Genomic DNA, 57671 nt, shown 5'->3' on the forward strand with positions numbered 1-57671 from the left:
CCCTTTACGCCCAGTAATTCCGATTAACGCTCGCACCCTCCGTATTACCGCGGCTGCTGGCACGGAGTTAGCCGGTGCTTCTTCTGTGGGTAACGTCCAGTTAATTAGCTCTTAACCTATCAACCCTCCTCCCCACTGAAAGTGCTTTACAACCCTCAGGCCTTCTTCACACACGCGGCATTGCTGGATCAGGGTTGCCCCCATTGTCCAATATTCCCCACTGCTGCCTCCCGTAGGAGTCTGGGCCGTGTCTCAGTCCCAGTGTGGCTGATCATCCTCTCAGACCAGCTACCGATCGTCGCCTTGGTAGGCCCTTACCCCACCAACTAGCTAATCGGACGCAGGCTATTCTTAAAGCGCCAGGCCCGAAGGTCCCCAGCTTTATTCCGAAGAACGTACGCGGTATTAGCCTGAGTTTCCCCAGGTTATCCCCCTCTCTAAGGTATATTCCTACGCGTTACTCACCCGTTCGCCACTCGCCACCCACCTAGCAAGCTAGGTCGTGCTGCCGTTCGACTTGCATGTGTTAAGCATGCCGCCAGCGTTCAATCTGAGCCAGGATCAAACTCTTCAGTTTAATATCCTGTGTCAAATTTCTCTGACTATATTCTTTACTTCTCAAGCACTCAAATCTCTTCAAGCGCCCACACAGTTTGTCTTCATCTTCTTAATCAACTCGCCCCGAAGGCGTGATGCGTATTCTACGGATTTCACTTCCCTTGTCAAACACTTTTTGCAAATTTCTTCAAAAAAGTTTCTTGACCCAGTAAATGGAACGTTTAGCAGAGCTTACATTCATTATTACTTCATAAGTTTAGGAGGAATACCACTATCGCAAAGTACTTTCGTTTATTTCAGAGGCTGATTTATTCTCAATTATCTGAAATCTGTACCCGGATGAAACGCCTCAAGTTTCAGTCTAGACCATTCTCTGAATTTTGCCAGTATTAATTCAAAATATTTCTAATTTTTTTTCAACACCTGCCTGCCTAAACTATTAATATATATACTATCTGGCGCTTTTCAATCTTTCTTAAGCAAGTAACTGACTATTTATGTGAATAGTACTGGTGATTCTCTGCTTTTTTTGTTAATCTTTGGAATTGAACAATGGTGGCTTCATTGGTCCCCACGCGACGATAGATTATGAACCCCGTCAGGCCCGGAAGGGAGCAGCGGTAGTAATTGATTCGGGCGCCGAGGTGTGGCTTCTGAAGCTGCCGCCATATTACTAAAGAATGTCTATGAGTTATCTTGCGCTGGCGCGTAAATGGCGACCACGTTCTTTCTCGCAACTGGTTGGCCAAGAACATATCAATAAAGCCATTAGCAAATCACTGGCCCTGCAACGTATTCATCATGCTTATCTTTTCACTGGAACCCGCGGCGTTGGAAAGACCAGTATCGCGCGCTTAATGGCCAAAGCACTTAATTGTGAACTCGGTGTCAGTGCCGAACCCTGCCTGTCCTGTGATACATGCCTCGCCATTGAACAGGGCCGGTTTATCGATTTGATTGAAATAGACGGTGCATCAAAAACACGTGTTGAAGACACTCGTGAACTTCTGGAAAATGTACAATATGCGACAACGACAGGCCGCTACAAGATCTATCTGATCGACGAAGTTCATATGCTTTCGCAGCATAGTTTTAATGCCTTACTCAAAACACTGGAAGAACCCCCTGCACATGTTAAGTTTTTGTTAGCGACGACAGATCCGCAGAAGCTGCCTGCAACTGTTCTATCTCGTTGTTTACAATTCAATCTTAAACCATTGCAGCCTGCGGTTATCATTAGTCAGATGGAGCTTATTCTCAAAGAAGAAAACTACAGTTTTGAACATCAGGCTCTTGAGATTATTGCGCGAGCGGCTAAAGGCAGCATGCGGGATGCACTTAGTATACTTGACCAGGCTATTGCCACTGCTGATAATCATTTGACCGCTGAAATTGCGAAAAGCCTTTTAGGACATACAAAAAAAGATTATGCCATGATTCTGCTGCAAGCACTGCTTGCTGAAGATGCAGGAAGAATTATTAACACAAGCCGTCAGATTGCTGCCGAGGGTGGTCATTTCATTTTTGTTCTTGAAGAACTGATCAATCACCTTCACCAGATTTCTGTCAGTCAGGCTTTACCTGGTTCTCATCCCTTACTTGACTTTTCAGTTGAGACACAAAGCCTGTCAACTCAGGTTACACCAGCAGATGTGCAATTGTTTTATCAGATTGCCCTTAAAGGCATTGATGAGATCCACTTGGCTCCCAGCCTTTTAATCGGTTTTGAAATGACTCTGCTCCGCATGCTCAGTTTCAAGCCGGTGACCACATCCGTCATCCCTCCGCTTACAGGTGTGCAATTAGAGTCTGCTCCCCTTTCCAAAGCACCAGAGCCGCCTAAGGCTTTTGCTGTAACAGAGGAAATTGTCCGAGATGAACCAGGACCATCTGACGATGTTACGAGGCCGCCGCAGAACGTTGTCAGGCATTTAGATGAAACACCCGTTAAGGCCATGTCTTTACCTTCAGAAGTTCCGGAGGTTGCGATTAGTACAGCTCCGGTTATCATTGAGGAAAACTGGGCACAAATTATTCCCCAGTTAAAATTGAGCGGACTAGCCCTGACTGCCGTAGAAAATGCTGAATTTATTAAACGCAGCGACAAGGATATTTTTTTGCAAGTCGCCAAGGGACACCACTCCCTGTTTTCGCCCGGGATTACACAACGCATAGAACAAACTCTGTCTGCATTTTATAAAACCAATATCCGTATTAATCTGAGCGTTCAGGAAACCATAGAAAGTTCACCTGCGCAGGTTAAACAAATAGAGCAAACAAAAAACATGCAGGAAGCAGAGAAACACCTGGAGGAAGACCCTTTTTTACAACAGTTAATTCAGGAGTTTTCCGGAGAGATCGTCAAAAATTCTATTGTACCTAACAAAGATACATTATAATTAGTTAATTAACTTAAATGAGGTAGCTACACATGGATATTAATCAAAATCTTGGCAATCTAATGAAAGAAGCCCAAAAAATGCAACAAAAAATGCAGGAAGCACAACAGAAATTGAATTTGCTCACTGTACTCGGCGAATCTGGCGGCGGCCTGGTGCGTATTAAAATGAAAGGCAACCATGACGCGGTCGAAGTCAAAATTAATCCTTCACTGCTGGATGAAGAAGTTAGCATGCTGGAAGATTTAATTGCAGCGGCAATTAATGATGCCAATCGTAAAGTTGAAAAAGCATCTAAAGATGAAATCAGCCAACTGACTGCCGGACTGAATATTCCAACAGATTTCATGAAAGAAGAAGACAAGGAATAATAAGTTTTATGAATGCGTTGACCAGGCTTGTCGAGGCACTGCGCTGTTTACCAGGGGTGGGTCCAAAATCTGCCCAGCGCATGGTTTTCCACCTGCTGCAACACCAGCGTCAACGCGGCCTGCATCTTGCTGCCTGTCTGGAGCAAGCCATGCAGCAAATCAGGCATTGCGAACGTTGTCACAACTATACAGAAACCGAATTATGTTCATTATGCCAGGATAACACCCGTGAGCAGTCTGTCTTATGTGTCGTTGAAACACCTGCTGATGTGGCTGCAATTGAACAGAGCAGAGTATATAAGGGAAAGTATTTTGTACTCATGGGTAAAATTTCTCCACTCGATGGATTGGGTCCTGAGGACATCGGTTTGCCGCGCTTACGCCATCTGGCTCTGTCAGAGCAGATTGAGGAAATTATCCTTGCCCTAAGTCCATCCGTTGAAGCTCAAACCACCACCCATTTTATTCGCGAATTGTTTAGTGACTGCAGCATTCGCATCAGTCAGCTGGCACGAGGGATCCCCTCTGGCGGTGAGCTGGAGTTCCTGGATGTCACTACCATTGGTAATGCACTACGTAATCGAGCCCTTGTGAATGAGTAAAAGCCTTAGAATTTCAGTTCTTTTTTTATTGCTTTTTATAACAGGTAATATCTTTGCCTCTTTTAACAAAAGTTTATGGCCTATTTGGGAAGTTAACAATCCACTGTCTAAAGCAGTTATTCAACATTCAGAATGGCAGGAATTTCTGCAAAAACATCTCATTACAAATGAAGAGGGAATCAATCTGATTGATTATCCTAATGTCAGGGAAACCGATCGTCAGCTTTTAAAAAAATACATTGAGCGAATGTCAGGCATTAATATCAGCGAGTACAATCGAGCAGAGCAACTCGCTTACTGGATCAATGTGTATAACGCAATAACCGTGCATACTGTTGCCAGTTATTTCCCGGTAAACAGCATTGATGAAATCAATATTTCACCCGGTTTATTCAGTATTGGGCCCTGGGGAGCCAAGCTGATTACTGTCAATAATATTTCATTGTCTCTGGACGAAATCCAAAATCGTATCATTCGCCCTATATGGAATGACTCCCGTAGTCATTATGCCTTAAATAATGGCGCAATTGGTGCTCCTAACCTGGGGAAAGAGGTTTATACCGGCGAAAAACTGGAACAGCAATTAAATCTGGCAGCCTTTGATTATGTCAATTCTCTGCGAGGCGTGCAGGTTATTGAGGGGGAATTGGTCGTTTCCAAAATATACGATTGGTTTAGTGAGGATTTTGGCGAAACCAAACAAAATGTAATCAATCATATCAGGCAGTTTGCCAAAGAGCCTCTCAAACATCAGTTAAAGCATGTTAATACCATTGACAATTATGTTTACAACTGGCATTTGAATACAACCGTTGGAAATCAGGCCGGTTAAGATTACTTGCTATTCCAGCCTATCAAGCTCAGAATGCCATTAGGTTAACTAATATTCTACTCATCGGATGGTAACGCGTTTTAGGCAGATTATAAAACAGGGCATTTATAGCTTTGCAGGATTTAACCTGTTATTTCTCTTATTTCAATTAATTTACAGTTTCTCCTTAAGCGCCAGCTTTATCCACGCGGTAACCTTGCCCTGGAAAGTGTATGGGGAGTTAATTGCCGCCTTTTTGCTGCAAATTATCCTGCACGTTCTCCTGACCCTGATTCAGGTTTTCTTATTATGGGGAATTACACCGATACCCATTTCCCAAAAGCACCTGGACCGGCGTATTCTTACTATCCTAATAATTTCTCTGATTGCCATTCTAAGCCTTAACTGCCACTTTTTTCCCTTAAGCGCCTTTAGCAAATTGTTTGTTCCGGGACTTCCACCCTTTCTGATTACTGCTGCCCTTCTGATCTCACTTGGCTTATTATTGCTGGCAGGTCTGATTAGCCTTTATCGATTCTGTTTGCTAAATACAAAAGTGAGCATCAGCTTAATATTATTAATCATTATTCTATTCCTGCCCTGGTCAAAAAAAGAGACACATTTTATCGCAGGGGCATCGCCAAATGTTATCATCATCGGCGTGGATTCTTTAAGCCCGAGCCAGGTTAGCAAGGCACATACCCCGTTCATCGCTCAATTTCTTGCCAATAGTGTGCATTTTACCAACACGGTCAGTCCTCTGGCACGAACTTACTCTGCCTGGGCAAGTATCCTAACCGGCCTGCATCCACTTCATCATCGCGCCAGAGAAAATCTTATCTCAAAGAAAGAAATTGACAGTGCCGCAAGCTTTGCATGGACTCTAAAGAAGGCAGGATATCAAACCATTTTTGCCACAGACGACAGACGATTCAATAATCTGGGAGAAGAGTTTGGTTTTCAAAAAATAGTCGGCCCTAAAATTGGCGCTAATGATGTACTGCTCGGCTCATTTTATGATTTTCCACTCAGCAATTTTTTAATTAATTTTCGCCTTAGCCGCTGGCTGCTTCCTTACAACTACATGAATCGCGCCGGTCATTTTTCCTATTACCCTGAGACCTTCAATAAAGAATTGCAGCACTCTGTTCTTGAGCTAAACAGGAAAAAACCTGTTTTTTTAGCCGTACATTTTACCTTACCTCATTGGCCCTATGCCTGGGCAGCCTCTTCTGCAGCCCAAGTTAAAAATGAATACAGTCTCGAAGAGCGGGAGGGACTTTATTATGCAGCACTGCATAAAGTCGATCAGCAAGTTAAGACATTGTTTGATTTTCTGGAAAAAACCGCTATCACTGATAACAGTCTTATTATTTTATTAAGTGATCATGGCGAAGTATTGTATAAAAAAGGGTCCAGGGAAATCGATCCTAAGCTGTATCAGGGCAGCGGCTCAAGTCGTCTCGAGTCCTATTTCCCTCAAAAAACCGCTACTGAATTACAACGCAGCGCCGGACATGGCTCCGATTTATTAAGTCCGGACCAGTTTTTCTGTGTGCTGGGCATGGTAAGTTTTCAGCAGGGGGCAACCGTTAGCCAGGTAAAAACTGTGCAGGACCGTGTGGTATTAATGGACATCGCCCCCACTGTCTACTCCTATCTTAAAATTCACCCAACCCCATTATCTGACGGCGTATCACTGGCAGGTTTTTTAAAAACACAAACCCATTTGAATGAACAAAGCCGACCAGTGATGCTTGAAAGCGGATTTCTACCCAACTCAGCCCTAAGTAATGAAAAAGCAGTCGAATATGGCAAACTGCTTTTCTGGGTGAATCCCCAAACCGATGAGCTGGAAATTCGTCCCGATCGCTGGCCCCTTATCGATGCAATGAAGCTTTATGGAATATTGGATGGCGATTGGCTGCTTGCTCTTTATCCCGATAATGAAACCTATATTACGGTGATCCTGAATTTAAAAACCGGGGAATGGACTGATGAGGCTCAGTCGGCTTTCGCAAAACACTCACCGAGACAAAAACTGCTTGAACAATTGCTTAATTTTTATCAGAAACAATTGTCAGGTTATCCGCAAACTCCGCCAGCGTTTAAAGAGATGCCAAAGATTTCTAACTCATCCTCATGAATGGGGTGACGTAGCCCGCGGAGGGCTTGTCTATCCCTGCTGAAGTTTTTCCAGGGACTTAAATAATGTCTCCAGTCTCGAATTCTGATTCATCTCTGGTGACGAATAAAGCGTCAGAATACGGCTTAGAGCCTGCAGATTTCGTCTCCCTGGCTTTACAACTGTATCTTGTCTGAAATCAGGATAGGCGGCCATTAGAATATGGCGATTTTTTAATTCGCATAGTAAAGCGGCCATCAAGTCCTCCATAACCTGGTAAACACGAATGACTGCTAACCGCTCATTCTCCCTGAGCAACTCCACATCACGAATGATCTGGCCCTGCGCCGCTGCCTGTAAAGTTCTAAGCAAATAGCGTGTATCTTTATTTGAAAAATAACCATACAGGTCGATACATTGCTCTGTGCTTAGCTGTTGATAAAGAATAACCATTTGCTGCAAAAATTCATTGCCCTCCGGTTCTGATACAGGAGAGACCAACTGGCTTTGCAGGTACATAGCGGCGTCAATCAGGCGATTGGGATTAAACCAGTATTTATACGCGCGAAACAAATCATTAAGGCCCTGATGGATAAGATCATTGGTGGACAGGAAATTGGGCATTTCGCATTGCTGGAGGGCGGATTTGATAATTTCTCTTGTCATCTCATTTATTTCAACGCAAATCCCGGGAGGTAATTCATCTCCATGAAAAAGATAATCCTGAACTGGATTATAGCCACGCTGTTTTAGATTATGCAAAATCGTTTGATGGATGACCTCGATAAAATAATGTAACTGACAGAGCGTATTTTTAACTTCAATTTCTTTTTCAGTACTCAATCGATTGCCGTATAGCAATCCCGGTTGCGTTTTATAAAAAAACAGGGCATTGACCAGTTCGACATATTCAGGCTCGGTCAATTGCTGATAAAAACCCAGACAATCGCGTTCATTTAAATGCAAAAACTGCTCTTTCGCCATGTTGACCTTGTCATTAAAGCGATTGGCGAAATGAATAATTGCACTCAGCCATTCACTGGCTGATTTCGCCTGTATTATTTTTTTCAGTAAAGGAGCCAGCAGTTCATTATCGCCGCAATTAGCCTTAGGATCATGGTCAAGGACCAGGGCCATCAGGTTCCTGTAATAAAATAATAAGCTATCAACGCTGCGGGCTTCGTTTTCATCAGTACTGCACTGCCTCCATTTCATGCGGCATTTTTCAATTCTGGCAATACATTGTGAGTAAATTGTTTCAAACAAAAGCGGCGACTCCCATACGGGATTAGCCTCAGAGGAGTTCAGACGGGATAATTTCTCATACAGTTCAATTAACTCATGGCAATACTCAACAATACTGCTCGTTTTGTAGGACGGGGTCGGCGACGATTCCAGCAAAGGCTTTAGCTTCGCCTCGTTAATTTTAATCGCATATTTTAATTCAGCCTTTAATCGGCAATTTTCATCAATCAACCAAGGTAACGGTACATGCATGGTTTCTGTCATCCCTTACCTCCTGCCTCCCCTCTGAAAGTATTGCTAAACTGTAACCTTGTCACTCACCTATATTAAACTGTCATCCCCGCGAAGGCGGGGATCCATCTCTGAGCTACTATAATGCCAACTGAGGCATGGATTCCCGCATTCGCGGGAATGACAAAATTCCCTTAAATTAATAGCAGTGTCCCTGATTCTTTCCAGCTTGGGAGATCACACCTTGTCCGTCTCTTATTATTTGATTGTAGCTTAGTCCCAAGGCACTGAACAATAACAATTTTCATCAGAAAATGGAGGCGGATATCCCCTTCACACGCGATGAAATTAAAGTGTAATAGGTATATAATTGTGAAAATACTGTCTATTAAAAATTAATGGAGTTTTATTTATGCCCATGCATCGCAAACCCCTGCTTTTCATTGACGATGCGCTTCCGGAAAGCCAAATGGCTGATTATTTTAATAAATTTAATTTTAATATTGTCTCAATCAAGAGCTTGTCAGAACTTGAAACAACTTGTGAAGAGCCTGTCGCCTTGCTTATTTCGGCCACACTGCTTGAAGCAAACCCGGCAAAAATTCATCAGATCTATGAACGTTTCAATGTGCCGCTAATTGTTATCAGCAATCAAATCAATGAACAACTGTGTGTAAACATGCTTGAAGCCGGAGCTGATGATTTTCTGGTTAAACCAATTCATCCGCGCGAATTGCACGCTCGTATCGGAGCCATTAGTCGAAGAGTCGCAAGGGCAACTCAAAATGCAGAAGCTGAGAAAGAAGTATTACTTTTTTCAGAATGGCGTCTTTACCCGGCATCTCGACAGGTTTTTAGCAATGATCACCATGAGCTCCTGCTAAGCGCGGGTGAGTATGACCTGCTGCATGCATTCGTTCGACAGCCGCAGCAAGTCCTGGGACGAGAGTTTTTGTTACAGATAACCAAACACTCCGATCTCCACCCATTCGATCGCCGCATTGACGTTCAAATTAGCCGTTTAAGGCAGAAAATTGAACTGGATGCCAAAAAGCCCGCGTTGATAAAAACGATTCGTAATGGCGGGTATTTATTTACAGCACCGGTTGAAGTGCTGAAAGAGTCAGTTGAATCTCATTAAAATACCTTAATCAATAAGTTGTCCAATCTCTACCGTAGTTGTGTTAGGATAATCCATCCTCGCTCAGATATTACCAATGATTAGAGAGTCTGATTATGGCGAATTTTAGAGTTAAGCCAATTCGATTAACCAAAAAACACATCCTTTTTGTGATATTGCCTCTTGTGATTGTTGCCTACTGGCTTTTTCATACAAGCTCCGCCAAGGACAATAGCAACCCGGTAAAAGTAGTTGAAACACTGACATTAAAAAAAGCCGATATTCAGGAAACTATTCATCTGCTAGGTACTATTCGTCCCAAGCACGTTGCGGTGTTAACCGCAAAAGGCAGCGGAATTCTCGATATCATGGCTAACCCTGGCGAAACAATTTCCAAAAATGGATTAATTGCCAAAATCGATAATCCCGATAATGAAAAATCCCTGCAATTATCAGAAACTGCTGAGCAAATAGCTCGTCAGCAATATCAGCGCCTTGCGGATCCCGCTTTGATTAAAAAAGGCTATGTCAGCCCGAAAGAGGCAGATGAACAAAAACAAATCTGGCTGGCCGCGCAGAAAGAATTAGCTCAGGCAAAGCTTGATTTGGATAACCTGCGTTTTTATGCGCCTTTTGATGGTGTGGTTGGTGTCTACAAAAAACGTGAAGGCATGCAGGTCACCCAGGGAGATGCGATCGTTACTATCTATGATCCCAAATCGCTGGCCGTCGATATCGACCTGCCTTGCAGCACTCTCCCGACAATAAGGGTGGGGCAAACCGTGAAATTATTGAACCGGAATTATAAGCTTTCCCATGTACAAGCAATGCTGGATGAAGAAACGCACATGTGCCCTGCCGATATCGACATTGTTTGTAAGGAATGCCTGATTGGTTCAACCGTGGAACTCGATTTGCTTGTACGCGAACAGAAAAATGTAATAGTGGTACCCTCATCCGCCATTTTTCTCAGAAATGGCGCTCCTTTCGTCTACATTCTTGATGATGGAAAAGTCAAACTGGCATCGATTAAAACGGGGCTCAAAGATAAATCGACTGTAGAAATTACTGAAGGCTTGCAAGAGGGGCAAAAACTGATTATTAAAGGGCAAGAACGTCTATATCCAGGAATGTCAGTCAGTGAATTCAAACCACAGCCAACAAAAAATGCCTCATTATGAAAATCACCAGTTATTTCATTAAACATCCGGTCATAACCATTATTCTTAATGCACTCGTCGTGGTAGTGGGGTTACTGTGCATTCAGTCGCTCTCACTCAGAGAATATCCTGACATCACCTTTCCAACGATCAGTGTTAGTACCAATTACCCCAACGCGAGTCCGGATTTGGTTGAAACCGCTGTTACCAATATACTTGAAGATAATTTATCAGGGATTGAAGGTCTGGAGACCATCACCTCTCAATCACAAAGCGGCTCTTCTGAAATCACTCTGAGCTTTCGCACCGGCACTCCGATGGACAGAGCATTAAGCGCCACCCAGGACGCGGTAGGTCTGGCAAAATCCTACTTACCCGCCGAAGTAAAATCCCCCCGCATCGAGCGTCAGCGCCAGAATACTGGTCTGCCATTTATTGGGATCGCGATTGAATCCAGGACTTTAGCCTTCGCTGACCTGACTCATTTTGCCAATCTCCGCTTAAAAAATGAATTTCGCAGTGTTCCAGGTGTTTCATCAGTGAGAGTTTGGGGACAGCCTTACACTTATAACATCAGCCTTGATCCCAAGAAATTATACGCGTTTGGCATCAATGTAGATGAGGTAATGAGCGCCCTTGAGCGAAGCCGTGTTTCATTGCCGGCAGGGAATTATCAAAACAAAATCCCGAGCACCTTAAACTCCGACCTAAAATCTGTGGAGGATTATGAAAACCTGCTCATTAAAGCAGATAAAAAACATCCTGTTTTTTTAAAATCAATTGCCGATGTTCAATTGATAAGCGATAACAGTCAGTTTCGAGTGCGCGTCAATGGCCATTCAGGGATCGTATTATCCATTAACCGCGCGAATGACGCCAACCCAATTGAGGTTTCCAGGCAAGTTCGAGCGACCCTGCAGGCGGTCCAGCAAAGCCTTCCCTCTTCAATCCATGCCAGTATTATTCTGGATCAATCGCAATTCATTAATGCCTCTTTGCATAATATTCAATCCGCAATTCTTGAAGCAGTCATTTTGGTGCTCATTATTGTTTTTCTTTTCCTGAGAAACTGGCGTGCCACACTCATTCCTCTGGTAACCATTCCCATTTCATTGCTCGGCGCTATGATTTTTCTAAAGCTATTCGGTTTCTCCATCAACTTAATGACGCTGCTTGCGATGGTGCTTGCGATAGGCCTGGTAGTTGATGATGCTATCATTGTTCTGGAAAACATCTGGCGTCACATCGAAAAAGGTGAAACCGCATTGAATGCGGCGATACTGGGTGCCAAAGAAATTGGCTTTGCCATTATAGCGATGACCTTTACCCTTGCCAGCGTTTATATGCCTTTCGCCTTCATTGATGGGATGCTGGGGCAGTTATTTGTAGAATTCGCGGTGGCTTTGGCCGGCAGCGTTTTTGTTTCCGGAATGGTGGCTCTTACCTTATCACCGCTTATGTGTGCAAAATTTTTAGATAACCATGCAACGCCCCGTTGGCCTCAAATTGACACACTGTTGGAAAACCTGACAAAGCGGTACAACCATGCGCTTACGCGTGTCCTCAGCAAGCGCTGGTTTGCAGTACTGGCCTCAATCCTCACCATCAGCATTTGCTTTCTGCTGTATTATAATACTCCTGCAGAAACCGCTCCCAAGGAAGATCGCGGCCTGGTTGGTATTTATACGCCGCCTCTTAGCAGTGAATCCTTAGATGATCTGGATAAAAAAGTGAGTGCGTTTGAAAAAACTACTAACTCCATCAAGGAATCGGATTACAAATTAACTTTTATGGGTGATTGGGGCGCGAGTATTTTACTCCCGCTGAAACCTCATTCTCAGAGATCACAGTCGGCAGAACAGATTGTTGAGCATCTGCGTCCGCAGTTTAAAGACATTCCCTCAGTGGATCCTTCCGTGTGGAGCTGGAATACTGGTTTGCCGGGAATTGATGATGCAGGTCAGGGAGCTGAACTTTCTCTCATTATTTCAACACCCGACAGCTTTCGTGATTTATTTGATCATGTTGAAAAATTAAAAGCGGTGCTCGACAGCAGCGGACAATTTGAATCCGCCAGTTATGATTTACGTCTGGATACTCTCGGCTACTCCATTGAACTGGATAATAATGCCTTGAGCAAACTGGGATTAACTCCCGCCCAGGTGGCCAAAACCATTGAAGTATTTTTCAGTGCCGATAAATCACTCACTTTTCAAAAAGATAGTGTGCTTTATAATTTAACGGTTAAAGGCAATAGCGCTCCCTGGACCTTAAACGAGCTTTATCTAACTACACCGGAGGGCAAGCGGGTTTCGCTGGGAGCCTTTACTGCTATGAATGCTAAATCCCAACCAGCCACCCTCGAGCACTATAAGCAAATGCGCTCTACCACCCTGCATGTTCAGTTTCCTGCCAAAGAATCTATTGATAAAGCAATGAAGCAGTTATGGAAATTATCCAAAACTGAATTACCCTCTCAATACAAACTGACCTGGAGCGGTGCCGCAAAAGCTTATAACGAATCGTCCCATACCATGCTGTTCCTGTTACTTTTATCGATTTTGTTTATTTATGCCATCTTGTCGATCCAATTTGAAAATTTTATTGACCCGCTTATTATTCTATTTACCGTACCCTTAGCCTGTTCAGGGGCCTTAGCGGCTACCTATTTCTCCGGACAATCCCTGAATGTCTATTCACAGGTGGGTTTAATCACTTTAATCGGACTGATTAGCAAGCATGGTATTTTGATTGTTGAGTTCGCCAACCAGCTTCGTGCGAAAGGACTTGCTGCCAGTGAAGCCGTGAGGCAGGCTTGTTCACTTCGCCTGCGCCCTATATTAATGACTACGGGGGCGATGATTTTTGGTGCAATTCCCTTACTGCTATCCCAGGATGCGGGCGCTGAGTCACGACATGCGATTGGAACAGTGTTAGTCAGTGGTCTGGCAATCGGCACTTTGTTTACACTCTTTGTGCTGCCCGGCATTTATTTGCTAATCAACAGCAAACGCAGAGACAGAGTTAAATCCTGATGCTCAATGCTTCAAGGTTTAACTTTGACTTGGCTCGTTCCTGTTTACTTTTCTTATCCTTGCCGTTTTAACCATATTATCACCCACCCTGAGGATCTCGATTTGAAAATCTTCAATTTGCACGCAACTATCAGCTGTTGGAATATAACCCAAATGCTCAATAATAAGTCCACTGAGTGTGCGCGGCCCAATCATGGGTAATTGCCAGCCTAAACCGCGTTTCAAATGCCTGAGAGTGATGCTGGCGTCGACAATAATTGTCTCTTCATTTTCCTGCACAATGTCTTTACTCAGGGCGGCGATGTCCGTTGTAAATTCACCAATCACTTCTTCGAGAATATCTTCAATTGTAACCAGCCCCTGCAAATCGCCATATTCGTCCACCACGAAACAACTGCGCTTCTTTTCCTTGCGAAAATTCAAAAGCTGCACATTTAATGGCGTGGCCTCGGGAACAAAATAAGGGGCGTCTGCAATTTTCAATAGACTGTCCTTGTCCAGCCTTTCTTCAAGAACAAGATTTAAGACATTGCGCACGTGTACCATGCCAAGCAAATCATCAATGCTGTGACGAAACAGAGGCAGGCGGGTATGCTGAGCCGTTTCCAGCTCATCAAGAATCTGGTGCCAGGGCTGCTCCAAATCAATACCAATCACATCAGCCTTGGGTATCATGATGTCTTCAACGGTCGCTTCTTCAAGATCCAGTAAACTAATCAGCATTCCCTGATGCTCGGCGGGCAATAAACCGCCAGCTTCATTAACGACAGAACGCAACTCCTCAGCGCTTAACGCTTCTCGCTGAGCTTTGTCCAGAGAGATACCAAACAGGCGTAAAATCCAATTAGTGATAGTGCTAATCAGATAAACCAGGGGCGCCAGAATTTTTTGTAAAAGGAGCAGTGGCAAAGAGGAGCGAAACGCTACCTGCTGGGGATGCAATGCCGCCAGCGTCTTGGGAACCATTTCCGCCAAAACCAGGATAATTAAAGTGAGCACAAGAGTCGCCAAGGCGACTCCGGCATTTCCGTACAGCCGCTGACCTATCAGAGTGGCAATCATCGAGGCCGAAATATTGGCAAAGGTATTACCTATTAATATTACTCCCAGCAATCTATCAGGCCGTTGCAGCAACCTGGAAACCCGAACAGCCTGATGGTGATTCGTTTTAACCCAATGCTTCAGTCGATACCGATTAATCGACATGATACCTATCTCCGTTCCCGAAAAAAAGGCGGAAAGCAGGATCAGAATAAAGAGAATAATCGACAGCGTGGCCAGTGAAAACTGCACTTGGATTCCTTATCCGGTTAAATAACAAACCGAATTATACTCTTTATAAAGTAAAGATTACACAGAGAGAAACACCTGTGGTACTATGATTATTTTTGAAATCAGGCAGACATTCCATGTTTGATAATTTAACCAAACGGTTGAACCAGGCGTTCAAAACGCTAACTGGGCAAAGTCATTTTACCGAAGAGAATACACAGCAGGCACTTCGTGAAGTGCGCATGTCCTTACTTGAAGCGGATGTTGCTTTACCTGTTGTTAAGCAATTTATAGAGAAAGTCAGGGAAAAAACGCTTGGTCAGGCAGTCGATGATAAACTCAAGCCCGAGCAGGCACTGATCAAAATCATTCATGATGAATTGATTGTCATTCTGGGCAGTGAGCGCTCAGAACTGAATTTTAAAACGCAACCGCCTGCTATTTTTCTTATGGCTGGTTTGCAGGGTTCCGGTAAAACGACCACTTCAGCCAAGCTAGCACGCTATTTAAAAGAGCAAGAGAACAAAAAAGTCATGCTGGTGAGCGTGGACGTCTACAGACCTGCGGCCATCGAACAGTTGCAATTGCTCGCCGAGCAGCTTGATATTGCATTTTTTCCGGCGCAGGCGCATGAAAACCCGCTCGATATTGCCCAGCGCGCACTCGATAATGCTAAAAAGCAATATATGGATGTCGTTATTTTCGATACTGCAGGCCGTCTGCATATCGATCAGGACATGATGGACGAAATCAAAGCCTTGCATCAGGCGGTCAAACCCGTGGAAACTCTGTTTGTCGTCGACAGCATGACTGGACAAGATGCAGCCAATACCGCCAAGGCCTTTCATGATGCCCTGCCCTTAACAGGTATTATTCTCACCAAAACCGATGGTGATGCCCGTGGAGGAGCGGCTTTATCCGTGAAGGAAATCACTGGTCAACCCATTAAGTTCATGGGAACCGGCGAAAAAATTGATGCCCTTGAACCATTCTATCCTGACCGTGTCGCGTCCCGAATTTTGGGGATGGGCGATATTCTGACGCTGATTGAAGAAGTTGAGCGTAAGGCGGATAAAAAAAGCAGTGAGAAACTGGCACAGAAGCTGAAAAAAGGAAAGGGCTTTGACCTGGAAGATTTCAAGCAGCAGTTATTGCAAATGAATAATATGGGCGGCATCAGCAGTATGATGAGCAAACTGCCCGGTATGAGCCAGCTGCCGCAACAGGCCATGTCGCAAGTGAATGATAAAGCATTGGCAAAAACAATTGCTATTATTAATTCGATGACGAAAAAAGAACGACGTCTGCCCAAGATTATCATTGGCTCCCGCAAGAAGCGCATTGCAGAGGGTTCAGGCACACAGATTCAGGATGTTAACCGCTTATTGAAACAATATGAGCAAATGCAGAAGATGATGAAGAAAATTTCCAAGCCGGGTGCCTTAAAACAAATGATGCGCGGCTTGGGTGGCCTTACTGGAATGAAGGGTATTTTACCCGATGATTTCAAATAATTGTCAGAATGACTTCACATGTCGTGTGAATTTTCGTACAATACACGGCATTTTTACGTAACCACTCTTAGAAGAGGAAAATAATGGTCGTTATACGTTTATCAAGAGCTGGCGCTAAAAAGCGTCCATTTTATCACATGGTTGTTACAGACAGCCGCAAACGTCGTGATGGAAATTACATTGAACGCATTGGTTATTTTAACCCGGTCGCTCAGGGACAAGACATTCGTCTCCATATCGAAATGGATAAATTAACGCATTGGTTAAACGTGGGTGCACAATTATCCGATCGCGTAAGCGCTCTTGTTAAAGAACATAAGAAAGCTGCTAACGCTGAATAATGTGAGTGATTTAACTGATTGGATAATCGTAGGTCGTTTTGGTCGAGTTCATGGTATAAAAGGCCTTATTACGGTACATTCCTTTACTGAACCCCGTAATAATATTCTTGATTATGCAGACTGGCATATTTCTATCGCCAAACAGTGGCAACCTGTTGAGCTGTTACAGGTTGAACTCAGCGATAAACACATTCTCGTAAGAGTAAAAGGTTACAATGAGCGAGAAGAAGCGGCCAAACTGACCAATGTGGAGATTGCGATAAGCAGCAAGCAATTACCCGTGCTAGAGCCAGATGAGTTTTACTGGCACCAGCTTGTTGGGCTGAAAGTTATCAATCAATCCAATGAGCTATTGGGTACAGTCACCGAGGTGATTGCGACTGGCTCAAACGATGTCCTGATTGTGAATGGTGAACGACGTCATCTGATTCCCTATTTACCTGGTCATTACGTTATAAAGGTCGATTTAAGCCAGCAACAGATTCTGGTTGATTGGGACGCGGATTTTTAATGTTACATCTTGGTGTGATTAGTCTCATTCCGGAAATTTTTAACAGTTTGAGCTATGGTGTAACAGGACGAGCGCTTGAACAGGGCCTTGCCCGGATTGAATACTGGACGCCACGTGATTGGGCAAAAAGGCCTTATCGTCAGATTGATGACAAGCCTTACGGTGGCGGTCCTGGAATGGTTATGATGTATGAGCCCCTGCATGCTGCAATAGAGCATGCCAAAGCGGCTCTGCCTTCAGGATGCCGTACTATTTATTTGAGCCCGCAGGGCAGACAGATTAAACAGAATGACCTGATTAGAATTGCCCAGGATAAGACCCCCCTGCTTTTTATCGCAGGTCGGTATGAAGGGATAGACGAGCGAATTATCCAGCAACACGTCGATGAAGAATGGACGGTTGGCGATTTCGTAATGAGCGGCGGAGAATTAGCCGCAATGATTTTCATTGATGCAATTTTGCGTTTGTTGCCCGGCAGCTTGGGGCATGCGGGCTCTGCAGAGCAGGATTCATTTATGAATGGCTTGCTGGACTGTCCGCATTATACCCGCCCAGCGCTGGTTAACGGACAGAAAGTTCCAGACGTTTTGCTAAACGGTAATCATCGGGAAATAGAACGTTGGCGACGTAAGGCCTCTTTAGGAAATACCTGGTTAAAAAGACCGGAATTATTAGAAAAAATTGATTTGAACGATTTGGACAGAGAATTACTGAGTGAGTTTCAAAATGAACACAGTGATTCCTGCTAAAAAATGGAGCATTTTTCTACTGCAGCATTCTGCTTGCAGCATTAAAAAGCTTTTAAATAAATGCTCTCACGGAATAACCGAGAGAAGTAACAACCGGCAAGCTATGGACATCGATATATACCTGAGCTTGCAGCGACAGACCATACTTGAGGAGTGATGATTCATGACTAACATTATTGATCAGCTGAATGCCGAGCAAATGCAAGGTAAAAATATTCCTGATTTCAGCCCAGGCGATACCGTTTTAGTACAAGTAAAAGTAAAAGAAGGTACTCGTGAGCGTTTACAGGCCTTTGAAGGGGTTGTAATTGCCAAACGTAACCGTGGTTTAAACTCTGCCTTCACCGTGCGTAAGATTTCTCATAACGTCGGTGTAGAACGTGTATTCCAGACTTACAGCCCAATCGTCGACAGCATTACTGTCAAACGTCGCGGTGATGTTCGTCGTGCCAAATTATATTATCTGCGTGATCTGGCTGGCCGTGCTGCTCGTATCAAAGAAAAATTAAGCAGCCGCAAAGAAGACTAAGATCAAGACAAGGACTGTTGACAATCAACTGCCCTGTTTGCCTGAATCTGCCTGAATTACCGCTCCATCTAACGCCGCGACTTGTCGCGGCATTCCTGCATATAGACCCGACTATTGTTGATGTTTGCCCTGTTTTACCAGGCGTTGTTAGACAGATGCACAAAAAGCCGTCTTTGCGAGCGTTAGCGAAGCAATCCTGCTCCTTACTCTGTTCAAGTATCGATCTGGATTGCTTCACTTTGTTCGCAAAGACAGCAGGTTAGTTGCTTGATTTTATTTACGCAAGAGCACATGGTCGAAGTCGGAGTGTAGGAGTAAGTTAGAAAAAAGCCTTGATTCCGCTTTGCATCCTCAAGGCTTTTTTAATTAGATGGTTAAGCCCTCTTTAGGCGCAGGAGATTCAGCTTTATCCGCCTTATTCTCTGGCTTGTTATAGAAAAGAGAGAAATATTGGCGCGCCGTGGTTGGATCCACAACAGGCTCATCCACTACCTGTTTATAGGCTGCATGTTCATCCATCGCCACATCCGTCATTTGTTGATGACGAATGCCTTTCATATATTTGCGATGCATATCATGACAAAGGGCTATGATGTTATAACTCGATTGGGCAGAAGGGTCATGATCGAGGGATTCTTGATCGAATTCATCGACAGCCTTAATACCTAATTTAGCAAGCTTTCGCATGCCGGTGTTGTCTTCGATTTTTTTAGGCCCCCAGAAACCTTTGTTGATTAAGGTCGCTATGCCTCGGGTAATTGGCTTGAGCAGCCAGGTCAGCGGGGTGGTCGCAATTTCTATCGCGCCTCTGACCAGACTGAATACTCCATCCAAAGATCGCCACGGGTTCAAGCTCAGCAGGCCGACCAACGTTTTAAGCAGTCCACTTCCCACATTCAGCAGTCCAACCAGGGGTTGTCTTAAGTCTTGTTTGAATGGATGCCATGAAGCAGAGGTTTTATAAGGTTTGAAAAAGTCGGTAAACAGTTTAACAGTCTTTTTCAAATGATGAGTTATAGGAATATATTTCCAATCACCCAAACCGACAGGATCATAGCTGCGATGCGGGTATTTACGCCATTGCTTTTCTCTGCTCACCTGATGAGCAGGCGCCTGCTGTAAATTAAAATACGCATTAAGCAACTCTTCCGATGAGTCAATATCGTCCTGCCATGAAATGCCCTTTACCTTTTGCACAGCTTCCATTATTCGCATTGGAGCACGAATATTGCGGCGGCTGTACTGGGACACTTCATGGACTTTTTTAGGGGCATACACTTCGGTAAACCAGGTTTGATACTGATTGAGGCTGAGCTCGAATTGCTCTTCATCAGCAAATCCATTAAGAATATGCTCTTTCATTTGCTCGACAAAAATTGCAGTCGCCTCATTTCCGGCGTTTAACCCCTTGAAATAGGAAAGTCCTAATTGGGCATCACCAGCCAGCTTAACATGGACTTTGGAGCCGTCTTTCCTTGTTACCTGCGTACTGATTTGTTTGCCATAAGTCGCCGGCGCTTCATTGACGCTAACCCGCACCGAGTTCCAATCGATAAGAGAAGAATCTTCATGGCATTTTTCGATTTTAAGCTCGAGATAACGGGTGAGAAAACTACGAATATCCTGGGGTATATCCTGTGCCTGAGCATTGTTTTTAAGATGAATAGGCTTTTGCGAGGTGGCGATGGACTTCAAACGATCAAAGACTTCCTTTGAAATCATCATTTGCATGGTAACAGGAGTTTGGCCTTTTGCGAAATGCCCCACATATTCGCTGGCAATCATCCCGCCCCGCGCCATATTCTGATAAAAGTTGACGGCGGCAACTCCTTCATTCTTATGTGAGCCGTTGACTTCGTAACGAAGCTGCAATACATAATCAAATTCCTGCTTAACCTGATTATCCTCTCCAAAAAAGTGTTTGCTGACGACGCTGTGAGTTCCATCCGCGCCAAGGATTAATTTGGCCTCGGGATGTGCTTCGAGAATCTTTTCTTCAATATTTTCCGGTGTAATGGCCTCGTGGATAATCCTTGTAGGCTCACATCCTTCTTCACACTCCAGAGCCAGCTCTTTGAATATTTTTTCAAGTTCGCTAGTGCGAATATGCGGATCTTTTTTGAGTCGCTCAAGCAGAGGCTTTAGTTTGGGATGTTCTTCGGTCCCCGTCGCTATCATTAATGAGGCTAGATGCTGCCATTGCATACTCAGTGTGTGTTTACGTTGGTATTCCGTATATTTTTCATAGATGACAATCTTTAATTCGGGATTTAATTTCTTCATTGCCCAGGCATGAGCCAGACCAATAGGACCTGCACCCACTATAACCACATCAACCATAACCACCCCTTAATAGTGAACAAATATTGCTCTATTATACGCAATAATGCACAGATATCAAGCAGCTTGTGATGCAGAAAGCAAATGCTCTTAAGATTGAGGTCCTTCTGATGAAGCGCGAAGAGAAGATGAATCACAACCAATGATACTTTGCAAACAGTGCATGCCAAAAAACAAAAGCTGGTTTTGCTTGTCAGCGATAGCTTTACCCAGGCTAAAAGGCGGTTGCAATCTTTTCAGATAATTAAATTCCCAGTCAAGCGGCTGTTGCGCTTTTATTTCATCAAGCTGCAAGCCTACTTTATTCCAATTGATTTTGTTGGCCATCGAGACTCTGAAATCCTCATTCAGAATTTTAACTAATCCAAAACGCACCGCTGTCACTTTAGCCTCATCAGCACTGTTCCTGGATGTAGGTGAAACCTGCTGCTCAAGCGGGTTTTCTTCTTTTCCAGGATTTAGGGAGTCGAGTGCTTTTGATAATAAGTCTGCATACTCATTACAAAGTTCACGGTAAGGTTCAAGTGACTCAATATTTGCTCTTAACTTCTGAATCTCGCTGTTTCCCTTTAACTCCTGAACTTCTCTCTCCAGTTCTTGCGCCCTTTTATCAAGCGCCTCGTATTCTGTACTCAATTGTATACTGTTGGCTTCTGCAGACAAGTGAGGGCTTTCTCTTTCCATATGCTTAATTACGGCAGCTTTATCCCATAACTCAATAGACCCCCAGTCTTCGTTAGTCGCATAGAACATCAGGAGCTGGTGTTTGAAATAAACCATATATTGCAGAGCGGCACTTATAAGATTAGTACAGCCGTATCCCGCAACTCCTTTGAAAAGATTGACGCCTTGGGCGGCATAAAGCAGTTCAATATGCTTCATATCTTCAGGGCGAAATCCATAGCGAATTAACTCAAAGACGCCTATCGGCAGCAAATCATCGCCTCCTCCCGCTTTGACACCGCATTTTTTTTCGAGATAGGCCGTCCAGTCCAGCGCCCGGAGATAGTCACCATCCCTTAGAAAATCGAGATAATCTTTAGTCGTTAATGTCACGCTGCTACTCCTTGCAAAATTAATTATCCCGTTAAAGAAATAATGACAACCGCCGATATTAAGCCAAACAATAATAAAAAAGAGCCTGCCATGAAAAAAAGTATAGCGATCCTTTTGTTCATCTTGCCAGTTTCCTTAACATTTGCAAACTGTGATCCTGGTCGATTTCGCTGGGAGTGTGATTTGCCCTTAAAGCCCAAGCCTACAGCGTCTGCCCATTCACTGGTTTATTGTGGAAACAGTTACGGTTATATGAGCAAAGCCCAGTATGATATTTTGTCACGTTATCATCGGCGCAGTATCAACATGGTGCTCAAAATTAATGGTGAATATGTCGACAGCCCCTGTATTCCTGCAGAAAGATAGGGAACAGCGGCCAGTTAGAGTATAATCGATTTTTTCTTTATCTGGACACTGAGTGACTCTGCAGACAATACAGAATCAACTGCCTGTGACAATTATTAGAAAGTCAATTAAACATCTGTATTTAAGAATTAAGGCGCCGCTTGGTGAAATCATCGTCAGTGCACCGCATAGGATGAGCGATGCCGCAATTGAGCAATTTTTACAGAGCCGCCAGTCCTGGATTATTGAGAAGCAAAAGGAGGTTGCAGGACGTTCGCCTCAGCAGCCTCTTTCTGAAAATCAGATTAAATTTCTGGGAAAAGTTTACTCTCTTGTGAAAGATGGTAGCTCAGGCAATCGGGTTCTGGGCATCGTTAACGAACAACTGCATTTATCAAGCACTTTAGATAGCGCTCAAAATCTTAATACGATACTGACTAAATGGTATAGGCAGGAACTGGGAAGTTTAATTGATACCCTGTTAAGCAAATGGCAACCGATCATTAAAGTGTTTCCCAAATTCATTGGCATACGCGCGATGCGAAGCCGCTGGGGCTCCTGCAATACCAGCAAGGGCCGCATCTGGTTAAGTCTGCATTTGATTCATCATCCGCCAGAGTGTATTGAATATGTTTTTGTGCATGAAATGGTTCATTTAATCGAAGCTAGCCATAACCATTATTTTAAACAGTTGATGACGCAATTTTTACCTGACTGGAAAGAAAGACGAAACCTGCTTAACGGGAGATAAACTATTATTAGTCAGACCTTAAATCTTCTCGCTCTCTCTCACAAAATGGACTATGATTTCTGCTTTTTTGTGTGGATGTTCATGGTCGATTCAAATCTGATTGATAATCTTTGTAATCAAGGGTTTCATATTATTGAAAACTTTCTGGGTGAAGAGCATGCGAGGCAACTTAGGACTAATGCCTTGTGCGGCGATGCTGATCAACGTTTTAGACAAGCCCGAGTAGGTAATTCCTCTGTTAGCCGGCAGCAGGAAATCAGAGGTGATAGTATTCTCTGGCTTGACCCCGATGAATTTGATTTGGCGGTAAACTATTATTTTCAGAAAATAAATCAAATCAGCCGCGAATTAAATAATGTCCTGTTCCTGGGCTTGAATCAGTTTGAAACCCATTATGCCATTTATCAGCCCGGCACTTTTTATAAAAAGCATGTCGATCAATTTCAAAATAACAAGGATAGGCGTATTTCCTGCGTCTATTACCTGAATGAGGGCTGGAAGGCTGAAGATGGGGGAGCTCTGAAGGTGTATAACCAGGAAGAACAACTCCTGGTATCGGTTCTACCTCAGGCTGATCGCTTCATCTGCTTTACAAGCGAGCTTCCTCATGAAGTGGAGCTGACCCATCAGACCCGTGTAAGCATTGCCGGATGGCTAAAACGAGTAAGTTCTCAACAAATTATTAATTCAGTCTGTTGAATTTATTGGCCGGTTGCTATTAAATGGATTGATGGACTATTGTCACATCAATCCAGGGAGCCGGAAATGGGTGTAAGCAAAGAGTTTATTTCGTTATTTAACGATTTAGTTGAGCAATACGGAAACAATAACCTGAGCCGGTACTTAAAATGGAATAAAGATACTCATGCGGATACGATCCTTGAAAATCTTAAATTTCTGCAAAGTTGTTTTGTAAAAACCCCGGATATTTTTGACGAAGACGACCTTCTCAATTTTTTAAAACACTCCGCTGTTATGTTGTTTAGCCAGGACCCTATTTTTCTTGCCCACATGGGTACATTCACCAATAAATATGCAGAGATAACACAAGAAGAGCATCATATTGGCGTCACCCTCTCAATTAAATTCAATACTAAAAATTCCAAAGTCAGCCTGATTGGTAATTTAATGCAGGCGATATCTAGAGAGAGAGAAGCCCATTGTCTGGAAATAGAAGTCTATAAGTTAAAAATCCAGGAGCTGGAGGCTGAGAAAGCCAAGCTCTCTAATGAAAAACGTGCATTACAAACTCATAATGAAGAACTGGAGCGGCACAAAAATGACAATGAGGCAGAGTTGCATTCATTAAGAGAAAAAGTGACCCGCTATGAACATGCCTGGGATATGATTGAAGAAGCCAGCCATGCAGTTAATTTACAAAAAGTTATTGCAAACAGCCCCGCACCTCAACTGGTGCCTGAACCGATAATCAAGGTGGATAACTCGCCGGTTAAACAGCCGCCCATCCTCTCGCCTGCGCCGACAGGCTCAGATTTACCGACCAAACTCTCACCTGTTTTAAAGAGTGAAACAGAAGTTGAACCGCCAACCCAGCGCAAAGCGCCACCAGCACCGCCTGTGCCTCCGCGGCCAGTAAAAAAAGAAGGGGAAACCGCCAATACAAAACCCCCGTTAAAATTAAAGAAATTAGCCTCAAAACCAGGGCAACCACAATTTTTTGCCAGTATGCAAGAGGAGCTGGATTTTGTACTTAAAACCAGGAATCCTGCTCCTTTAAAAGAACCGGAAGAGAAAAAAGGGGAAAAAAAAAATTCCTGCCCGAATGGATCACGCCTGAGTTTATGAGCAAAATGGAGCAAATCAGGCAGGCCAATATCGATGTGGGCCTAACAAGCAATGATACCGACGATGAGGTTGATGAATTTAGCGATGATGCTAATTCATTACTGCCGAGGTAAGTATTACGTTAATAGTGCTTGCTATTCGCCCCATTCAACGTTATTTTTCCTTTTCAATAGGCCACATTTTCATAATGAATTTGTTCACGGAACCTGGCAATGAACGCTTTGGAAATTAGACAATTACGTAAAATCTACGGCAATAAAGTAGAAGCCTTAAAAGGAATTGACCTGACTGTAAAAACAGGCGATTTCTTTGCTTTACTGGGAGCTAATGGGGCAGGAAAATCAACCACTATCGGACTTATCACCACCTTACTAACCAAATCCTCTGGCAGCATTCGCATTTATGGCTATGATTTGGATGAACATCCCTATCTTGCCAAATCCTGTCTTGGCCTGGTACCTCAGGAATTTAATCTTAATATTTTTGAAACCTGCGAGCAGATTTTACTTAACCAGGCTGGCTTTTACGGGATATCACGCTCTAAGGCGAGACCTCGGGCGCATTTACTGCTTGAGCAATTAGGAATATGGGAAAAACGCCACAGTATTGTGCGGCATTTATCAGGAGGTATGAAACGCCGACTGATGATTGCAAGAGCCTTAATGCATCAGCCGAAAGTGCTCATTCTGGATGAACCAACCGCCGGAGTTGATATTGAAATCCGGCGAAGCATGTGGGACTTTCTGAAGCAAACCAATGCACAAGGAACCACCATTATTTTGACCACCCATTATCTCGAAGAGGCAGAGCAGCTCTGCAAACATATTGCAATTATTGATGAGGGGGTGATTATAAAAAACACCTCGATGCGCAGTTTGCTTAATAGCTTGAATCATCAGACCTTTGTATTTAACACACAGGAACCCATTGAACAATTGCCCATAATGCCGCTGTTTGAAACCAGCCTGATTGACTGTACTACTTTTGAACTACGGGTGAATAACAGTGTCTCTCTGAATGAGGTATTCGCAGAACTTTCGGCGAATGGGATTAAAATTCAAAGCCTTCGCAATAAAACCAATCGGCTTGAAGAACTCTTTCTGGATTTAATCAATCATGACCATTAATCAACAGTTGATTGCTTTTTATACCGTAGTAAGACGCGAGTTAGTGCGTATGTTTCGCATCAGCTCACAGGTATTTTTACCTCCGGTTATCACCACCGCATTGTACTTTCTAATTTTTGGAACCTTAATAGGCCCGCGAATTGGAACTATCCAAGGGGTCAGCTATCCCGAGTTTATCGCTCCTGGTTTGATTATGATGACAGTCATTACCAACGCCTATGGCAATGTATCAACTTCGTTGTTCACCGTTCGCTTTCAGAAAAGTATTGAAGAAATCCTGGTCAGCCCCATGCATGATGGGCTGTTGCTATTGGGATATGTCATTGGCGGTGTGCTTCGCGGTGTAATCGTTGCCTTTCTGGTTTTCCTGGTATCCTGGTATTTCGTGCCTATTGATCCACACCATCTGCCCCTGACGTTGCTTGTAGTGCTGCTGGTTTCTGCTATCTTTTCTCTGGCTGGCTTTACCAATGCAATGATCGCCAGAAATTTTGACGATGTCATGCTGATCCCTACTTTTGTACTGACTCCCCTGACCTATCTGGGGGGCGTGTTCTATTCGACAGCTATGCTGCCCACATTCTGGCAGAAGCTTTCGCATTTAAATCCTATACTTTATATGGTCAGTGCTTTACGTGGCGCCATGATTGGCAAACAAGAGGTGAGCATGTCTTTATCGATGTGCGTTATTTTTGTCTTGATCGTGTTATTAATTGCAGCTAATATGATATTACTGAAAAAAGGGGTCGGATTGCGTGAGTAAGCTCACAAGGGAGGTCAGATGGCAGCAAACATTTTGGCAGGCTATGCGGATGAGCTCACACGCTTCATCAGAGAGCACAAGGAAGATGAACAAATCTGCAAACGTGCATTAGAGCTCAAAACTGACCTGGAAAAAATCACCAGCCCCGAGACAGCCCTGGCGCTATTTAGCACCTACACCAGGAATAAAACGAATACCAGCCCATTTACTCATTTTGCCCCCCTGTCGCTGTCAGGTATCGTTCAACGATGGGAAAGATCTTTGACCACGAACGAGGCTAACAGAAAAGCGACCCTCACTAAAATCGCCCAGATTTCTTTACCACCAGAAGCTGAAGCATTACGTAAACTCTGCCTTGAGTTACTGGACAATAGCAATTGTATTCTGGAATGCCGCTTTAATGCTGTCATCGGACGATTAAATAAACCCGATTTTCCGGCCCTGGCAGATTATATGCTCGCTCTGGAAAACTCAGATTTTCCGGTCATACTCCGGCCCGGTGATATACTGGCGAGAACCCCCAGAAACTCCTTGCATGCAGAGGGGTTGCAATTGATGGCTAATATCTCAGCCAAATACTCTTTCCGGCATTTGCCTGAGCATGCCTTAAACAGTGACGCCAATGATTTCATGCAGGACATTCTAATTGTTTATAACAATATTTTCCCGGTACCGACCATCCAGACAGTTCAACAACCGGATGAGGACGATGAACGGCCCTGCTGCATAGTCTCCTAATCAATAGCATATTGGGAAATTACGATCTGATAACCCCAATATGCTTATATTAAAGCCATCTCCAAATTAAAATTCATTCCCACTACAGGGATTAGAGTGACTTTGCTACACTATAAAATCGAGCTGCTTATTCCCGTAATAAATTGTTTTTTTTATTCTCAACGCAAGCGTTGACGTCTTCATCAAACCTGTTATATGGTTAACAAATCAATGCTGATTTAGACAATACGTTGAAAAATTCGATGAATTGTTTAAGCGTTTTCATGGAAGAGAGCATTCATTGATGCATTTAGGGAGATGAACATGTTTGGACTTTTGGCTACAATGATCGGCACCAAAGTGGTTTCCGGTGAAGTCATCGCCGGCACGGCTGGTGTAATGGCCGGAACATTTCTGGGGAGCTATTTAACCTCTTTAAAAGCGCAATCTGACCAAAAAAAGCTTATTATGCAAATGAGCGGCCTGAATAAGGCGGCCGGAGAATTCATAAATTTCAATTTTGCAAGCATCCTTGAAATCACTGTCAAAGAATTAAACCTGCTGGATAAAGGCTGCGAGTTGCAGTTAAATCTCGGAACCCTGCTAAAACCCGAACTGGACAAGTTCTGTCTGCTCCATGAGAGTCCCGCAGACGGGAATATCTTCCAGATTCATATGCTGCAGGAGAGCAGCCAGCTCATGACCCCGCCCGATACGCTTGCCTCTTCCATTGAGCGCACTATTCACGAATATTTTGACAGCTACCTGAAAAACCGCGAGGTGATTAACTCTGAAAATCGCGCACTTGCCAAAGCTACTGTGCAAATCATGCGGAACACTACAGTGCTCTTAATCCAGGCGATGAAAGGAATAGCCCAGTTGCCAGGATATGAAAATGAAGAACGCCTTGAAAAATTCAGAACTATTATCACCAGTTATTTTCAGAATATTTTAGACAATGAAGGTCTTACCGAAAATTATAATAAAACGATTGCGGATTATTTTGTAAAAACTCAGAAGCAGCGTACCACGCTCGCCCAGGAAGTACAGAAACATTTTGGGGATTTGATTGATCAATTAATTGTCGAGCAGCGAGAAATTAGCGTACAGACCATGTCCGTCCATTGTACCCGCGATCTCTATGACTTGAATAATCATTTAATGGAGTTATTTGCCCGCTTGTTTGATGCACAGGCAGGAGCAGATTCCACGCAGATCTCTGCCTATAAAATAACCCAGAATATGTTAAGAGCAGATACCTCCCAGGCAACCGGAAAAGTCCCCTTTAACGAATATGGTATTTTCAAATTACTGAAACCTCTGGCAAAAGTTTCAGAAGGACTTAATCGTCTTGCCCAAGAGGAGGATGGATTATCCTTTGTGCGTTACCAGGATATTTTTGATAATCCCAAAGCAATGGCAGACATTACATCCTGGGATCCAAAATACGGTTTCTTACTTAAAACCCCTATCGATCAAAATTGCAGAGATCAGTTATCACGAGAAATGATAGCCATTTTCAAGCTTTTATTTATTTGCCAGGCACTTGAGAAAGACTTTCTTGAGTCTGCAATTCAGTATGGCTTCAAAGGGATGTCTGAAAAGGGAGAATACAAAGCCAGGCGTCTGGTGATACATATTTTTTACCGAGAGGCAATGAGGCGCTTATCCGACTTCTTTGGGTATGCGCAGGTGAAGGAATTGCTGGATTTGATGAATGATACCAAATGGATGAGAAGCAAGAAGATGCCGCTCGTCAATCCCAAACAATCTTTCATGTCGATTACGGAACCTCTCGATGACAATAAACTGATAAAACGCACCAGTTTCATTACTAATTCGGTGTTTCAAAACAACCTTGAACAACTGGAGTTTCTGCGCCGACGCATGCAGTATCTTCATGATGGGCTTGATAAGCTTAAGAACTATGAGACAGATGAACACAGGACGCCCTTTGATGCCAGTAATCTAACTAAAGAAGACCGAATTTATTTGTTTAATATTGCAAGAACCTTTGAGGAATATGGTTTAACCCGATTACTTGGCTTAAATCCCGAATTACCCTCACAATATTCAGAAATAGATAAGTCTGAAAATGAAGTATTTACTTCGCTCAAATTCACCCAACTGCAATTAATGAATGTGAATGAGGCCATCAATAAACTATGCGGTAAATTGCATATTTCCTCATCATATACCACTGGGAAAATTGCAGGTGGTCAGGTCAGCAGCTGTAAAATCACCTTTGGAGATAACGAAGCAGAAATTCCAGACGGGCTTTATCAATTCCTCAAGCAAATGAACAGTCCCGTATATAAGTGGAACGCGACCAGCTCCCTGCTCGGTTTAGGGGCTGAGCAGCTGGAATTCGTTTTACTTTATCCCAAACATGGCAGTTTGCTTTCCTTTATCGAATTTTATAAGCGACTGCGAGATTTTGAAAACAAGATCAGAGAGAAATGCCGGGAAGAACTTGCTCCTCCCCTACACCAGTTTTTCCAGTCACTCGGAGATATCACCGCCCATATGGGGGAACTTATCAGACAGATCGATATCAATGGTGAGCGTGTTAAAAAACTGCAAACCCGAAACAAGCTGTTAACAAAGGAAAATATCCAACAGCAGACACAGATAGTCAGCCTTTCAAGTGATATCGCCAAGGTAAAGGGGCAATTTAGCGAAACACAGGATCTGGTCCAGCAATTAAAGGCAAGCAATAAAAAACATCTGGAAGATGTAAAAAAAATTGAAAAGGCCAATGAAGATCTCTTTACGACTATCCTTGCCGATTTTCATCGCAATGTGAAAGATATTAAAGAGCTGAAAAGCACTCTGGATGATAAATTAAAAGATGTACGGGAAATTCTTTCAGGTGATAATTCAAAAGTAGCCCAGGAAGCAAGTAGAGAGTTATCTCTGCTCAAAGAAAACATGCAGGGCAGAATTGGCAGCATTCTCGAGCGGTTCAAGCTATACGAAGAAAGTTTTAATAGAGCGAGCGAGAATTTAAGAAATGATTTTCAGTCCCTGAAACTAAGCATGAGCAGAGAGCAGGAACTGATTGAAGCGCTGGAACTAAAATTGAATGAAGCCCTGGTTGAATTGCAAAAACAAAAGGATCGCGCTGATTTTTATGAGGCCAAGGCCGATCAGGCCAGAGTAATCGTTCATAATTTTTCCAATCTTTTTGACTTTCTGGAAAATAAATTCAGTTCACGTTTAAGCTTCTGGTCTTCCTATCGCACCGTAAAAACGGAAAACATTCTGAATTTTATCGAGCTGGTGTTAAGTAATCAGCAGTTTTTGAGAAATCATCTGGCTGAACATTCAGAACAGGATATTGAGAGGGAAATTAATACTTATCTGGATAAAAGCCAGGTAATTAACCGATATCATGGGTTATTCAACAATAGCTCATCAAGAGCTCTGATTAAACATATCATTGTGCTGTTTCAACGGGGTAATTTAATTAATGTATTGAAAAATGACGGGATTTCCTATCATGACAGGAAAATCACGCTCAGCAATACGAATGAGCTGCAATTTACTGAACCTCAAAGCAATAAAGAATATTCAATTGCCTGCAGGATTCAACCGATTAGTTGACAAGGATTTTTCTTATTCTCAGGAGGAAACTTTAAAATCAACCCTCACCCTAGCCCTCTCCCAGCTTGGGAGAGGGGATTTCTCCTAAAATAAATCTAACGTCCTCTCTCCCTCAGGGAGAGAGTTAGAGAGAGGGTTTTAAATCCCGGCATGGAGAGCGATCGCTTAAACGTTATCTCTTATCTTTCTTTTTAAATCCAATGGCCTCTAAACGCTGCTCGGTGAGGGGATGCGTTGAAAAAGCACTGGTCAGTGATTTAACTGGATCAATACTGGAGGGATCAAATAAATACGAAGCCTGTCTTAGCTGTTCGTGCGCAGTTCGGCCATATTCCTGTGTGTATTCCTCGGCATTGGCTGCATGATCTTCCGAAATTTTAAGCAATGCTCTGGCCATCGGTTCATTGTCACGCATGAGTTCGACAGCCCCCGAGTCGGCCATGTACTCTCTGGTACGGCTTAAAAATAATGCCAGAACGACAGTCAATATGGGCAACACCCAGCGCAAAACCATAATAATCAGCAATAGACGATTATCCTGGTTTCGGCGATCTCGTTTGTAAATCATTGAATAAAAAAGCACATCAATCACTAGCAATAAAATATTACTCAATACAGCAACCATTAATGTCAGTTTGATGTCCTGATGACGGATGTGGCTTAATTCATGCGCCATCACCGCCTGCAATTCGGCGCGATCAAGCTTGTCTATTAAACCTCTGGTAATGGCCACCATTGCCGATTTTTCGCTGTAACCGCTGGCAAAAGCATTCATGTAGTTTGCTTCAATCAGAAATACTTTGGGCATATACTTTAGTCCCGCAGAAACGCGCATCTCTTCCACCACATTGTACAACTGCTTTTCCTGTAGATTCTGTGCTGTTTCCGGCGTAATTTCCCGATATTCTGTGCCCATTAACATAATCCGGTCGTACATGGCATAAGTAATTAGCAAGGAAATGACGGCGATACCGCCCATGATCAATGTTGCATAAGGAATGACCTGAAGGGTCAGCAAGGCATGAAAAGCCTGACCCACAGTCAGATTGGGATTAGTGGACTGAAGAACAAATACATCCGCCACCAAACCTACCCCGGTATAGATCAGGATGAAAAGGAGGATGACTATCCTCGTTTTACGCTGGTTTTTCTGTAACTGGGCTCGCCAGTCACCTACCGAAGCATGGTAGTCTGATAGCGGCATGGCTTACTCTGAAAATTTGACAGTATAATCTTCACGGGCCTTGATTTGATCTTCCGGTAAGGACCAATACTCGAACTCTTTATTGAGCTTATCGGAAAAGAAATTAACCACCATTGCCTCCACGAAGGATTTTTTCTTGGCATAATAGCGCTCGATGCTGTCATTATAGGCTTGCTTGGCATAGGACAATTTGTTTTCTGTATTCACAATTTCCTCTTGCAGCTGAAGCATGTTCTGACTGGCCTTCAGATCAGGATATTGTTCAAATACCAGATTAATTCCTGATGCGATTTGCGAAATCTGATTCTCTGCATCCATTCTCGCTTTTTCATCGCCAGAAGCTCTTGCGGCCTGTGCCTGATTACGTAAGGCAACTACATCTTTCAATGTCGTTTTTTCATAGTCCATGTATTTGTTAACGGTTTGTATCAAGGACTCAAACACTTTGAAACGGCGATCTAGCTGGATATCGATTTGCTTTTTATTATTGTTAATCGCCTCAATCATTCCGATGAGGGTGTTATAGATGCTGATAAGCCAAAATGCCAGCAGCGCCAGGATCACCAAAACGAATAGCAGAAACTTTCCCATGTTATTCATCCAATTTTGTTTTATATTGAAGTTATAGCTATTTTTAGATAAAAATCAAATTACTTGGTTTTGTTACGATACAGCGGCTTGCAAAAACAGTGACTTGACTTTAGTTTTTTTGGTTCATAAAATGACAATTTTTAAAATTTTTTTTCTATGAGCGAACTTCGTCCTTACAGCGAGCAAGACTCCTTTACTACATCATTCAACGATGTTATTGAGCATGCCCGGTACATTCAGGAGGCGAGCGATTCTTTTCAGCCCCACCCATCAGGAATGCTCTGGGGTCTTGGATTCATGTACCTCGGTGTAGCCACCTCAACACCCGCCCTGACTATGCTTGGCTTAGGCTTGTTTGTATGTCTTGGTTTGCGTTGCCATGAACGATTAAATCTTTATAGTCCTTCTTTTTTTAGTCTCAGGCCAGAAAGAGACGCAGATGAATTGGTATCGCCAGCATTACAATGGGTATAAGAACCGCTTAACTACCGTTAACCCGAATTCGGCTCTGGTTCAAGCATCACTGGATGCGTCGGACATGCCGAGGCAAGGATAGGGTAAATTAATTGCAATATAATTCAGTATGTTAAGAAGTGGTTAGCCATGTCATCTCGAACGTAGTGAGAGATCTCCGAATGCTGGCACAAACCAAGATTAGGGAGATCTCTCACTACGTTCGAGATGACGGCCACTACGTTCGAGATGACGGCAACCCTCGGTTAGTTGGAGTCAGAGGCGAGCACTAGGAAACTACCGCCTCTTTTTTCTTCTTTAACAGAGGCTTCAGAAACATTCCGGTATAGGATGCCTTGTTTCGGGTAATCTCTTCCGGGGTCCCTGTGGCAATGATTTGCCCTCCTTTACTGCCCCCTTCCGGTCCTAAATCAATAATCCAGTCGGCTGTTTTAATGACATCAAGATTATGCTCGATGATAATAATCGTATTCCCCTGATCCCTTAGACGGAATAAAACACTTAAAAGTTGCCTTGTGTCATGAAAATGCAAACCAGTGGTCGGCTCGTCCAGAATATACAGAGTATTTCCTGTGTCACGTTTCGATAATTCACGAGCTAATTTGATGCGCTGAGCTTCGCCTCCCGACAATGTAGTCGCGCTTTGCCCCAGACGAATATAGGATAAACCCACATCAATTAAGGTCTGACACTTTCTGGCGATGACTGGAATTGCATCAAAAAAACTGCGCGCATCCTCAACCGTCATATCCAGCACTTCATGAATATTCTTACCTTTATATTGAATTTCCAGGGTTTCGCGGTTATATCGTTTTCCTTTACAGATGTCGCAAGCCACATAAATATCGGGCAGAAAATGCATTTCCACCTTAATCATCCCATCGCCCTGACAGGCTTCGCAGCGTCCGCCTTTCACATTAAAGCTGAAGCGCCCAGGTTGATAGCCACGAGCCCGGGCTTCGGGAGTGCCTGAAAATAATTCCCGAATAGGAGTAAACAAACCGGTATAGGTCGCGGGATTTGAGCGCGGGGTGCGCCCAATGGGGCTTTGGTCAATATCAATGACCTTGTCACAATGCTCAAGACCACTTATTTTCTTAATCGAGCCCGGGGTCATCACACTGGCACGATTGAGTTGATTGGCGGCCAAAGGATAGAGAGTGTCATTAATCAAACTTGATTTACCCGAACCAGATACCCCCGTTACACAGGTCAATACACCTAATGGAATACTCACATTTACATTCACCAGATTATTGCAGCAGACACCGGTGAGATGCAGCATGCGCTTATCGTCCACGTGCTTGCGTTGTCTGGGCACTTCGATAGAACGAACCCCCGAGAGGTATTGCCCGGTGAGGGATTTCTCTTCTGCCATAATTTCTTCCGGGGTTCCCGCGGCGATAATACGCCCGCCATGCACCCCGGCTCCGGGTCCGATATCAAGAACAAAATCCGCAGAACGAATCGCGTCTTCATCATGTTCGACCACGATGACGGTATTACCCAGATTTCGCAAATGGGTGAGGGTTTTTAGCAGGCGATCATTATCGCGCTGATGCAAACCGATTGATGGTTCATCGAGAATATACATAACACCGACCAGACCGGAACCAATCTGGCTTGCCAGACGGATACGCTGCGCTTCACCGCCAGAAAGGGTTTCAGCACTGCGAGCCAGTGACAAATAATCCAGACCGACATTGACCAGGAATCCCAGGCGCTCACAAATTTCCTTATTAATTTTACCGGCAATCTCGCCCCTGTTTCCACTCAGATGAAGATGCTTGAAGAATTCATAGGCTTTTTCAATGGAATAGTTGGCGATTTCTGGCAAATTGATATCATTAATAAATACATTGCGCGCTTCCTCTCTCAAACGAGCGCCCTTGCATAACTGGCAAGGGCGGGAAGATAAATATTTGGCCAACTCCTCGCGCATCATTGATGAGTCTGACTCACGATAGCGGCGCTCCATGTTGGGAATCACCCCCTCAAAACGATGTTTTTTAACCAGGTAGCCGCCATGAGAGCGATGGTAGCGAAACTCAATTTCCTCTTTACCACTTCCATAAAGAATAATGTTTTGAACCGATTCAGGCAATTCTTCAAAAGCAAGCTCGATATTAAATTGGTAATGCTCAGCCAAAGACTCTAGCAAGGGGTAATAATAAGTGGTTTTTTTATCCCAACCGCGAATTGCACCCGCACCAAGACTTGCTGTGCGATCGTGTATAATGCGCTCCGGATCAAAATACTGATCAACACCCAGGCCATCACAGGAGGGGCAGGCTCCCACCGGGTTATTAAAAGAAAACAAGCGCGGTTCTAACTCACTCAAGCTATAACCACATTCCGGGCAGGCAAACTTGGATGAAAAGACAATTTCCTCGAAATTACCATCGAGGGAAGCAACAATGGCAATACCTTCTGCCAGGTTGAGCGCGTTTTCAAAAGATTCACTAAGCCGTTGCGCAATGTCTTCCCGAATTTTAAATCGATCCACCACTACTTCGATGGTATGTTTTTGACGCAGAGCCAGCTTGGGGGGGTCGTCAAGTTCGCAGAGTTCACCATCAATTCGAGCCCGTACATAACCCTGGGCCTGCAATTGCTGCATTAATTGTAAGTGCTCGCCCTTACGCTCTTTCACCACGGGCGCTAATATCATTGCCCGCTGTTCCGCAGGAAGCGTCAGTACCTGATCCACCATCTGGCTGATGGTCTGAGCATGTAAATTGTGATGATGGACAGGACATCGCGGTTCACCTACCCGGGCAAACAACAGACGAAGATAATCATAAATTTCAGTGATAGTTCCTACAGTCGAACGCGGATTATGAGACGTCGCTTTCTGCTCAATGGAAATCGCCGGCGAAAGCCCCTCAATCGAATCAACATCCGGTTTTTCCATCATGGACAAAAATTGTCTGGCATAGGCCGACAAAGATTCCACATAACGGCGCTGCCCTTCCGCATATAGCGTATCAAAAGCAAGGGATGATTTTCCGGAACCGGATAAACCCGTAATGACTGTTAACTGATTTCGCGGAATGTCCACATCGATATTTTTCAAATTATGTGTTCTGGCGCCGCGTATACTAATCCTGTGCATGCCTGACCTGCTTAAACAAAAAACAATCAATTATACCCTTTTGATGCCAGCTTGTGGAGTTAATTAAAGCGGATTATGCAACTGACGATAACAATAATAGCCTATTAGCAGAGATTATGATGACTAAATTGATAAAATCTTTTCTTTTAAGTCTTCTTGTATTTTCTTCATTCAGCCACGCTGATAAATTTTCTTCATTAATTACCGGGAAACCAAAAGTCTCGCCAGTTCATTTTACTGGGGATAATGAGAGTGTCAATTAAACTGTATCATTACTCACAGACAGACAGGCACGCGTCATCTCGAACGCAGTGAGAGATCTCCGAATGCTGGCAAAAACCAAGATTTGGGAGATCTCTCATTGCGTTCGAGATGACATGGCATGACACAGTTTCCCGGGATAATAGAATTCATCGCCAGATGCGCGGATTACACCGCTTTGTCTTTCCGCGCGGCAATGACAATCTATGGTATAATTCCGTAAATTGGATTTGATATTTAGCCTGCCATGCGTATTTTTCTATATTTTATTTTAACTTTCTGTTTTTTAGGTTCAATTCCTTCTGCCTATGCTGAACCCAATCTGAAAGAAATTGAGCAAACTATCAGTGATTCAGTCATCACTGCGAAAATTAAGGCCAAATACACAAAACACACAGATTTAAACCCCTTAAAAATCTCGGTATCTACAGAAAACGGGGTCGTCACTTTAAGCGGACACGTCAATGATCGACAGGCCTTTGTCGATGCCTTAACGCTCGCCAAATCAACCAAAGGCGTTAAATCGGTAGAGATTGAAAATCTGGTAATCAAACCAGTCAATATGGGATTAACGGATGCCTATATTACAGCAAAAGTTGAAGCAGCCGTTTTAAAAGCCAAAGTGTTTGATGATGAATCCATCCCTTTAGTGGGTATTAAAGCCAGCACCAGCAATGGTACGGTGACGCTGAGTGGAAAGGTAAAACAGGAAAAATCGATTTTGGCAATTGTCAAGCGCGTCAATCAGGTACGCGGTGTAAAAAAGATTATTTCTAAACTACAGGTAAACAAGGACGACTCATGACCGTATTTAAACGCTTCAAATATTTCCTATGGTATTTTGGAACATTCCAGGTGCCTCTGATTGGCCATTTACGCCCCAAACTTCTGGTATTAAATGATGATCAGATTGTAATGAAAATCCCATTGCGTCGACGAAGCCGAAATCACCTTAACTCCATGTATTTCGGTGCACTGGCTGTTGGCGCAGATGTCGCCGGGGGACTTCACGCTTTTTATTACGCCAATAAAGAGAAGTTAAAGCTTTCTCTGGTTTTCAAATCGTTCCATGCCGAATTCCTTCGACGTCCGGAATCGGATGTTTTTTTTGTTTGTGATAGCGGCCAGGAAGTCAGAGCGGCGCTATTTGAATCTAAAGAAAGTGGCGAGCGCGTGAATAAGAAAGTAGCAATCGACGCCTTTGTCAATTATCCGGAAAAACCGGAAAAGATTGCAGAGTTTATTCTCGAGCTATCTGTTCGTGTTAAATAGGTAATCCCGAAAACCTGTCGTCTTTGCGAACAAAGTGAAGCAATCCAGATCGAAGCCTTGAATAAAGGTAGGATCTGGGTTGCTTCGCTAACGCTCGCAAAGACAGTTTTTTGTATACCTCTCTTTATTCACGCAATCTTGCGGGGATGACAATTTAATATACAACTGAGCTTAACTTAATGGCAGTGAGAGTTGAAGAGAGGGGCTTAAATCTCAGGATAAACCCGAGAAACTGTTTTTACCGCCCTGTTTGACCTTATACATGGCATAATCCGCGCCTCGTAAAAGGTCCTCGATGTTCTGACCTGCTTCAGGATAAGTAACACAGCCTATACTGACCGATACTTTCACAATATTATTTTCCAGTACCAGAGGGCGTGAAAGAGATTGAATCAACCGATTAGCCAGTACCGCCAACATTTCCTGATTAAGTAAATCATTTACAATAATAATGAACTCATCACCGGCCAGACGCGCCAGATAATCTTGCTTGCGAATAGCTTTTCTAAACAGCTGACTCACTTCAATCAGTAGTAAATCACCAATATGATGCCCAAAGCTGTCATTGACCTGTTTAAAGCCATCCAGATCAAGAAACATTAATGCAAACCGGCTATTACTCCGCTTCGCGCGGCTCAAGCTCATTTCGAGCATTTCAAGGCAGGCACGACGGTTAGGCAGTTGGGTGAGCTCGTCATGCAAGGCTAAATGTTTTAGCAGATAATCTGCTTTTTTTCTTTCCAGTGCCAGACTTAATTGTGTGGCCAGAATATCAAAAAGACCCAGCTCATTCTCATTGATGACTAATTTTTTTGTTGGATAAAACTCAAAAATACATTCCACCTTATCACTTAAAAAAAGAGGCACGGCTATCACCTGATTTAAGGTAAGTTTATTCCATTTATTAACCAGAACCGCCTTGAATTTTTCAATGTCAACCCTGGATAATTGTGACTTTCCTTCCTGCCATGCTCTCCCTGCCAGCCCTTCACCATAGGCCAGCGAAAAAGGAGGGAACTCCCCCTCCTCTAGCATTTCAGGTTCAATCTCTTTTTTAGACCAGATAGCTGTAGCCACCATGACATTGGCGGCGGGGTGATAGCGATAAAGAATACCTTTGGAAAAGGGAGTTGTAAGGCCAATCAGCGATAAGCAGTTCCTCAGCGCCGTATCGATATCATCAGACATTAAAACCAAATGAGTTGATTGATCAATTAAGTCCATTTCCTTGATTTTTTTTGATAACTTGGCCTGGGTTAACTTAAGGGCACTAATATCAACGTGTGTACCCACAACCCTTCGAATTTTACCATCGGGATCGAGAATGCCTTGACCACGGCAGAAGATCCATACCAGCTTTCCATTTTGATGTCTGTAACGAACCTCCTGTTTGAAAGGAAAGCGGCCTTTTGAAATCAAATGTTGTTTTAAATTGTTTTCGACAATAGCAAAATCTTCAGGAATCACATGCTCTCTAAAAAAATTCACATGTGAATGAGAATAACGTGCATCCAGACCTAAAGAACGCAGCAATTTTTTTGACAAACGGCATTCTTTCGTTTCCAGGTTAATATCCCACCAGCCATCAGTCGTTTCGTCAAGAATGTGATCGTAAAGAGCAATATTCTCGCGGAATAAGTTGACACTGTATTCCCGAGCCATTAATTCCTGTTTTAAGGCGTTGATATCCGAAATATCACGTAAGCTAAAAGAATATCCCAGGAACTCTTTTTCTTCATTCAGAAAAGGGCTGGCTTTTAACATTACCAGGGACACTTCTCCATTTAGATTGGTCAACGACAATTCCAGGTTTTTTATTGCTCCTCTATCCGCCAGTATTTTAGCTATATCCCTTTTAATTTTTTTATCTTTCAAATGCAACACATCAAATAAACTACGTCCTAAAACACCATTTTTTCTAAAATAGCCCATTGAATCAACGAAGGTTTCATTACACTCCGTAATTAGATTGTCCGTATCAATGAATAAAAGCATATCAGGGGAGTATTCATAAATGCGTTCATACTTGGCTTTCATTTCAGATAATTGCTGGTTTCTGTTTTGCATCGTATTACGCAGCTTTTCATTTTTCATATTGACACTGTGTTTCAAATAATTAATAAATGCCAAAAGGCCGGTGATTATCAGGCCAAAAAATAAAAAGAAATCGGGCAAAACAGGGCTATTGCTTCGTAAATAATGGTTACTTGGCCAGATGAAGAGCCGCAGTTCACCCGCAAGAGAATGCACCTCCAGTTTATCGGCAAATCGCAAATTGCTGCTATTGCTGGGTTCAGTAGACAAACGCTCAAAAAGTATATGCTGATTATCAGAAATCCTGAGATTAAAGCCTCGCGGCAGAAGACTGTTAATGGTATCGGAAAGAAATTTAGTAAAATCGAAAAGCATAAGCCTGTTTGAATCATTCGCACTCAGCAAACAGAGATAATAATGATTATTTGACTGCTTTCGAGAAACTACAGTTCGTATTCCGGAACTTGTGGATGGGTCATTATCGCAGAGCCGCGCCATCTCAGCCTGATTCATCACCAATTGACTGCTGTTGGTCATTAAACCCTGATTTGCCTGCCATTGGATATATACCAGACTGGGCATATCTTCGAGGTAATGAACAGCATCTTTTTTTATTCGCTCATCATCTATAGGTGAATCGCTGACCCGATAGAAAAAGCGCCTTGCCGCTTCAGCCTGAGAGCCAAGAATAGTCTTGATTTCATTACTGACAACCATCGCCTCATTTTGAATTTTTTTCTGTACATTGTATTCAAAATCAATATACAAAAACTGCCAGAACAGGATGGACGCCAGCGTTCCGGTAACCACTATCACAATAGTTTCGATCAAACCCACATAAAAACGCCGAAAACGCAGAAGAAACAAAATAATAAGGGAACTGCTTAAAAAGATAATACCCAATGCGGTCTGAATCGACATAGCGGTCAAACCCGACCATAGATAAACGGCTTTAATTTCAAGAAAATAGGAAATAGACGACAGGAAAGTCAAACCAAAGACTACACAAACGAGGGCGAGTTGGGTGAAGCGTATAATTCTCGAATGACATTTAAGGTGCATCAGAAGAGCAGTATTTAATAAAATTAAACACAAGGCCGTATTTGGAGCCATTCGACCCGGATAGGTCACGTTTAAGTCCATATAACCAAACAGGTCATCTATACGAAAATTCATATCGGTCAGATATTGAACAAAGGTCAGAGCAGCCAGAAGATTGGCAAACTGGCTCAAAATTAACGCCAGCTTTTTCCTTGAAGGCAAGACTAATATAGAGATGCTGCTCAAGGCAACGCACAATGCAGTATTAAACTGCATCGGATAATGACTACCTGCAAAGATATGAATCTGTGATGCAGCCACAATCCACAGCAGCATACCAAAAAGACTGATTAGCAAAGATAGTGAAGCCAATATTTTTATGGTAATGATATTGCGAAATTTTTGCATATTATTTATAAAGAGCACTTCCGTGTCACTCCATTTTTAACGCCGCGAGGCTTTTGCTTTTACCAATTACTCCCCTTAAGTATAGACAATATTCCCCCCCCATCCCCCCACGGCCATCAAGTTAAGGAATTGGTCATTCCCGCGAAGGCGGGAATCCATTCCTCAGTTGGCATAATCGCTAGCTCAAAGATGGTTCCCCACCTTCGTGGGGAAGACAGTTTAATAGAAAATGGGGCTAACTTAATGGCACGACCCTCATTACCGGCTTTTTTTCACGCCCAGAATTTTAAGCAGCTGATTTGTAAGCTGACGAAAGAACTGACGAACTAATTGTCGAAATAAGCTATTCTTGCTCAATTGATCAATCATTGAAGGCTCTGCCTGCTCCTTTGGTTTTCGTTTCTTACTTTCATCCATGGTCAAATCGATAGTATTCTTTTTGCGCTCTGCAAGAATTTCGGCTGCTGAACGCGTATTGACCTTCCGCCGGTATTGCGATACCAGAGAGGATTGTTGGACTACTGAACTTAGCTCTTGCTCAGTTAAAGCGCCCATACGCGATTCGGGCGCTCTGATCATGCACTGAATTAATGGCGTCGGCTGGCCTTTCCCATCCAAAGCACTGAGTAACGCTTCTCCAATGCCCAAAGAGGTTAATAGCTGCTCTGTATTATAATAGTTAGTCGGTGGAAAGTTCTGAGCCACCAGCTTCATGGCCTGTCGATCTTTAGCGGTAAAGGCGCGCAGGGCATGTTGAATTTTCAAACCTAACTGGCTGAGAATGCTATCAGGAATGTCCTTGGGCGTTTGCGTACTGAATATCAGCCCAATTCCTTTTGAACGAATCAGTTTGACGATGGTTTCCAGCAGATTGAGCAGGGCCTTACTGGCATTTTTGAAGATAAGATGCGCTTCATCTATAAATAACACCAGTTTCGGCTTATCCGGATCCCCTAGCTCTGGCATCACACGGTATACATCCGATAAAAGCTTCAGCATGAAGGTTGAGAATAGCTTGGGTTTATCCTGCATATCCATTAATCGAAGAATGGAGATAATGCCTAATCCCTGATTCGTCGTGCGCATCAAATCCATCACATTAAATGCGGGTTCTGCAAAAAAACTGTTACCGCCCTGCGTTTCGAGTTCGATAATTTTACGGGTGATAATACCTATCGACGAAGAAGCGATTCCCCCAAAACGGGATTCTATCTCTGTCTTACCGGCATCTGTCTGTACATACTGTAACAAGGCTTTGAAATCACTTAAATCGATTAAGGGAAGTTGCTCTTCTTTTGCATATTGGAAGATAACGGTTACCACACCGGATTGCGTTTCATTAATGTCCAGCATCCGTGAAAACAGGATGGGACCAAAATCAGCGACTGTCGCTTTGACAGGAACGCCTTGCTGCTCGTCATTCAAAGTTAGAAACTCAACCGGAAAACCGCGCGGAGTAAACGATAAATTCAAGTCCTGACAGCGCCTTCGTAAAAAATCATTTTCCACTCCCGGTACCGCCAATCCTGACACGTCGCCCTTGATATCCATAACCAGACTGGGAACACCTGCTAGTGACAATTGCTCGCAAAGCACCTGCATGGTTTTGGTTTTACCACTTCCGGTGGCGCCAGCAATCAACCCATGCCGGTTAAAGGATTTCAATACCAGATTCACCGGAGAGTCAGGCAATAGCGTGTTATCAAGCAGAATTCCACCAATATCCATTACCGGATACTCAGCGGCGGCATATGCTTTGCGTAATTCCTCATTCATTTTTGTAACATCCTTGCAATACTGATCTTTTGCCTAAGTATAATGCAGTTTACCAGTCATCAAGAGAATTCATCTTTATCCATCATCTCCATCATAAATAGTCTAATCATTTCACCTGGCAATTTGGGCAAAGACCATAGATATTCAGCGCATGGTCAGTCATTTTAAAATTGGCACGTTCAGCAATCAGCCGCTGACGCTCTTCAATCACCTCATCGACAAATTCATCCACCCGCCCGCATTTAACACAGACCAGATGATCATGATGATCACCCTGGGTCAATTCAAAAACTGAATACCCTCCTTCAAAATTGTGTCGGGCAACCAGGCCAGCAGCTTCAAACTGGGTTAAAACTCGGTATACCGTGGCCAGGCCTACATCCTCGCCCATGTCCAATAATGCCTTATAGACATTCTCGGCGCTAAGATGGTGTTCTTTAGACTGTTCAAGGATTTGCAATACCTTGAGTCTGGGCATGGTAATTTTTAATCCAGCGTCTTTTAACTGTTGGCTCTCTTCCACACAGGCTCCTTAAAAAGCTAATCGATTGGAGTGTCTTTCTACGAATGACATGCTATTATGGCGAAATTTTTCAGGACAGGCAAAATTATGCGATTGTTACGTTTATTACTTGCTCTTACAATTTCATTCGGCATTGCATCGTGCGCCTCTTATGATTTTTCAAGACGAATCGTTCAGCAGGGTAATCTTTTACCGCAATCCACTGTATCCCGGCTTAAGACAGGCATGAGCAAACAAGATGTCGCTATTTTATTGGGAAGTAGCCTTTTGAGCCCAACTTTTAATAATAACCGTTGGGATTACGCTTATACCTGGCGCAAAGGCAGTTCACCGCTCAAGGTAAAAAACGTTTCCTTATATTTCAGTAATGGCGTGCTGACTCGTATTGAGCATTTTCCCTAGGCTTTAGCGGTTAAGCCTGGCTGCAAGCCGGGTTTAACCAGCATGCACAGCCATTTCATTTTACAGCCTTGGCTCGAATACGCCTTTTTTCCTTGGGGTCATTGGTTAATTTACGATAGACCTCCACCCGGTCCCCGTTTTTTAATTGCGTATCAGCAGATACTTTTCTTGAAAAAATACCATAATCCAATTCCAAAACCTCAGGGTAGACGTCCAGTAAACCAGATTGTCGGATCGCATCGCCAACACAGGCACCCTCAGCCAGTGAACATTTAACCTGAAATGTCTTTTGTCCCAAAGGAATAAACACCACCTCAATGTCAAGCATACAAATTCTCTGCCCGGTCACAAAACGCATCCACCATCTTATTAGTAATTTGCTCAAAAATAGGGCCCAGCAACATCGAAAACATTCTGCCGGCAAACTCAAACTCGAGGTCGAAAGAGATTTTGCAACCTTCAGAAACCTCATCAAAACGCCAGAACCCTTCTAAATGGCTGAAGGGCCCGTCGACCAAGCGAATTTCAATCATTTTATTTGCTTGCAAACGGTTGCGAGTTGTAAATGATTTATTCATTCCGGCAGCCGAAATGACCAATGTCGCCTGGACCTCGTCAGCGTCTCGATGATGTATAATACTTTGACTGCAGTATGGAAGAAACTCGGCATAATGCTCCACTTCATTAACCAGTGTATACATTTGCTCGCAACTAAATTTCACAATGCGTGACTTTTGTACAATCGTCATGCCTTATCTCCCAGCAATCTTTTTAACCAGCTATCCAAATCATTAATCTCGCTTTGACAGATAGAATGTTCCATCGGATAGTCTTTTATGGTCAGGTCATGATAACCCCTGGATTCTAAAAACCTGCAAGAGTAGTTAGTCCACTCGGGTAAAACGACATTGTCAAAACGTCCATATCCTATAAAAAAAGGCGTTTCGCGGGGTAAATGGAACTGGCATTCACTGGCGAGAGGCAGATAGCCGGAAAGTGACACGACACCGCCAATTGCCTGAGGGCGGTGCAAGGCCGTATGCAAAGCCATTGCAGCTCCCTGGGAAAAGCCAGCTAATATAATCTGCTTTTCAGTCATTCCCGTTTCAAGCTGCGACTGGATAACCGCATTGATTTGCTTTTGGGAATCCTTAATTCCCTCGCCATCTTCGCGATCGGTTAACTCAAAGCCGACGATGTCATACCAGGCCGGCATGTGCATGCCGCCATTTATCGTCACGGGCCGAACGGGAGCATTCATAAACACATGACGAACGGGCAGCTTGCTTATTGGATATTGTGATGCTAACCCTGACATATCCGAGGCGTCAGCTCCTAAACCATGCATCCAAATTACCGAAGCCAACGGCGGTGTATCTGGCTCTTTTGTGTAAACGTTCAACAAAGCTCTCCGAAAAAAGGGAAATTATCACCAATGCGCTATCACAGTGCAAGAAAAAGCAATGATTCCTGATGAAACTGACTTATTGATTCAAATGGCCTGGATTTCTCCATGGACAAATTGATATCCGTTTTAAAGCTCAGCGATCTGGCAGGATCGTCAAAAGCATGATAAAATAATCTTCTTGATGTATTATTTGTAATCAAACAGCCCAATGATAGAGCAAATCGAATCCTTCCTTCTGTCCCTGCAAGAAAAAAAATCCAGAAAACTATCTCCTCAGGATTGGAATGAGGCTTGCCGATTACATCTGACCGCCGATACGAAAGACTCCGCTAAACGCCTGACAGAAGGACTTGCTGCTCAATTAAATCTCCCTGAAGACTGCATTGACCAATACATCTCAAAAATCGACTGCAGCAGCGACACTAAATGGTATCATTTTAATTACCTGCAGGAGAATTATAATCAGGAAAAACTGGCTTTATTTGCGATACAGTCCTCGTCCCTGTTGCCTGCTGAAAATGGTTTAAACCTGACACCCTACGTCTGGTTTGAGTTGTACAAACGCTTTGATACCCAGGAAAGGGAGCGACTATCAAGGCCCTTTTTACAGCTCCATTTGGCCCGTCTTCAAAATCTTAATCATGATAATCTGATTGCCGCTTTGGCAGAAAAAAAACCGCGGCGAAGTTGTACTCCCTTTTTTCATTCTCAACCCCCGAGTAAAAGAAAACGACACATCCAGGAGGAAATCGATTATTCGACCAATCGGCTTATTCTGGCGAAAAACGCTTCCAATACATTTTGTCAGTCGCCGCTAAAAGACAAAGGCGTTCGCATAGCTGAAATTCAGCCGACAAGCCCTGCGGAGAACTGCCGCACTTATCTGAAAGTAGGAAGAACGCCGGGGGGCCGAGAGGCGCGCCTGGCCTATAGAACAGAGACCTCAGAGTTATGGACTCATACGACTCCTGATAATAACCCGCGTTTTAACGGCGCGCTCAGGGTGCCCGGGCAGTCTGTGGCCACCCTGAAAACACGATTCAAGCATATCTGGGAACGAGCTGGCAAAGTTACATTTACGGCAACCCTTCACCAGATTGAAGAAAATCAGAATAAAAAGCGTCCATGCAATCAGTTTACAATCTTCAGAGCGGCCTGCAAGGACGTGTTTAAAGCCCATGGCGTAGAAATTGATGCCGAATCTACAGGTCATATGTTTCACTGGACGCATTTAATTGCCTTATTCCTCGGAGGCGAGCACGATCAGCAGTCTATTACCGCAGCAACGAGAGCAGCCAATCTCAATATACTGGAAGCTATCGAAAACGACACTGCTGAAAAACTGAAACAGCAATGGCCAAACGTTCCGAGTGTACGCATTGAGGTAACCCCTCACTATCAGCAAGATAATTTAATTCCTCAAACCCTGCACTTTATGCTGAGCTGGACAGAAACCAACTCGCAGGGAGTGACAGTTGCACGTCAAAAAGAGCATTTTATTAACGCCTGCTCTCATCAGCGTTACAACAAGGCAATGCTCGATACCTTTAAAACACTGGATCAACTGGAAACCGAGCGAATCAGTTCACTCGTGATGGCCTAATCTTTCCGAACCCTGCATACCCTGTCGAACCGCTCAGAAGATGCCTTGTTTTATGGATCGCACACTAAACAGACTGTGAATCATTTACACCGCGGCTCTTTTATATCACACTGACGATAATTATAATTAAATACGGACATGGAGTTTTTCTATGAAATTATCAGGAAAGATCCTTGGGCAAGTGCTGTTGCTTATTGTGTTGATAGCCAATGTGTCAGCCTGCGGCCAAAAGGGACCGCTTTATTTACCAGAGCAAACAGCCCCTGAATCCTGACCAACCCGAGAGCCAAAACATGAGTCTGAAATTCACAAAGATGCACGGTTTAGGCAATGATTTTATCGTCATAGACGCAATTAACCAAACGGCCAATTTAACTGCCAAAGAGATTATTGCGCTGAGCGATCGTCATCGAGGCATCGGCTTTGATCAATGCCTCATCGTTGAACCGTCAAAAGATAAATCGCTTGATTTCTTTTATCGCATCATTAATGCGGACGGGCAGGAGGTGGGACAATGCGGAAATGGGGCACGTTGCATTGCCCGCTTTCTCTACCATTATGGACTGACTACCAAAAAGAAAATACGCGTCGGTACGCATACCACCACCATGCAGCTAATCCTGAATAAAGATGACTCTGTAACCATTGAAATGCCGCCACCGAGTCTGAATCCCCAGGAAATCCCTTTCCTGGTGCCCCAGCAGCAAGACTCTTATGTATTATCATTGGCCAAGGGGAACAATGTCGCCGTTCATGCAATTAGCGTTGGGAATCCCCATGCCGTAACTCTGGTAAATCACATTCAGAAAGCCCCAGTAAATACCCTTGGCAAGGAAATCAGTTTCCATCCCCTTTTCCCGGAGCAAGTCAACGCGGAGTTTATGGAGATAATCACCAATGATCGCCTGCAGGTTCGTGTTTATGAGCGCGGCTGCGGTGAAACCCAGGCCTGTGGCAGCGGAGCAGTCGCTGCTGCAGCCATCGGTCGCCTTTTTTACCAGATGGAAGAAACGATTCAGGTGGATCTGCCTGGCGGTGAACTCCTCGTAAAATGGGAAAACCAGGCTTCTCCTATTTATCTTACTGGTCCTGCCACGTTTGTCTATGAAGGAACTGTACTGTTATGCGGATAGTGATTTTGGGAGCAGGCCAGGTCGGGGGTACGCTGGCACAAAATCTGGCCAGAGAAAATAATGATATTTTCTTAATTGATCAGGATGAAAGCCGCCTGCAGGAGTTGCAGTATCGTCTTGATATACAGACTGTACGAGGAAATGCAGCCTATCCCAGCGTATTAATTGAAGCGGGTATTGAACAAGCCGACATGCTTATTGCGGTCACCAATAGCGATGAAATTAACATGATGGCCTGTCAGATTGCCTACAGCCTCTTTCGTACACCGACCAAAATAGCACGCATCCGCTCGCATAACTATTATAAATACCCTGAGCTCTTTCAGGATGAGCATGTCCCGGTTGATGTATGCATCAGCCCTGAAAAACTGGTAACTGATCATATTGAAAATCTTATTGATTATCCCGGTGTATCTCAGGTTCTCGACTTTGCTGACGGCCATGTATTAATGGTGACTATCAAGCCGCTATCCTCTGGTTTAATGGTAGGCAAGACTATCAGACAACTTCATGAACATCTGCAGGGGATAGAAGCGCGGGTGGTGATGATCTTTCGCGATAAGGACGTACTCTCACCGCAGGATGAGATGCAGGTGGCCAGCGGTGATGAAGTCATTTTTATTGCCTCCCCGCAAGCTATTAAAGAAGCACTGATTGCGCTTGGACGCTACACTCACCCCAATCGTCGTATCATCATTGCGGGCGGCGGTCATATCGGCACCGAACTGGCGCAGGCTCTGGAGCATCGCTATAGAATTAAAGTGATTGATCGTAGCCCCGATCGTACCCATGATTTGGTGACTCAATTGCACAAGGGCACTGTATTACAGGGTGATGTCGCTGATCGTGATCTTTTAGTCAATGAAAATATCGAATTTACTGATGTGTTCTGTGCAGTAACTAATGATGATGAAGTCAATATCATGTCATGTCTGCAGGCAAAACGTCTTGGCGCGCGTCAGGTAATGGCCCTGGTTAACCGCAATGCCTATGTAGATCTGATTGAGGGCAGCAATATCGATCAGGCAATTTCACCGCAGCTGATTACAATTGGCAGTATTCTCACCAAACTGCGCCGCGGGAATATGGTTAAAGTCTATCGCTTTCAACATAGTGAAGCAGAAGCTGTAGAATTGGTCATTCATGGCGATGAGCACACTTCGAAAGTGGTGGGACGTCCAGTGAGTTTATTGAATTTACCGGCCGGCTGTTCAATAGCAGCCTTATTTCGTAATGGCCAGGTATTAATGGTTAATCCTGAACTGATATTGCTATCAGGAGATCACATCATTCTGCTGATTTTAAAGAAAAAATACATTAGCAACATTGAATCGCTCTTTCAGGTGAGTCTGAGTTTTGTGGGTTAATAATGCAAATTAAAACGATTTTACGCATCCTTGGCATTTTGCTCATGCTGTTTAGTATCAGCATGCTCACTCCTATCCTTTTCAATATCATTTTCCGGGAAGATTTCCTATGGCCCTTTGTAATAGCCTTTCTTTGTACTTTTGGTACAGGCGGCTTGTTATGGCTGCTCTTTCGTCAAAGCAGAAACGAGCTTAAGACTCGAGATGGCTTTTTAATCGTCGCCCTTTTCTGGAGCGTTCTCTGTTTATTTGCATCGCTGCCCTTCCTGTTTGCAATACAAAGTCCCAATCCAGTTACTGACGCTTTTTTTGAATCGGTCTCGGGCTTAACTACAACCGGGGCTACAATTATTGGTGATCTCGACAGCCTTCCGCATGCTGTTCTGTTTTATCGCCAGCAGCTGCAATTTCTGGGAGGTATGGGTATCGTAGTTCTCGCGGTGGCCATATTGCCTATGCTGGGGGTTGGTGGTATGCAGCTGTATCGGGCTGAAACCCCTGGCCCAATGAAGGATAGCAAGCTCACCCCGCGGATTGCCCAAACAGCCAAAGCGCTATGGTCAATCTATGTTTTATTAACTTTGCTGTGCATGCTTTGCTATTGGATAAGCGGAATGGATTGGTTTGATGCGCTGGGCGAAAGTTTCTCCACCGTTTCCACAGGCGGCTTTTCCATGCATGACAACAGTTTTGCATTCTATCAAAGTGAATTGATTGAGTCGGTCGCCTGCTTTTTTATGCTATTGGGAGGGACAAACTTTGCACTTCATTTTTTTACCTTCAAAAAACGAAGTTTAAAACATTACTGGCAGGATGAGGAATTTCGCACCTATGTCAGCTTTCTTCTAGTTGCTACTCTGATTGTGACCGGTAGTCTGGTGATTTATGACTTCTTTGATATCAGCCACAATACCGTGATTACCGTATTGTTTAACATTATTTCCCTGGCAACCACCACAGGCTTTATTGCCGAACCATTTAATGACTGGCCGACTTTTACACCTATCTTACTAATAATGCTTGGTTTGATTGGCGGCTGCGCAGCCTCAACCAGTGGCGGCATCAAAGTTATTCGCGCCCTGCTCATTTTTAAGCAATCCAGGCGAGAAATGATTCGTCTGGTTCATCCCAATGCGATTGTACCCATTAAAATTGGCAAGCATTGTCTGCCAGAACCCATTTTGCAATCCATGTGGAGTTTTATTTCGGTATTTATTGCTTTATTCATTCTCTTATTGTTAATTTTTATGGGATTTGGCAATGATTTTCTCACTTCATTTTCTGCAATTGCCATCTCTATTTCCAATTCAGGAGCAGGTTTAGGAGCAATCAGTGAAAATATGACCGTTTTAAATCACTGGAGCAAATGGGTTCTTATCTTTGCTATGGTTGCCGGACGCCTGGAAATTTTCTCTTTATTGATTTTATTTTCCCCTCGCTTTTGGGAACGCTAGAAGTTTGCGCTGTAACAAGGAGGTTTTAAATGCCCAATCAATTTGTCGACTCATTACTGGCCAAAGCCGATCTCCCTGCTTTACTCATTGCTTATCAATCAGACAAACCGGATATTAGCCTGTTAAGCAAGCTTGTTGATGATTTGGCTCAGCAGCACTCTTTTGATTTATTGGAAACCTTGTTAAGGGTGATCGAAACCGGTGGAAGCGATGACAGACTGGAGGTGATTACCACCAGGATAACCATTCATTTTCTTTCACAGATTCTGGAGCGAGATCAACAGCAAGCACTTAAAGCAAGCTTCGACAGAATCAATGAAACCCCTGACTTATGGCCTCAATGTCTGCTTGCTCTAAGCACCTGGATTAAGTCAGGCGAGCGCAGAACAGCCTTAACCAGTTTGCTGGCCATCTTATCCAATACGCAGCGGGAAACGCTTTATGCCGCACTGACCGATAGACCAGAAAAGGATGCCGTCTGGCTTGGTGAATTGATTGGCTATATCCTGAAAAATGAATCACTCCAGGAACCCGAAGCCAAAGCTCATTTGCAGCGTCTGAGCAGTTGCCTCCTGCTTTCTGCAGCGGAAATACCTGCCCAATCCATTAACAGCCTGTCACTCTTGCTCGAGGATGAGGAGCTTATTGACAGCATTTTAAAACTGCGCGCCATAGCCTCTACCTACGCCAAGGAAAATCAGGAGGCTCACGGACGATTTGCCTCATCCAGACAGACGTATCTAAACAAATATGAAAATCTTATTCAGGCGCTCGCCATCAGAGCCAAAGCTTCGGAAAGCGCTTATCAGAAAATTATAGCGGACAGGCCGAATCTGGCTAACTGGCTAATGATCGCCCGCCTGAAAAGCTCTGCGGAAAAACCTCTCCAGGAAAGCCTGGTCTCAGAAGTTTTTACTCATTATTCCCTGTTTAACTGGGAAGACACGCAATTTGTTGCCGAAATAATTCCGGTAATGGTTGCCGTCTCCAAAGCAGCCAGCGGAAAAGAGCTGTTCAAACAGTTTTTCAAACGCGATAAACTAAATACTGCTTTTTGTATCCGCTTTTTAAGTGAGTATTACAAGCAAACTGAGGAACTTGAGCAATTGCTCCAGTTCGTGAAAGACATAAGCCGGAATACTCCGGACCAGAGTTTCACCATCAATTTCTTAACCCAGAACTCAGGTCAATCCCAACGGCTAACTGAAAGCTTGCTCCATTTGCTCGAATTAGAACAGTTAATTCCCATTTGCAGCCACATTCTGGCTTTACAGCAGATTTTTCACCCGGAGGAATCGCTTTGTAAACAATATTGCCGTGTGCTGTGTGAAAAATTGAAATCATCGGCTAACCAGGCAGCTGATTGCAAACGGATAGCGCAGACGATTGCGATTTTACCCAAGAAATCCAGAGCGCAACCTTTGGAACTCATTTCCTCGCATCTTAATGGATTTTCCAAATTATCAATGGCATGGCTTTCTGCCCTGTTTGAAACCAATATAAAAAAGGTCCTGCTGTTTCCCTTTCTTTTAAATTTGATAAGGACAATATCGGCTAAAGAACAACAGCAACTGCTTGAGTTGCTCAGCAAAGAGGAATTTTATCGTTTTTATATCCATTTACTCCGTAATCAGAATACCGACGAAAAGTTTACCTTCTTAAGTGATTATCTGAAGAAGAAAGATAAGCATTCATTTTTTGAATATTTAATACTGTTGACTCCTCAGGTCCATCAGGAAATTCTCGATGCCGTACTGCCAGAACTTGAACCAGCCCATCTCATTCAGCTCATTATCAGTTTAATTAGAAAATCAAAACAGGACAGCAGTTATCTGGCTCCCTTACATCAGTTACTGATACAGTTTTGCACTCGCATGCAAGCGACACTGGATAGTTCGGCTCCAATACATCAATGGATTAAATATAACAATGAGGATGACAAGAATGTTGTTACCCTCATTGCAGAACAGCTGTTTACGACACCGGCCTGTTTTCACTCTCTTTGCTCACGCTCGTCCATACTACAAGACTACACCCCGCAAATTCTTCAGGGTTTACTCGTTAATAATGCGGACAATGACCTGAAGTTACGCGCAGTCCGCATCCTCGACTTAATTACGTATAATCCTGAAAAAATGGATGAGCGGGCCTTGCGTCTCTTACATTTCTACAAAAACCAAGCCTCTGTATTGCAAAAGATCTTTAAGAATCTCTACAAAGTGGAGCATTTGTTAAGCGCTGCTGGAAAGAGTAATTTTAATGCACTAAAGCATAGTTGCTGGAAATTACTGCATGCTGGACAATATAGTGAAAACGCATGCCAATTATTACTTTGTACACAACTAGGGCAATCCCAAACCCTCAAAGAGCTAAGTATCACGCTTACAAACCAGTCAGGATCCATACTAAGCCCTGATTACCTAAGCCAGATTGATGATGAGTTGCTCGAGAAAATTCCCGATATGGATCTCATCAACATACTTCTTCAATCACTGGAAGGCCCCACCTTAAATAACTGGGCTAAGGTAAGAAAGACCGTAGACTTACAGGAAACACCGCAATTATTTATTCATCAACTCATTAATCAAACCAATTCGCAGGCTGAAAATCCGGTTTTGGACAATCAGGTTTTTCAATTTATTGTAAGCCTTCGCCATTTTAAAAAAGCCATGTCAGGGCTTTCCCAGGAGGAAATATTTTGGCTCGTTGATACTGGCAAGACAGAGGAAATTGTTCAAAATTTCCCAGACTGGCTGAAGCAGCTTATCAAAAATGGCCAATTGGATACGATTGACCGGGCAAGCCTGTTCTCTTTGTTGCCAAGAGAGCAAGGCTTTCTGCAAACGGTCTATGCGTTGCCTGAACTACAGTTTTATTTGTCGAAACTTTTCATTGAATTAGCACAGAAATCACTGCCGGCCATGCATTATCCAATTCTGGCTGAACAGTTAAAATTGTTCACCCCAGTAGATAGAGAGCGTCATCTTGCAGACGCACAACGGCAAATTAAACCGGAATCAGTGAACCTGGATGTGATTCCCGTGTTTAACCGAATGTTAATGGAGCTCGATTTAAATCATGGGCAGGAATCTCATCGGGCATTGGTTTTAGGCCAGATTGAATTTTTTGCGAAACTATCCTCTAACTCTGCGGTTCATAAATCTAACCACTATCAGTTTGTCCAGGAGTTCCAGCAGGTTACATTTAACAGTATGGAAATTTTGCGGCAACGGCATACCGCCTGGACGTCGATTATCCTTGGCAGCCAGCAGTTTTCACAGGCAGTCAATATTTGGCTTACCGATCTGCCCGAGGCTGATATTGAGCATCATCCGTTCACCAGCACGCTGCTGGAGCATTTTGATATTATCCAGAATCAAGGCTTTATGGATAGCGATTGCTGCCAGGAGTTTATCCAATCCCTGCTTATGAAACCTCCTGCCAAGATCACAGAAGAGCAATATGTTCTCTTATTTCATAAGCTTACACTCGAAAGGCAAAAAAAACTGGCCGTCAATGTGTTACAGCAAAGCAAACTGGAAGACGTTCAATGGTCTTCTCTGATTACCCTGGCCAGAGTGCTATCAGTACAGGCATTATATGAGATTTTTTTACACAGCCAGACACTTTTCGTTTTTGTCGATTTAATTGCCAGACATCCGGAAGGGATTCACACCCTGGCGCCCGCACAGATCGATAGATTACTGTCTGAGTTAACCTCTGCGGAACAGTTGTGCCGGATATTGAATAGCCAGACACAGCCCAAACTAAAATTTAATTTCGTCAACAGTCTGTTCCAATATTTGCAGCGCAATCATCTGGCTCTTGCCGACTGGTTGAATAAAATTAACGCCGGCGAGCAGGCATTGGCTGCTCTGGCAAATTATACAGAAGAAAACGCCGGTCAGGAGCAGCTGCATCAACTCATAATGGAATCCGTTTCACGACGCCAGCAGATACAGAGTTTTTTAAAAAACCCGGATTGGGAAATGCCCATCGAGAGCGCAGGACTTCTAAATCAGTATATGCGCGATGCCTGGCTCCATCCCTGGAAAGGCTGGCAATGCCATCCTCTTCTTTTAAAGTATTTAGGTTTTACTGACCAAGTTATCGCCATGCAGGCCCATATGGAATTTCTTGAGGAAATCATAAAGCTCAATGAATTTTACGAACCATTGGCCAATACCGGGAATGTTTCTGAAAATACCCTCGTGTCAGCCCGTTGGCTGCAAAGACTGCCCCTGATTGAAGGCGTGCTAATGGAACTTGGAGAGGAAGCGGCAAATCCCTCTCATCCATTGGCGAATACCGGGTTCGTTAAAAATATAATACAACCCTTGCTGCAACAGGGAAAAGGAATCGCAGAACAGGTCATCAATGACTTGCCCAAATCAGTCAGTGAACTAATTAACTTCTTCGATTCACTCGGTCAATCCGAGGGCCTGCCGCTTAATGCGCTTACACAGGAACAAATTCAAACCATTCAAGGCGCATGGCGAAAATTTAAGCTCCATCTCACAGCAATTGAATATTACTCCTCACCTCGTCTGCATGCCTTGTTTAATCCTGAGTCTTATTTTGCCAGAATTAATATGAAGCGCATTAGCCTGCTTCCTAAAGCAGAAAGTGATGCCTTGGCTAATGCCCAGACTCTTCATAAAGAATGGCAGGAACAACAGCAGTTTCTAATCGGCACGAAATTTAATGAGCTGCTGGATGTTTTTTTTAGAGATCCCCAGATTCTACAGGATATAAAAGTCCAGGAGTGCATTCTGGACAACTGTTTGTTTACACAATCAGGCATAAACATTATTCCTCCCTTGTTATACAAACTACTTAGCGCTGTATCCCCTTCATTACTGATAACTCATCTGCAGCAAAGAGAAAACCCCGTACACGCAGCGAATCTGGCTAAATTCAGCAAGCTGCTAACAAAATATCCAAGTATCCAGGAGCTGGTTTCGGTACTTTATGGCATGGATAGTCAAAGTATCGAAGAATTATTGACCTGCACCCGTTTTTATCGTTTAGCTTATGCCCCCCTACTTTTGTCCATGGTACAGAAAGCTCAGGCTTCAGGCATTTCAAAAAGGCAGGCAGGGCTTGTGACTCTCCCCGAATCCTTAAGCCAGAATTTGGAACTGCAGTGGCTGCACACGGAAATTCAGCATTTACACATCAATGAGGAAAGACTAAAAAAACACGGGCGAATGATTGCTGCTGAAGCATTAAAAAGCGGGCATAATCATTATGATAATGAACGCCTGGCAGCATTAAGAAGCCCCGGTCTTAAGCTTGACGTAGCAGAGCTTGCTATCATCTTTAACAGTTATGCACCAGCCTTTAACCCGCCTAATGAGGCGATTACCCTGGAATTTTTACTAAGCCTGAGTTATTTGCTTGAGAATCAGCAAAATCTGAACCTGATTCAGGCCCTTAATGAGCAGCTTTTACGGCATACCATTAGAATTGCGCTTGAAAATCCAGCCTCCCACTATCAATTTCTGAATACCCTGAGCCATCATCCCAGCTCAGGCAGGTTTTGTATTGAGCAGATCAAAAACCGTTTACAACAACACTTAGCCAATTATTTTTCAGAAACGGTACCTGCTCCCTCTTGTCTGGCCGAATTGACTGCAGCACAGTTTGGACAATTAACCAGAGAGTCTGTCGCTTCGCTTACGACCTTGCAAAAACTGGTTTTCTCTGTAGAACCCTCTGCTGAATTCACTATTTGGCTGAATACAGCATCAGCCGATATAAAAAAAGACGTTATTGATTTCTCAGCTAATGCCTCTATGAATTCCATTCTTCAGCATTGGAAGGAGCACAATAACACTGAGGTATCGGCTCAATTAACAGAAAACATATTGCTAGTGGAAACCTTGCTGTCATCTGACGATGAAACGTTTTTGCAAAGAGTGGATGAACTTTGCTCCTCAGTCTATCGAGAGTATCCCGCGGTGTATTTTCATTATCTGGCATTACGTTTTAACAGAACAAAACAACCGCATGATTTGCTGGATAAGCTCAAGCGATGGATGCTCGATATCGGTGAACAGCAGGCTGAGCAACTCCAATGGCTGGACAAATTAATTGGGCTGCTTATTCATGCGGGATTAGTAGAGGAATTTTGCAATGAATTGCACTTGTATCCTGAGTCATTACGTCAGTGCTTATTGATTAGCCTGGACAAGAAAACAGCTATTGATGACCGGATTTTGACATTATTTACTCCATTACTCAGCTGGAAGTGGATCAAACCGCAGTTACTGGCAAAAAAGACAGCGGCGAATCCTGCCTGGCTAAGAATAGCCTTGTTGGAAAAGCAGCATCAGCAGGCTGTTTTAGAAGACGAGCAATCGATTAAGGAATTTCTAAATCTGTTAATGGTCTGCCAATTCCCGGTTGATGCGCTAATGGCTCTCTCAAAAAGAATTGACAATACCAGTTTAAACAATTTACTAGTCTGCCATCTGCTGAGCCGTGCAGATTGCCTGCTGCAATTTCCGGGACAAACA

Annotated in this window: 44 protein-coding genes, 1 rRNA gene and 1 other RNA gene (1 of these 46 running past the window's edge); 32 read left to right on the forward strand and 14 right to left on the reverse strand. The window is 43.6% G+C overall.

Annotation, left to right across the window (positions count from 1 at the left end; translation table 11 throughout):
* Window positions 1-577, reverse strand: a 16S ribosomal RNA gene (locus E1O89_RS11765); the annotation flags it as partial.
* A 543-nt stretch (window positions 578-1120) separates the two neighbouring features.
* Here E1O89_RS11765 and ffs point away from each other — a divergent pair.
* The 6 genes from ffs to E1O89_RS11795 all read left to right on the forward strand — a co-directional run bounded on the left by ffs (window position 1121) and on the right by E1O89_RS11795 (window position 6887).
* Window positions 1121-1217: signal recognition particle sRNA small type (ffs, locus tag E1O89_RS11770), an RNA gene on the forward strand.
* A 27-nt stretch (window positions 1218-1244) separates the two neighbouring features.
* Complete coding sequence (gene dnaX / locus E1O89_RS11775; protein WP_133140336.1) at window positions 1245-2957, forward strand: DNA polymerase III subunit gamma/tau; 1713 nt, start codon at window positions 1245-1247, stop codon at window positions 2955-2957.
* A gap of 32 nt (window positions 2958-2989) precedes the next feature.
* On the forward strand, window positions 2990-3328 hold the full coding sequence (locus E1O89_RS11780) for a YbaB/EbfC family nucleoid-associated protein (protein WP_112220440.1): 339 nt from the start codon (window positions 2990-2992) through the stop codon (window positions 3326-3328).
* An 8-nt stretch (window positions 3329-3336) separates the two neighbouring features.
* The gene (gene recR / locus E1O89_RS11785; protein WP_133140337.1) at window positions 3337-3930 is read left to right on the forward strand and encodes a recombination mediator RecR; all 594 of its coding nucleotides are present in this window, start codon (window positions 3337-3339) and stop codon (window positions 3928-3930) included.
* On the forward strand, window positions 3923-4762 hold the full coding sequence (locus E1O89_RS11790) for a DUF547 domain-containing protein (RefSeq protein WP_112220442.1): 840 nt from the start codon (window positions 3923-3925) through the stop codon (window positions 4760-4762). The genes recR and E1O89_RS11790 overlap by 8 nt, the downstream gene beginning before the upstream one ends.
* Before the next feature lie 67 nt (window positions 4763-4829).
* The gene (locus E1O89_RS11795; RefSeq protein WP_133140338.1) at window positions 4830-6887 is read left to right on the forward strand and encodes a sulfatase-like hydrolase/transferase; all 2058 of its coding nucleotides are present in this window, start codon (window positions 4830-4832) and stop codon (window positions 6885-6887) included.
* Between the two features lie 30 nt (window positions 6888-6917).
* Here E1O89_RS11795 and E1O89_RS11800 read toward each other — a convergent pair whose 3' ends face one another.
* The gene (locus tag E1O89_RS11800; RefSeq protein WP_133140339.1) at window positions 6918-8375 is read right to left on the reverse strand and encodes a hypothetical protein; all 1458 of its coding nucleotides are present in this window, start codon (window positions 8373-8375) and stop codon (window positions 6918-6920) included.
* Window positions 8376-8754: 379 nt separating this feature from the next.
* On the opposite strand from E1O89_RS11800, the gene E1O89_RS11805 reads away from it, so the two are divergent.
* From E1O89_RS11805 to E1O89_RS11815, 3 genes are all read left to right on the forward strand, one after another.
* Complete coding sequence (locus E1O89_RS11805) at window positions 8755-9483, forward strand: response regulator transcription factor (RefSeq protein WP_370637187.1); 729 nt, start codon at window positions 8755-8757, stop codon at window positions 9481-9483.
* Window positions 9484-9578: 95 nt separating this feature from the next.
* The gene (locus tag E1O89_RS11810; protein ID WP_133140340.1) at window positions 9579-10643 is read left to right on the forward strand and encodes an efflux RND transporter periplasmic adaptor subunit; all 1065 of its coding nucleotides are present in this window, start codon (window positions 9579-9581) and stop codon (window positions 10641-10643) included.
* Window positions 10640-13657, forward strand: a complete 3018-nt coding sequence (locus tag E1O89_RS11815) for an efflux RND transporter permease subunit (RefSeq protein WP_133140341.1) — start codon at window positions 10640-10642, stop codon at window positions 13655-13657. Before E1O89_RS11810 ends, E1O89_RS11815 begins: the two co-directional genes overlap by 4 nt.
* An 18-nt stretch (window positions 13658-13675) precedes the next feature.
* On the opposite strand, the gene E1O89_RS11820 is transcribed toward E1O89_RS11815, so the two are convergent.
* Entirely contained in the window at window positions 13676-14950 is a 1275-nt protein-coding gene (locus tag E1O89_RS11820) for an HlyC/CorC family transporter (RefSeq protein WP_133140342.1), read from the reverse strand.
* 116 nt (window positions 14951-15066) lie between these two features.
* Between E1O89_RS11820 and ffh the strand changes: the two genes are divergently transcribed.
* The 5 genes from ffh (at window position 15067) to rplS (ending at window position 18573) form a co-directional block, all read left to right on the forward strand.
* Window positions 15067-16443 carry a signal recognition particle protein gene (gene ffh / locus E1O89_RS11825; protein WP_112220448.1) on the forward strand — a complete coding sequence of 459 codons (1377 nt, stop codon included), beginning with the start codon at window positions 15067-15069 and terminating at the stop codon, window positions 16441-16443.
* Between the two features lie 83 nt (window positions 16444-16526).
* On the forward strand, window positions 16527-16784 hold the full coding sequence (rpsP, locus tag E1O89_RS11830; protein WP_058507999.1) for a 30S ribosomal protein S16: 258 nt from the start codon (window positions 16527-16529) through the stop codon (window positions 16782-16784).
* 1 nt (window position 16785) lies between these two features.
* Window positions 16786-17295, forward strand: a complete 510-nt coding sequence (gene rimM / locus E1O89_RS11835; RefSeq protein WP_133140343.1) for a ribosome maturation factor RimM — start codon at window positions 16786-16788, stop codon at window positions 17293-17295.
* Entirely contained in the window at window positions 17295-18044 is a 750-nt protein-coding gene (trmD, locus tag E1O89_RS11840; RefSeq protein WP_112220450.1) for a tRNA (guanosine(37)-N1)-methyltransferase TrmD, read from the forward strand. Before rimM ends, trmD begins: the two co-directional genes overlap by 1 nt.
* A 163-nt stretch (window positions 18045-18207) precedes the next feature.
* Window positions 18208-18573 carry a 50S ribosomal protein L19 gene (gene rplS, locus E1O89_RS11845; RefSeq protein WP_112220451.1) on the forward strand — a complete coding sequence of 122 codons (366 nt, stop codon included), beginning with the start codon at window positions 18208-18210 and terminating at the stop codon, window positions 18571-18573.
* Between the two features lie 366 nt (window positions 18574-18939).
* Here rplS and E1O89_RS11850 read toward each other — a convergent pair whose 3' ends face one another.
* Window positions 18940-20913, reverse strand: a complete 1974-nt coding sequence (locus tag E1O89_RS11850; protein WP_133140344.1) for a hypothetical protein — start codon at window positions 20911-20913, stop codon at window positions 18940-18942.
* 90 nt (window positions 20914-21003) lie between these two features.
* Window positions 21004-21969 (reverse strand): hypothetical protein, encoded by a 966-nt coding sequence (locus E1O89_RS11855; RefSeq protein WP_133140345.1) that lies wholly within the window; start codon window positions 21967-21969, stop codon window positions 21004-21006.
* Window positions 21970-22059: 90 nt separating this feature from the next.
* Here E1O89_RS11855 and E1O89_RS11860 point away from each other — a divergent pair, with 90 nt between their 5' ends.
* The 8 genes from E1O89_RS11860 (at window position 22060) to E1O89_RS11895 (ending at window position 31084) form a co-directional block, all read left to right on the forward strand.
* Window positions 22060-22335 (forward strand): hypothetical protein, encoded by a 276-nt coding sequence (locus E1O89_RS11860; protein WP_133140346.1) that lies wholly within the window; start codon window positions 22060-22062, stop codon window positions 22333-22335.
* Window positions 22336-22387: 52 nt separating this feature from the next.
* Window positions 22388-23065, forward strand: a complete 678-nt coding sequence (locus E1O89_RS11865) for a M48 family metallopeptidase (RefSeq protein WP_133140347.1) — start codon at window positions 22388-22390, stop codon at window positions 23063-23065.
* An 81-nt stretch (window positions 23066-23146) separates the two neighbouring features.
* On the forward strand, window positions 23147-23764 hold the full coding sequence (locus tag E1O89_RS11870; protein WP_133140348.1) for a 2OG-Fe(II) oxygenase: 618 nt from the start codon (window positions 23147-23149) through the stop codon (window positions 23762-23764).
* Window positions 23765-23830: 66 nt separating this feature from the next.
* Window positions 23831-24871 (forward strand): hypothetical protein, encoded by a 1041-nt coding sequence (locus tag E1O89_RS11875; protein WP_133140349.1) that lies wholly within the window; start codon window positions 23831-23833, stop codon window positions 24869-24871.
* Between the two features lie 212 nt (window positions 24872-25083).
* Window positions 25084-25998: an ABC transporter ATP-binding protein gene (locus tag E1O89_RS11880; RefSeq protein WP_133140350.1), complete on the forward strand. Its 915-nt coding sequence runs from the start codon at window positions 25084-25086 to the stop codon at window positions 25996-25998.
* Window positions 25988-26761, forward strand: a complete 774-nt coding sequence (locus E1O89_RS11885) for an ABC transporter permease (protein WP_133140351.1) — start codon at window positions 25988-25990, stop codon at window positions 26759-26761. The genes E1O89_RS11880 and E1O89_RS11885 overlap by 11 nt, the downstream gene beginning before the upstream one ends.
* A gap of 18 nt (window positions 26762-26779) precedes the next feature.
* The gene (locus tag E1O89_RS11890) at window positions 26780-27499 is read left to right on the forward strand and encodes a hypothetical protein (RefSeq protein ID WP_133140352.1); all 720 of its coding nucleotides are present in this window, start codon (window positions 26780-26782) and stop codon (window positions 27497-27499) included.
* A 303-nt stretch (window positions 27500-27802) separates the two neighbouring features.
* Window positions 27803-31084 carry a hypothetical protein gene (locus tag E1O89_RS11895; RefSeq protein ID WP_133140353.1) on the forward strand — a complete coding sequence of 1094 codons (3282 nt, stop codon included), beginning with the start codon at window positions 27803-27805 and terminating at the stop codon, window positions 31082-31084.
* A gap of 172 nt (window positions 31085-31256) precedes the next feature.
* Here E1O89_RS11895 and htpX read toward each other — a convergent pair whose 3' ends face one another.
* Together htpX and E1O89_RS11905 are read right to left on the reverse strand one after the other, a co-directional pair.
* Window positions 31257-32288 carry a zinc metalloprotease HtpX gene (gene htpX / locus E1O89_RS11900; protein ID WP_112220462.1) on the reverse strand — a complete coding sequence of 344 codons (1032 nt, stop codon included), beginning with the start codon at window positions 32286-32288 and terminating at the stop codon, window positions 31257-31259.
* 3 nt (window positions 32289-32291) lie between these two features.
* Window positions 32292-32879, reverse strand: a complete 588-nt coding sequence (locus tag E1O89_RS11905) for a LemA family protein (protein WP_133140354.1) — start codon at window positions 32877-32879, stop codon at window positions 32292-32294.
* Between the two features lie 156 nt (window positions 32880-33035).
* On the opposite strand from E1O89_RS11905, the gene E1O89_RS11910 reads away from it, so the two are divergent.
* Entirely contained in the window at window positions 33036-33353 is a 318-nt protein-coding gene (locus E1O89_RS11910) for a hypothetical protein (RefSeq protein ID WP_133140355.1), read from the forward strand.
* A 268-nt stretch (window positions 33354-33621) separates the two neighbouring features.
* Here the strand turns inward: E1O89_RS11910 and uvrA are convergent, their stop codons facing one another.
* Window positions 33622-36468, reverse strand: a complete 2847-nt coding sequence (gene uvrA, locus E1O89_RS11915; protein WP_133140356.1) for an excinuclease ABC subunit UvrA — start codon at window positions 36466-36468, stop codon at window positions 33622-33624.
* 508 nt (window positions 36469-36976) lie between these two features.
* Between uvrA and E1O89_RS11920 the strand changes: the two genes are divergently transcribed.
* Both E1O89_RS11920 and E1O89_RS11925 read left to right on the forward strand, forming a co-directional pair.
* A complete protein-coding gene (locus E1O89_RS11920; protein WP_133140357.1) occupies window positions 36977-37534 on the forward strand; it encodes a BON domain-containing protein in 558 nt (185 codons plus the stop codon).
* Entirely contained in the window at window positions 37531-38001 is a 471-nt protein-coding gene (locus E1O89_RS11925; RefSeq protein ID WP_133140358.1) for a PaaI family thioesterase, read from the forward strand. Before E1O89_RS11920 ends, E1O89_RS11925 begins: the two co-directional genes overlap by 4 nt.
* Before the next feature lie 213 nt (window positions 38002-38214).
* On the opposite strand, the gene E1O89_RS11930 is transcribed toward E1O89_RS11925, so the two are convergent.
* From E1O89_RS11930 to fur, 3 genes are all read right to left on the reverse strand, one after another.
* On the reverse strand, window positions 38215-41502 hold the full coding sequence (locus tag E1O89_RS11930; RefSeq protein ID WP_133140359.1) for a diguanylate cyclase domain-containing protein: 3288 nt from the start codon (window positions 41500-41502) through the stop codon (window positions 38215-38217).
* Between the two features lie 240 nt (window positions 41503-41742).
* Window positions 41743-43260, reverse strand: a complete 1518-nt coding sequence (locus tag E1O89_RS11935) for a helicase HerA-like domain-containing protein (RefSeq protein WP_133140360.1) — start codon at window positions 43258-43260, stop codon at window positions 41743-41745.
* 106 nt (window positions 43261-43366) lie between these two features.
* Window positions 43367-43783 (reverse strand): ferric iron uptake transcriptional regulator, encoded by a 417-nt coding sequence (gene fur, locus E1O89_RS11940; RefSeq protein ID WP_112220470.1) that lies wholly within the window; start codon window positions 43781-43783, stop codon window positions 43367-43369.
* A 57-nt stretch (window positions 43784-43840) separates the two neighbouring features.
* Here fur and E1O89_RS11945 point away from each other — a divergent pair, with 57 nt between their 5' ends.
* Entirely contained in the window at window positions 43841-44185 is a 345-nt protein-coding gene (locus E1O89_RS11945) for an outer membrane protein assembly factor BamE (protein ID WP_058507975.1), read from the forward strand.
* A 55-nt stretch (window positions 44186-44240) separates the two neighbouring features.
* Here E1O89_RS11945 and E1O89_RS11950 read toward each other — a convergent pair whose 3' ends face one another.
* The 3 genes from E1O89_RS11950 to E1O89_RS11960 are packed head-to-tail and all read right to left on the reverse strand — an operon-like array spanning window position 44241 to window position 45587.
* On the reverse strand, window positions 44241-44513 hold the full coding sequence (locus E1O89_RS11950) for an RnfH family protein (RefSeq protein ID WP_133140361.1): 273 nt from the start codon (window positions 44511-44513) through the stop codon (window positions 44241-44243).
* Entirely contained in the window at window positions 44506-44934 is a 429-nt protein-coding gene (locus E1O89_RS11955) for a type II toxin-antitoxin system RatA family toxin (protein ID WP_133140362.1), read from the reverse strand. Before E1O89_RS11955 ends, E1O89_RS11950 begins: the two co-directional genes overlap by 8 nt.
* Window positions 44931-45587 carry an alpha/beta hydrolase gene (locus tag E1O89_RS11960; protein WP_133140363.1) on the reverse strand — a complete coding sequence of 219 codons (657 nt, stop codon included), beginning with the start codon at window positions 45585-45587 and terminating at the stop codon, window positions 44931-44933. Before E1O89_RS11960 ends, E1O89_RS11955 begins: the two co-directional genes overlap by 4 nt.
* Before the next feature lie 214 nt (window positions 45588-45801).
* On the opposite strand from E1O89_RS11960, the gene E1O89_RS11965 reads away from it, so the two are divergent.
* The 6 genes from E1O89_RS11965 to E1O89_RS11990 all read left to right on the forward strand — a co-directional run.
* Window positions 45802-47196, forward strand: coding sequence for a DNA/RNA non-specific endonuclease (locus E1O89_RS11965; RefSeq protein ID WP_133140364.1), 1395 nt, complete (start codon window positions 45802-45804; stop codon window positions 47194-47196).
* 151 nt (window positions 47197-47347) lie between these two features.
* Entirely contained in the window at window positions 47348-47470 is a 123-nt protein-coding gene (gene lptM / locus E1O89_RS11970) for an LPS translocon maturation chaperone LptM (protein ID WP_133140365.1), read from the forward strand.
* Between the two features lie 19 nt (window positions 47471-47489).
* On the forward strand, window positions 47490-48329 hold the full coding sequence (gene dapF / locus E1O89_RS11975; protein WP_133140366.1) for a diaminopimelate epimerase: 840 nt from the start codon (window positions 47490-47492) through the stop codon (window positions 48327-48329).
* Window positions 48320-49696, forward strand: a complete 1377-nt coding sequence (trkA, locus tag E1O89_RS11980) for a Trk system potassium transporter TrkA (protein WP_133140367.1) — start codon at window positions 48320-48322, stop codon at window positions 49694-49696. Before dapF ends, trkA begins: the two co-directional genes overlap by 10 nt.
* Before the next feature lie 2 nt (window positions 49697-49698).
* Entirely contained in the window at window positions 49699-51150 is a 1452-nt protein-coding gene (locus E1O89_RS11985; protein WP_133140368.1) for a TrkH family potassium uptake protein, read from the forward strand.
* A 29-nt stretch (window positions 51151-51179) separates the two neighbouring features.
* A protein-coding gene (locus tag E1O89_RS11990; RefSeq protein WP_133140369.1) for a hypothetical protein crosses the window boundary here: on the forward strand, window positions 51180-57671 show its 5' portion. The gene runs 1980 nt beyond the window's last position; the window shows 6492 of its 8472 coding nt (coding positions 1-6492); the start codon lies at window positions 51180-51182; its stop codon lies beyond the right edge, outside the window.

Origin of the sequence: Legionella genomosp. 1 (genome assembly GCF_900640215.1) — a bacterium.
GTDB lineage: Bacteria > Pseudomonadota > Gammaproteobacteria > Legionellales > Legionellaceae > Legionella_C > Legionella_C quinlivanii_A.

Bases quoted from the DNA above. Each gene is read 5' to 3' on its own strand.
- dnaX (WP_133140336.1), top strand. From the start codon at position 1,245: ATGAGTTATCTTGCGCTGGCGCGTAAATGGCGACCACGTTCTTTCTCG.
- E1O89_RS11780 (WP_112220440.1), top strand. From the start codon at position 2,990: ATGGATATTAATCAAAATCTTGGCAATCTAATGAAAGAAGCCCAAAAA.
- recR (WP_133140337.1), top strand. From the start codon at position 3,337: ATGAATGCGTTGACCAGGCTTGTCGAGGCACTGCGCTGTTTACCAGGG.
- E1O89_RS11790 (WP_112220442.1), top strand. From the start codon at position 3,923: ATGAGTAAAAGCCTTAGAATTTCAGTTCTTTTTTTATTGCTTTTTATA.
- E1O89_RS11795 (WP_133140338.1), top strand. From the start codon at position 4,830: ATGGTAACGCGTTTTAGGCAGATTATAAAACAGGGCATTTATAGCTTT.
- E1O89_RS11800 (WP_133140339.1), bottom strand. From the start codon at position 8,375: ATGACAGAAACCATGCATGTACCGTTACCTTGGTTGATTGATGAAAAT.
- E1O89_RS11805 (WP_370637187.1), top strand. From the start codon at position 8,755: ATGCCCATGCATCGCAAACCCCTGCTTTTCATTGACGATGCGCTTCCG.
- E1O89_RS11810 (WP_133140340.1), top strand. From the start codon at position 9,579: ATGGCGAATTTTAGAGTTAAGCCAATTCGATTAACCAAAAAACACATC.
- E1O89_RS11815 (WP_133140341.1), top strand. From the start codon at position 10,640: ATGAAAATCACCAGTTATTTCATTAAACATCCGGTCATAACCATTATT.
- ffh (WP_112220448.1), top strand. From the start codon at position 15,067: ATGTTTGATAATTTAACCAAACGGTTGAACCAGGCGTTCAAAACGCTA.
- rpsP (WP_058507999.1), top strand. From the start codon at position 16,527: ATGGTCGTTATACGTTTATCAAGAGCTGGCGCTAAAAAGCGTCCATTT.
- trmD (WP_112220450.1), top strand. From the start codon at position 17,295: ATGTTACATCTTGGTGTGATTAGTCTCATTCCGGAAATTTTTAACAGT.
- rplS (WP_112220451.1), top strand. From the start codon at position 18,208: ATGACTAACATTATTGATCAGCTGAATGCCGAGCAAATGCAAGGTAAA.
- E1O89_RS11850 (WP_133140344.1), bottom strand. From the start codon at position 20,913: ATGGTTGATGTGGTTATAGTGGGTGCAGGTCCTATTGGTCTGGCTCAT.
- E1O89_RS11860 (WP_133140346.1), top strand. From the start codon at position 22,060: ATGAAAAAAAGTATAGCGATCCTTTTGTTCATCTTGCCAGTTTCCTTA.
- E1O89_RS11870 (WP_133140348.1), top strand. From the start codon at position 23,147: ATGGTCGATTCAAATCTGATTGATAATCTTTGTAATCAAGGGTTTCAT.
- E1O89_RS11875 (WP_133140349.1), top strand. From the start codon at position 23,831: ATGGGTGTAAGCAAAGAGTTTATTTCGTTATTTAACGATTTAGTTGAG.
- E1O89_RS11880 (WP_133140350.1), top strand. From the start codon at position 25,084: ATGAACGCTTTGGAAATTAGACAATTACGTAAAATCTACGGCAATAAA.
- E1O89_RS11885 (WP_133140351.1), top strand. From the start codon at position 25,988: ATGACCATTAATCAACAGTTGATTGCTTTTTATACCGTAGTAAGACGC.
- E1O89_RS11890 (WP_133140352.1), top strand. From the start codon at position 26,780: ATGGCAGCAAACATTTTGGCAGGCTATGCGGATGAGCTCACACGCTTC.
- E1O89_RS11895 (WP_133140353.1), top strand. From the start codon at position 27,803: ATGTTTGGACTTTTGGCTACAATGATCGGCACCAAAGTGGTTTCCGGT.
- htpX (WP_112220462.1), bottom strand. From the start codon at position 32,288: ATGCCGCTATCAGACTACCATGCTTCGGTAGGTGACTGGCGAGCCCAG.
- E1O89_RS11905 (WP_133140354.1), bottom strand. From the start codon at position 32,879: ATGGGAAAGTTTCTGCTATTCGTTTTGGTGATCCTGGCGCTGCTGGCA.
- E1O89_RS11910 (WP_133140355.1), top strand. From the start codon at position 33,036: ATGAGCGAACTTCGTCCTTACAGCGAGCAAGACTCCTTTACTACATCA.
- uvrA (WP_133140356.1), bottom strand. From the start codon at position 36,468: ATGCACAGGATTAGTATACGCGGCGCCAGAACACATAATTTGAAAAAT.
- E1O89_RS11920 (WP_133140357.1), top strand. From the start codon at position 36,977: ATGCGTATTTTTCTATATTTTATTTTAACTTTCTGTTTTTTAGGTTCA.
- E1O89_RS11925 (WP_133140358.1), top strand. From the start codon at position 37,531: ATGACCGTATTTAAACGCTTCAAATATTTCCTATGGTATTTTGGAACA.
- E1O89_RS11935 (WP_133140360.1), bottom strand. From the start codon at position 43,260: ATGAATGAGGAATTACGCAAAGCATATGCCGCCGCTGAGTATCCGGTA.
- E1O89_RS11945 (WP_058507975.1), top strand. From the start codon at position 43,841: ATGGCGAAATTTTTCAGGACAGGCAAAATTATGCGATTGTTACGTTTA.
- E1O89_RS11950 (WP_133140361.1), bottom strand. From the start codon at position 44,513: ATGCTTGACATTGAGGTGGTGTTTATTCCTTTGGGACAAAAGACATTT.
- E1O89_RS11955 (WP_133140362.1), bottom strand. From the start codon at position 44,934: ATGACGATTGTACAAAAGTCACGCATTGTGAAATTTAGTTGCGAGCAA.
- E1O89_RS11965 (WP_133140364.1), top strand. From the start codon at position 45,802: ATGATAGAGCAAATCGAATCCTTCCTTCTGTCCCTGCAAGAAAAAAAA.
- lptM (WP_133140365.1), top strand. From the start codon at position 47,348: ATGAAATTATCAGGAAAGATCCTTGGGCAAGTGCTGTTGCTTATTGTG.
- dapF (WP_133140366.1), top strand. From the start codon at position 47,490: ATGAGTCTGAAATTCACAAAGATGCACGGTTTAGGCAATGATTTTATC.
- trkA (WP_133140367.1), top strand. From the start codon at position 48,320: ATGCGGATAGTGATTTTGGGAGCAGGCCAGGTCGGGGGTACGCTGGCA.
- E1O89_RS11985 (WP_133140368.1), top strand. From the start codon at position 49,699: ATGCAAATTAAAACGATTTTACGCATCCTTGGCATTTTGCTCATGCTG.